54 protein-coding genes and 4 tRNA genes (1 of these 58 only partly in view) are annotated in these 57,671 nt (G+C 53.6%); 14 read left to right on the plus strand and 44 right to left on the minus strand.

Going from position 1 to position 57,671, the window contains the following annotated elements:
• On the minus strand, positions 1-349 hold the 5' portion of the coding sequence (locus tag IEW12_RS09235; protein ID WP_188565784.1) for a ribbon-helix-helix domain-containing protein. It extends 11 nt beyond the left edge of the window; 349 of the gene's 360 nt are visible here — the first part of the coding sequence; its start codon is at positions 347-349; its stop codon lies beyond the left edge, outside the window.
• A gap of 187 nt (positions 350-536) precedes the next feature.
• On the minus strand, positions 537-1,118 hold the full coding sequence (locus IEW12_RS09240; protein ID WP_188565785.1) for a DJ-1/PfpI family protein: 582 nt from the start codon (positions 1,116-1,118) through the stop codon (positions 537-539).
• A gap of 176 nt (positions 1,119-1,294) precedes the next feature.
• On the opposite strand from IEW12_RS09240, the gene IEW12_RS09245 reads away from it, so the two are divergent.
• On the plus strand, positions 1,295-1,618 hold the full coding sequence (locus IEW12_RS09245) for a low molecular weight protein tyrosine phosphatase family protein (protein ID WP_188565786.1): 324 nt from the start codon (positions 1,295-1,297) through the stop codon (positions 1,616-1,618).
• A 305-nt stretch (positions 1,619-1,923) separates the two neighbouring features.
• Complete coding sequence (locus IEW12_RS09250; protein ID WP_188565787.1) at positions 1,924-2,322, plus strand: VOC family protein; 399 nt, start codon at positions 1,924-1,926, stop codon at positions 2,320-2,322.
• Between the two features lie 97 nt (positions 2,323-2,419).
• Here IEW12_RS09250 and uvrB read toward each other — a convergent pair whose 3' ends face one another.
• Entirely contained in the window at positions 2,420-4,513 is a 2,094-nt protein-coding gene (gene uvrB, locus IEW12_RS09255) for an excinuclease ABC subunit UvrB (RefSeq protein ID WP_188565788.1), read from the minus strand.
• 338 nt (positions 4,514-4,851) lie between these two features.
• Here uvrB and IEW12_RS09260 point away from each other — a divergent pair, with 338 nt between their 5' ends.
• From IEW12_RS09260 to IEW12_RS09270, 3 genes are all read left to right on the plus strand, one after another.
• A complete protein-coding gene (locus IEW12_RS09260) occupies positions 4,852-6,066 on the plus strand; it encodes an amino acid aminotransferase (protein WP_188565789.1) in 1,215 nt (404 codons plus the stop codon).
• Between the two features lie 166 nt (positions 6,067-6,232).
• Positions 6,233-6,308, plus strand: a tRNA-Asn gene (locus IEW12_RS09265).
• A gap of 63 nt (positions 6,309-6,371) precedes the next feature.
• A tRNA-Asn gene (locus tag IEW12_RS09270) sits at positions 6,372-6,447 on the plus strand.
• A gap of 196 nt (positions 6,448-6,643) precedes the next feature.
• Here the strand turns inward: IEW12_RS09270 and IEW12_RS09275 are convergent.
• Entirely contained in the window at positions 6,644-8,365 is a 1,722-nt protein-coding gene (locus IEW12_RS09275) for a hypothetical protein (RefSeq protein WP_188565790.1), read from the minus strand.
• A complete protein-coding gene (locus tag IEW12_RS09280) occupies positions 8,352-8,732 on the minus strand; it encodes a hypothetical protein (RefSeq protein WP_188565791.1) in 381 nt (126 codons plus the stop codon). The genes IEW12_RS09275 and IEW12_RS09280 overlap by 14 nt, the downstream gene beginning before the upstream one ends.
• 46 nt (positions 8,733-8,778) lie before the next feature.
• Between IEW12_RS09280 and IEW12_RS09285 the strand changes: the two genes are divergently transcribed.
• The gene (locus IEW12_RS09285; RefSeq protein WP_188565792.1) at positions 8,779-10,446 is read left to right on the plus strand and encodes a S41 family peptidase; all 1,668 of its coding nucleotides are present in this window, start codon (positions 8,779-8,781) and stop codon (positions 10,444-10,446) included.
• Positions 10,447-10,489: 43 nt separating this feature from the next.
• Here IEW12_RS09285 and IEW12_RS09290 read toward each other — a convergent pair whose 3' ends face one another.
• Positions 10,490-11,161 carry an acetyltransferase gene (locus IEW12_RS09290; protein ID WP_188565793.1) on the minus strand — a complete coding sequence of 224 codons (672 nt, stop codon included), beginning with the start codon at positions 11,159-11,161 and terminating at the stop codon, positions 10,490-10,492.
• A 300-nt stretch (positions 11,162-11,461) separates the two neighbouring features.
• Here IEW12_RS09290 and vioA point away from each other — a divergent pair, with 300 nt between their 5' ends.
• On the plus strand, positions 11,462-12,565 hold the full coding sequence (vioA, locus tag IEW12_RS09295; protein ID WP_188565794.1) for a dTDP-4-amino-4,6-dideoxy-D-glucose aminotransferase VioA: 1,104 nt from the start codon (positions 11,462-11,464) through the stop codon (positions 12,563-12,565).
• A 10-nt stretch (positions 12,566-12,575) separates the two neighbouring features.
• Positions 12,576-13,913, plus strand: a complete 1,338-nt coding sequence (locus IEW12_RS09300; protein WP_188565795.1) for a glycosyltransferase — start codon at positions 12,576-12,578, stop codon at positions 13,911-13,913.
• 20 nt (positions 13,914-13,933) lie between these two features.
• On the opposite strand, the gene IEW12_RS09305 is transcribed toward IEW12_RS09300, so the two are convergent.
• Positions 13,934-15,943, minus strand: a complete 2,010-nt coding sequence (locus tag IEW12_RS09305) for a glycosyltransferase family 4 protein (RefSeq protein WP_188565796.1) — start codon at positions 15,941-15,943, stop codon at positions 13,934-13,936.
• Between the two features lie 317 nt (positions 15,944-16,260).
• Between IEW12_RS09305 and IEW12_RS09310 the strand changes: the two genes are divergently transcribed.
• On the plus strand, positions 16,261-17,040 hold the full coding sequence (locus IEW12_RS09310; RefSeq protein WP_188565797.1) for a glycosyltransferase family 2 protein: 780 nt from the start codon (positions 16,261-16,263) through the stop codon (positions 17,038-17,040).
• Between the two features lie 32 nt (positions 17,041-17,072).
• Here the strand turns inward: IEW12_RS09310 and IEW12_RS09315 are convergent, their stop codons facing one another.
• From IEW12_RS09315 to IEW12_RS09365, 11 genes are all read right to left on the minus strand, one after another.
• Entirely contained in the window at positions 17,073-19,001 is a 1,929-nt protein-coding gene (locus tag IEW12_RS09315) for a methyl-accepting chemotaxis protein (RefSeq protein ID WP_229751021.1), read from the minus strand.
• 264 nt (positions 19,002-19,265) lie between these two features.
• A complete protein-coding gene (locus IEW12_RS09320) occupies positions 19,266-19,673 on the minus strand; it encodes a DUF4148 domain-containing protein (RefSeq protein WP_188565798.1) in 408 nt (135 codons plus the stop codon).
• 352 nt (positions 19,674-20,025) lie between these two features.
• Positions 20,026-20,409 carry a MerR family transcriptional regulator gene (locus tag IEW12_RS09325; protein ID WP_188565799.1) on the minus strand — a complete coding sequence of 128 codons (384 nt, stop codon included), beginning with the start codon at positions 20,407-20,409 and terminating at the stop codon, positions 20,026-20,028.
• 8 nt (positions 20,410-20,417) lie between these two features.
• Positions 20,418-20,771, minus strand: a complete 354-nt coding sequence (locus IEW12_RS09330; RefSeq protein ID WP_503826890.1) for an integration host factor subunit alpha — start codon at positions 20,769-20,771, stop codon at positions 20,418-20,420.
• 215 nt (positions 20,772-20,986) lie between these two features.
• Positions 20,987-23,413: a phenylalanine--tRNA ligase subunit beta gene (pheT, locus tag IEW12_RS09335; RefSeq protein ID WP_188565801.1), complete on the minus strand. Its 2,427-nt coding sequence runs from the start codon at positions 23,411-23,413 to the stop codon at positions 20,987-20,989.
• 74 nt (positions 23,414-23,487) lie between these two features.
• Positions 23,488-24,504, minus strand: a complete 1,017-nt coding sequence (pheS, locus tag IEW12_RS09340) for a phenylalanine--tRNA ligase subunit alpha (protein ID WP_188565802.1) — start codon at positions 24,502-24,504, stop codon at positions 23,488-23,490.
• A 222-nt stretch (positions 24,505-24,726) separates the two neighbouring features.
• Positions 24,727-25,086, minus strand: a complete 360-nt coding sequence (gene rplT, locus IEW12_RS09345; RefSeq protein ID WP_188565803.1) for a 50S ribosomal protein L20 — start codon at positions 25,084-25,086, stop codon at positions 24,727-24,729.
• 28 nt (positions 25,087-25,114) lie between these two features.
• Complete coding sequence (rpmI, locus tag IEW12_RS09350; RefSeq protein WP_188565804.1) at positions 25,115-25,312, minus strand: 50S ribosomal protein L35; 198 nt, start codon at positions 25,310-25,312, stop codon at positions 25,115-25,117.
• A 164-nt stretch (positions 25,313-25,476) separates the two neighbouring features.
• Positions 25,477-26,013, minus strand: a complete 537-nt coding sequence (infC, locus tag IEW12_RS09355) for a translation initiation factor IF-3 (protein ID WP_188565805.1) — start codon at positions 26,011-26,013, stop codon at positions 25,477-25,479.
• Between the two features lie 43 nt (positions 26,014-26,056).
• A complete protein-coding gene (thrS, locus tag IEW12_RS09360; protein ID WP_188565806.1) occupies positions 26,057-27,964 on the minus strand; it encodes a threonine--tRNA ligase in 1,908 nt (635 codons plus the stop codon).
• Positions 27,965-28,177: 213 nt separating this feature from the next.
• Positions 28,178-28,254 (minus strand) — tRNA-Val (locus tag IEW12_RS09365).
• Positions 28,255-28,513: 259 nt separating this feature from the next.
• Between IEW12_RS09365 and IEW12_RS09370 the strand changes: the two genes are divergently transcribed.
• Positions 28,514-29,479 carry a cation diffusion facilitator family transporter gene (locus tag IEW12_RS09370; protein ID WP_188565807.1) on the plus strand — a complete coding sequence of 322 codons (966 nt, stop codon included), beginning with the start codon at positions 28,514-28,516 and terminating at the stop codon, positions 29,477-29,479.
• Between the two features lie 12 nt (positions 29,480-29,491).
• On the opposite strand, the gene IEW12_RS09375 is transcribed toward IEW12_RS09370, so the two are convergent.
• The 3 genes from IEW12_RS09375 to IEW12_RS09385 all read right to left on the minus strand — a co-directional run bounded on the left by IEW12_RS09375 (position 29,492) and on the right by IEW12_RS09385 (position 33,040).
• Positions 29,492-31,729, minus strand: a complete 2,238-nt coding sequence (locus IEW12_RS09375) for a RelA/SpoT family protein (RefSeq protein WP_188565808.1) — start codon at positions 31,727-31,729, stop codon at positions 29,492-29,494.
• A gap of 5 nt (positions 31,730-31,734) precedes the next feature.
• Entirely contained in the window at positions 31,735-32,085 is a 351-nt protein-coding gene (locus IEW12_RS09380) for a RidA family protein (RefSeq protein ID WP_188565809.1), read from the minus strand.
• A gap of 91 nt (positions 32,086-32,176) precedes the next feature.
• Complete coding sequence (locus tag IEW12_RS09385) at positions 32,177-33,040, minus strand: alpha/beta fold hydrolase (RefSeq protein ID WP_188565810.1); 864 nt, start codon at positions 33,038-33,040, stop codon at positions 32,177-32,179.
• A gap of 191 nt (positions 33,041-33,231) precedes the next feature.
• Here IEW12_RS09385 and IEW12_RS09390 point away from each other — a divergent pair, with 191 nt between their 5' ends.
• Positions 33,232-34,023 (plus strand): 3-hydroxybutyrate dehydrogenase, encoded by a 792-nt coding sequence (locus tag IEW12_RS09390; protein ID WP_188565811.1) that lies wholly within the window; start codon positions 33,232-33,234, stop codon positions 34,021-34,023.
• 142 nt (positions 34,024-34,165) lie between these two features.
• Positions 34,166-34,714: a DUF3617 domain-containing protein gene (locus tag IEW12_RS09395; protein ID WP_188565812.1), complete on the plus strand. Its 549-nt coding sequence runs from the start codon at positions 34,166-34,168 to the stop codon at positions 34,712-34,714.
• 73 nt (positions 34,715-34,787) lie between these two features.
• On the opposite strand, the gene IEW12_RS09400 is transcribed toward IEW12_RS09395, so the two are convergent.
• Together IEW12_RS09400 and IEW12_RS09405 are read right to left on the minus strand one after the other, a co-directional pair.
• On the minus strand, positions 34,788-35,429 hold the full coding sequence (locus IEW12_RS09400; protein WP_188565813.1) for a CoA transferase subunit B: 642 nt from the start codon (positions 35,427-35,429) through the stop codon (positions 34,788-34,790).
• Positions 35,430-35,450: 21 nt separating this feature from the next.
• A complete protein-coding gene (locus IEW12_RS09405; RefSeq protein ID WP_188565814.1) occupies positions 35,451-36,149 on the minus strand; it encodes a CoA transferase subunit A in 699 nt (232 codons plus the stop codon).
• 198 nt (positions 36,150-36,347) lie between these two features.
• Here IEW12_RS09405 and IEW12_RS09410 point away from each other — a divergent pair, with 198 nt between their 5' ends.
• Positions 36,348-36,908 carry a LuxR C-terminal-related transcriptional regulator gene (locus tag IEW12_RS09410; RefSeq protein ID WP_188565815.1) on the plus strand — a complete coding sequence of 187 codons (561 nt, stop codon included), beginning with the start codon at positions 36,348-36,350 and terminating at the stop codon, positions 36,906-36,908.
• A gap of 90 nt (positions 36,909-36,998) precedes the next feature.
• Here IEW12_RS09410 and IEW12_RS09415 read toward each other — a convergent pair whose 3' ends face one another.
• Together IEW12_RS09415 and IEW12_RS09420 are read right to left on the minus strand one after the other, a co-directional pair.
• Positions 36,999-37,463 carry an acyl-CoA thioesterase gene (locus tag IEW12_RS09415; protein WP_188565816.1) on the minus strand — a complete coding sequence of 155 codons (465 nt, stop codon included), beginning with the start codon at positions 37,461-37,463 and terminating at the stop codon, positions 36,999-37,001.
• Positions 37,460-38,236, minus strand: coding sequence for an SDR family oxidoreductase (locus IEW12_RS09420; protein ID WP_188565817.1), 777 nt, complete (start codon positions 38,234-38,236; stop codon positions 37,460-37,462). The genes IEW12_RS09415 and IEW12_RS09420 overlap by 4 nt, the downstream gene beginning before the upstream one ends.
• Positions 38,237-38,658: 422 nt before the next feature.
• Between IEW12_RS09420 and IEW12_RS09425 the strand changes: the two genes are divergently transcribed.
• Positions 38,659-40,281: an electron transfer flavoprotein-ubiquinone oxidoreductase gene (locus tag IEW12_RS09425; protein ID WP_188566759.1), complete on the plus strand. Its 1,623-nt coding sequence runs from the start codon at positions 38,659-38,661 to the stop codon at positions 40,279-40,281.
• Between the two features lie 96 nt (positions 40,282-40,377).
• Here IEW12_RS09425 and IEW12_RS09430 read toward each other — a convergent pair whose 3' ends face one another.
• The 19 genes from IEW12_RS09430 to tpiA form a co-directional block, all read right to left on the minus strand.
• On the minus strand, positions 40,378-40,962 hold the full coding sequence (locus IEW12_RS09430) for an NUDIX domain-containing protein (protein WP_188565818.1): 585 nt from the start codon (positions 40,960-40,962) through the stop codon (positions 40,378-40,380).
• On the minus strand, positions 40,959-41,270 hold the full coding sequence (locus IEW12_RS09435; RefSeq protein ID WP_188565819.1) for a DUF2818 family protein: 312 nt from the start codon (positions 41,268-41,270) through the stop codon (positions 40,959-40,961). Before IEW12_RS09435 ends, IEW12_RS09430 begins: the two co-directional genes overlap by 4 nt.
• Before the next feature lie 5 nt (positions 41,271-41,275).
• A complete protein-coding gene (gene nuoN / locus IEW12_RS09440) occupies positions 41,276-42,760 on the minus strand; it encodes an NADH-quinone oxidoreductase subunit NuoN (protein ID WP_188565820.1) in 1,485 nt (494 codons plus the stop codon).
• A gap of 107 nt (positions 42,761-42,867) precedes the next feature.
• Positions 42,868-44,358: an NADH-quinone oxidoreductase subunit M gene (locus tag IEW12_RS09445; RefSeq protein ID WP_188565821.1), complete on the minus strand. Its 1,491-nt coding sequence runs from the start codon at positions 44,356-44,358 to the stop codon at positions 42,868-42,870.
• 21 nt (positions 44,359-44,379) lie between these two features.
• Positions 44,380-46,449, minus strand: a complete 2,070-nt coding sequence (gene nuoL, locus IEW12_RS09450; protein ID WP_188565822.1) for an NADH-quinone oxidoreductase subunit L — start codon at positions 46,447-46,449, stop codon at positions 44,380-44,382.
• A gap of 102 nt (positions 46,450-46,551) precedes the next feature.
• Positions 46,552-46,860 carry an NADH-quinone oxidoreductase subunit NuoK gene (nuoK, locus tag IEW12_RS09455; protein ID WP_188565823.1) on the minus strand — a complete coding sequence of 103 codons (309 nt, stop codon included), beginning with the start codon at positions 46,858-46,860 and terminating at the stop codon, positions 46,552-46,554.
• Positions 46,861-47,520, minus strand: coding sequence for an NADH-quinone oxidoreductase subunit J (locus tag IEW12_RS09460; protein WP_188565824.1), 660 nt, complete (start codon positions 47,518-47,520; stop codon positions 46,861-46,863).
• A 40-nt stretch (positions 47,521-47,560) separates the two neighbouring features.
• The gene (gene nuoI / locus IEW12_RS09465) at positions 47,561-48,049 is read right to left on the minus strand and encodes an NADH-quinone oxidoreductase subunit NuoI (protein WP_188565825.1); all 489 of its coding nucleotides are present in this window, start codon (positions 48,047-48,049) and stop codon (positions 47,561-47,563) included.
• Between the two features lie 13 nt (positions 48,050-48,062).
• Positions 48,063-49,121, minus strand: coding sequence for an NADH-quinone oxidoreductase subunit NuoH (nuoH, locus tag IEW12_RS09470; protein ID WP_229751023.1), 1,059 nt, complete (start codon positions 49,119-49,121; stop codon positions 48,063-48,065).
• 11 nt (positions 49,122-49,132) lie between these two features.
• Positions 49,133-51,454 (minus strand): NADH-quinone oxidoreductase subunit NuoG, encoded by a 2,322-nt coding sequence (gene nuoG, locus IEW12_RS09475; RefSeq protein ID WP_188565827.1) that lies wholly within the window; start codon positions 51,452-51,454, stop codon positions 49,133-49,135.
• A 34-nt stretch (positions 51,455-51,488) separates the two neighbouring features.
• Complete coding sequence (nuoF, locus tag IEW12_RS09480) at positions 51,489-52,784, minus strand: NADH-quinone oxidoreductase subunit NuoF (RefSeq protein ID WP_188565828.1); 1,296 nt, start codon at positions 52,782-52,784, stop codon at positions 51,489-51,491.
• The gene (nuoE, locus tag IEW12_RS09485) at positions 52,784-53,284 is read right to left on the minus strand and encodes an NADH-quinone oxidoreductase subunit NuoE (RefSeq protein ID WP_188565829.1); all 501 of its coding nucleotides are present in this window, start codon (positions 53,282-53,284) and stop codon (positions 52,784-52,786) included. The genes nuoF and nuoE overlap by 1 nt, the downstream gene beginning before the upstream one ends.
• Before the next feature lie 39 nt (positions 53,285-53,323).
• On the minus strand, positions 53,324-54,577 hold the full coding sequence (locus IEW12_RS09490) for an NADH-quinone oxidoreductase subunit D (RefSeq protein WP_188565830.1): 1,254 nt from the start codon (positions 54,575-54,577) through the stop codon (positions 53,324-53,326).
• On the minus strand, positions 54,577-55,173 hold the full coding sequence (locus IEW12_RS09495) for an NADH-quinone oxidoreductase subunit C (protein WP_188565831.1): 597 nt from the start codon (positions 55,171-55,173) through the stop codon (positions 54,577-54,579). Before IEW12_RS09495 ends, IEW12_RS09490 begins: the two co-directional genes overlap by 1 nt.
• Before the next feature lie 74 nt (positions 55,174-55,247).
• Positions 55,248-55,724 carry a NuoB/complex I 20 kDa subunit family protein gene (locus tag IEW12_RS09500; protein WP_188565832.1) on the minus strand — a complete coding sequence of 159 codons (477 nt, stop codon included), beginning with the start codon at positions 55,722-55,724 and terminating at the stop codon, positions 55,248-55,250.
• A 15-nt stretch (positions 55,725-55,739) separates the two neighbouring features.
• Positions 55,740-56,099, minus strand: coding sequence for an NADH-quinone oxidoreductase subunit A (locus IEW12_RS09505; protein ID WP_188565833.1), 360 nt, complete (start codon positions 56,097-56,099; stop codon positions 55,740-55,742).
• A gap of 151 nt (positions 56,100-56,250) precedes the next feature.
• Positions 56,251-56,335 (minus strand) — tRNA-Leu (locus IEW12_RS09510).
• An 86-nt stretch (positions 56,336-56,421) separates the two neighbouring features.
• Complete coding sequence (secG, locus tag IEW12_RS09515) at positions 56,422-56,811, minus strand: preprotein translocase subunit SecG (protein ID WP_188565834.1); 390 nt, start codon at positions 56,809-56,811, stop codon at positions 56,422-56,424.
• 82 nt (positions 56,812-56,893) lie between these two features.
• On the minus strand, positions 56,894-57,646 hold the full coding sequence (tpiA, locus tag IEW12_RS09520; protein WP_188565835.1) for a triose-phosphate isomerase: 753 nt from the start codon (positions 57,644-57,646) through the stop codon (positions 56,894-56,896).
• Positions 57,647-57,671: the final 25 nt, after the last annotated feature.

A 57,671-nucleotide genomic window follows, 5' to 3' on the forward strand; every position in this document is an offset into this window, starting at 1 on the left:
GCATTTCCAGAACGTTATCCTCCAGTGCAGGCTTGGCCAGCCTCACACCTGCCAGAGGCAAATTCTTGTCCGTGGAAATTTTTCCGTCCGCCATCAACAACTGGTAGCGAAGGCAGCACACGCGCAAGAAGGAAGAAAAATTATCCACGCCGCCCCGATACTCGGCCAGCTCGTCATACAGCTTGGTGATCAGTTGGTTGATATTCATACCGTCTCGTTCAGCCACCTCTTGCAGCACCTGCCAGAACAGATTTTCCAGCCGTACTGAGGTCACTGCACCATGCAGGCGGATGGAACGGGAGCGGGAGGTGTACAGCGCGGGATCGGCTTTAACGAAAATTTCACACATAAAGCACTCCTTGGGGGCAGGATTACCTTGGACATCGGCAAATCCGGCTGAGTGAAAGGTGACGCCTCGCTCCTTAGTGCATCGTATAGAAGGAGGACATCCTGAGCGTGATCGAAAAGGCATTATCGACGTGTTGTCAATTATATACCTCTCCCCTTTCACCTGAGATGAATAGAATTCAAGGAGGCTACAAAGAAATTTGTGTGCCCAGCAACTTCAGGTATTGCGATATCCATGCCGGATGGGCCGGCCAGGCAGGCGCAGTGACAAAGTTGCGGTCTGTTACCGCTTCGGTTACGGCAATGTCCGCATAATGGCCGCCTGCCAGTTCCACCTCGGGACGGCAGGCCGGATAAGCAGAGCAACGCACGCCATCCAGCACGCCGGCCGCCGCCAGTATCTGCGCGCCATGGCAAACAGCAGCGATCGGTTTCTTGGCTTTGGCGAAATGCCGCACCAGCTCTATCACCTTTTCGTTCAGCCGCAAATATTCAGGAGCGCGGCCGCCGGGAATCACCAGACCGTCGTAGCTGTTCGCGTCTATCTTGTCGAAATCATGGGTGATCGTGAAGCGATGGCCAGGCTTTTCGGTATAGGTTTGCTGCCCTTCAAAATCGTGGATCGCCGTGGCCACAAAATCACCGGCTTTTTTGTCCGGGCATACTGCATGCACATTGTGACCTACCGCCAGCAGGGCCTGGTAAGGCACCATCGTTTCATAGTCTTCCACAAAATCGCCAACCAGCAACAAAAGATTTTTAGCAGCCATGATGTCTCCTTGTATATCTAATTTTGGAGCATTCATTGTTCACCCGAACCTGCGTCTGCGGGTAATTGCCGGTTACTACATATCGCTTGTGTTACATTCAGGCATCAGGACGATTTCCCCATGATGCAAGCCGCCATTGCAGTCTTATTTTTTATCGTCAATCAATGCAGGAGCATATGAAGCGCGTCTTGTTTATTTGCAGCCGCAACAAATTGCGTAGTCCCACTGCGGAGCAAGTCTTTTCAACCTGGCCCAACGTGGAAACCGACTCGGCCGGACTCGCCGATGACGCAGTGGTGCCGCTGTCCAGTGATCAACTGGAATGGGCTACTCTGATCGTGGTGATGGAAAATGCGCACCGTAAAAAGCTGAACCGCCAGTACGGGCGCCATTTGAAGGGCAAGAAAGTCGTGTGCCTGGGTATCCCCGACAACTATCAGTTCATGCAACCGGAACTTATTGCTTTACTGGAGGCCAAGGCCAACAGTTTCCTCACATAAAGTGTGGGCTCACAGGTGGGCTGACAGCCGCTGTCAGATGATTTAAAGTCTTGACGGGCCGCGCAGTCGACCAAGCCGTGCCCTCAGCGTAAATCTCGATTAGAAATAGATGGAAAATATAGGTCTCAGGTAAGTGTGAAAGATGCGACACATCGTTCACGTCGTTTTGCCGTCACTTTCCGAGCTTTGATCTATTGCCATCCTGCAGGAAAATATTTTTTCGCAAGCGTGTCGATTTTGTGTGCCGTCACTCGTCGTAGGGATGAGGCACCGATTGCCCAATCCACCTTAACCAAGGAAACGCTATGAACAAAGAGATCATCCTCAACCTGCCAGTGAAGAACCTGGACAAATCCAAGGCTTTCTTTTCCGCCCTCGGCTTTACCTTCAATCCTCGATTTAGCGGAGAGAACGCGGCGTTCATGAACATCGTCGACGGTAGCATCCAGGCCATGCTGACGACTGAACCTTTCTTTCAGTCACTGATCAACAAGCCCGTCGCCAATGCAAAGGAAGCCAATGAAATCGTCATTTGCCTTAGTTGCGAAAGCCGGGAAGAGGTAGACAGCCTGATTGCCAAGGCCGCTGCCGCTGGTGGCCGCATACCGCATCCGCCTGAGGACAATGGCTTTATGTATGACCAGGGCTTCGAGGATATCGATGGCCACCTGTGGAACCTGGTCTGGACAGCGCAAGAAGCCTAGTGCGCTGGCGGCGGTCATGACAAGCGTCAGCTCAAGCCTGAGCTACTACACATAACTACTACACATAAAGAAGCGCCGCCCCGCTTGCCTATCTGCCTTATTTGCCGGCCAATGCCGCAAGATTGTCGTGGCCGCCGGGGCCGAATACCAGTTCTTTCAAGTGCCCTAACTGGTCGCGCACCTGGGCTGCTTTTTCGAACTCCAGGTTCTTCGCATGATCCAGCATCTGCTTCTCCAAGCGCTTGATCTCGCGGCCTATCTGTTTCTCGCTCATCATCTCGTACTTGGCATGCTCTTGCGCCACTTCCAGCTCTTCCCTGGCTTCCTGCTGGCTGTACACGCCGTCGATCAAATCCCTGATCTGTTTCTTGATACCGGTAGGCGTGATGTTATTGGCTTCATTAAACGCCAATTGCTTGTTGCGCCTGCGCTCGGTCTCGTCTATCGCCCTGCGCATGGAATCGGTGATCTTGTCGCCATACAGGATCGCCATACCATTCAGGTTACGTGCCGCCCGGCCTATCGTCTGTATCAGGCTGCGCTCTGAACGCAGAAAGCCTTCCTTGTCAGCATCCAGGATCGCCACCAGCGACACCTCGGGAATATCCAGGCCCTCGCGCAGCAAGTTAATCCCCACCAACACGTCAAAGGTGCCCAGGCGCAGATCGCGGATGATCTCCACCCTCTCGACAGTATCGATATCGCTATGCAGATAACGCACCTTGACGCCATTGTCCCCCAGAAATTCGGTCAATTGCTCCGACATGCGCTTGGTCAGCGTCGTCACTAGCACGCGTTCATTTTTCTTCACGCGCAAGGTGATTTCGGACATCAGGTCATCTACCTGGGTCAGGGCCGGGCGCACCAGTATCATCGGATCCACCAGGCCGGTAGGCCGCACCACCTGCTCCACCACCTGGTCCGAATGCGTTCTTTCGTATTCTGCCGGCGTGGCCGACACGAACACGGTTTGCCTCAGCTTGCTTTCAAACTCTTCAAACTTCAAAGGCCGGTTGTCCAGCGCAGACGGCAGGCGGAAGCCATAGTCCACCAGATTAGTCTTGCGCGCGCGATCGCCGTTATACATGCCGTTCAATTGCCCGGTCAGCACATGCGACTCATCCAGGAACATCAATGCGTCCGCAGGCAGGTAATCCACCAGCGTCGGCGGCGGCTCACCCGCTTTGGCGCCGCTCAGATGGCGCGAATAATTTTCAATGCCTTTGGTAAAACCGATCTCGGTCATCATCTCCAGATCAAAGCGGGTGCGCTGTTCCAGCCTTTGCTCTTCGATCAGCTTGTTCTCCTTGCGGAACCATTCCAGCCGCTCACGTAACTCATCCTTGATGGTTTCTATTGCCCGCAATACGGTGGCACGAGGCGTCACATAATGTGAGCCGGGGTATACCGTGAAGCGCGGAATCTTTTGCTTGATGCGGCCCGTCAGCGGATCGAACAACTGCAGGTTCTCGATCTCGTCATCGAACATTTCCACCCGCACCGCCAGCTCCGCATGTTCCGCCGGGAAGATATCTATCGTGTCGCCACGCACGCGGAAAGTGCCGCGTCCAAAATCCACCTCATTACGCGAATACTGCATCTGTATCAGGCGCGCGATCACGTCGCGCTGGCTGACCTTGTCCTTGGCGCGCAAGGTCAGGATCATCTGATGGTATTCGTTAGGGTTACCGATACCATAGATCGCCGACACGGTGGCGACGATGATTACATCCCGCCTTTCCATCAGCGATTTGGTGCACGACAGACGCATCTGTTCTATGTGCTCGTTGACGGCGGAATCTTTTTCAATGAAAAGATCACGTTGCGGCACATAGGCTTCAGGCTGGTAGTAATCGTAGTAGCTGACAAAATACTCCACCGCATTGCGTGGAAAAAATTCGCGGAACTCGCTATACAACTGCGCTGCCAGCGTCTTGTTCGGAGCAAAGATGATGGCCGGACGGCCGGTACGGGCGATCACGTTCGCCATCGTATACGTCTTGCCCGAGCCGGTCACACCCAGCAAAGTCTGGAAGAACAGGCCATCGCTGATGCCCTCCACCAGCTTGTCGATAGCAGCCGGCTGATCGCCGGCTGGTGGAAATAGTTGACACAATTGATACGGCGAATCGGGAAAAGTTACAAATTTTGCTTCATCAGCATTATTGGAAACCTCTGATAAATCAGCCATTTAGTCTTACCTTTGTTAAAATACGCCTTGGAATTAGGAACTTCTGATCAATTTCAGATTTATCAATCTGCTGCACAGGGCTATCTTTGGTCTGCGAGTTTACAAGATTCGCCGCTTTATGAAGTACGGCCTCCTGGCTTACCTGGTGTTATCCGGGCAGGAGCCGCCTCTGCAAATCATTTGTTCCCGCAATCAGGACCACTCGACATTTTTTGCCGCCGGGCCATCTGCACAGCCTGCCCGTGGCGCTTGGAAATCAGCAACAAGCTAGTAATAACGCCCTATTTCTTTAGCATTATATCAACCTGCACTCTTAGATAATTTTCCATACTATCACGATGAACGCTCCTCTTTCTTCCCCCCTGTTTTCCGCCATAGAAATGGCTCCGCGCGATCCTATCCTGGGTATCACGGAAGGTTTCAATGCCGATAAAAATCCCGCCAAGGTCAACCTGGGCGTAGGCGTTTACTATGACGATAACGGCAAGGTTCCTCTGTTGGAATGCGTACGCAAAGCAGAAGCCATCCTGATGGAAAAACTGGCCCCGCGCACCTACCTGCCTATCGAAGGCCTGGCAGCATACGACAAGGCTGTGCAAGAACTGGTATTTGGTGCCGACAGTGCCGTAGTACAAGAGAAACGTGCAGTCACCGTGCAAGCCATAGGCGGCACCGGCGCACTGAAGATAGGTGCGGATTTCCTGCAGCGCTTCTCCCCCAATTCGCAAGTATGGATCAGCGACCCTAGCTGGGAAAACCACCGCGCACTGTTTGAATCGGCCGGCTTCGTCGTCAACAACTATCCTTACTACGATGCAGCCACCCGCGGCGTCAACTTCGCCGGCATGCTGGATGCATTGAAAACCATGCCGAGTGGCTCCATCGTCCTGTTGCACGCTTGCTGCCACAACCCGACCGGCGCCGACCTGACAGATGATCAATGGACGCAAGTCATTGAAGTCGTTACCCAGCGCGGCCTGGTGCCTTTCCTGGACATGGCCTACCAGGGCTTTGGCGACGGCATAGAAGCCGACGGCAAAGTCGTACGCCGTTTTGCTGAAGCCGGCGGCGCGCTGTTCGTCTCCAACTCCTTCTCCAAATCTTTCTCGCTGTACGGCGAGCGCGTAGGTGCACTGAGCATTGCAGCAGCTACTGCAGAAGAAGCTTCCCGCGTGCTGTCCCAATTGAAGCGCGTCGTGCGCACCAACTACTCCAACCCGCCGACACACGGCGGCCAGGTAGTGGCAACAGTACTGGCAACGCCAGAACTGCGCGCACTGTGGGAAGAAGAACTGGCCGGCATGCGCGTACGCATCCGCGAAATGCGCCAGCTGTTCGTCAAGCAATTGAAGGAAAAAGCACCGGCGCATGATTTCGATTTCGTCATCAAGCAACGCGGCATGTTCTCCTATTCCGGCCTGACCAAGGTCCAGGTGGAAGCACTGCGCGACAATAACTCCATCTACGCAGTAGACACAGGCCGTATCTGCGTTGCCGCGTTGAACAGCAAAAACATCGACAACGTGATCGATGCGATAGCCAAGGTTTTATAAGTCCTATTGCAAGCCCTCCCCGCCCTGTCTTGAGCAAAAGTTAGCTGGAACTGCTCATAAAAAAGACAGGGCAAAGAATGGGATAAAAAATTCTTCTTAAACAAGAGTTTTCCAGCAAAAAGTTTTTGACAAGAGTAACAAAGCCACATATAATCTTTGTCTCTGTTCCCTGATAGCTCAGTCGGTAGAGCGACGGACTGTTAATCCGCAGGTCCCTGGTTCGAGTCCAGGTCGGGGAGCCACAGAATTTGAAGTACGCAGCATTAGCTGCAAAATAGTTTAACGAAGATCATCATTTCTTCTATTCCCTGATAGCTCAGTCGGTAGAGCGACGGACTGTTAATCCGCAGGTCCCTGGTTCGAGTCCAGGTCGGGGAGCCAAATTAAAAAGCACTTAGATTAATTATCTAAGTGCTTTTTTGTTTTGGTCTATATTGTTTTGCATTTAAACACAAACGTGCCGACTCAATCTCTCGCTTCAGACTTGCCTTTAAACCAATCGGCCAGCGTGAGGGTGGCAATCGAACTTTCCAACGAGGCGGCTAAGTCGAGATTCGTCAGAAATGCAAATCCACTCTCATGACAATAACTCACTCAGTCTTTTAAGTCCCGCCACATCTTGCGCCATCGAGAGAGCGCAATCCAAGATGCGCACATTCAGCATGTCCCGATAAGAAAGCCCCTCGTTGATACGTTTGTCATCTTCAGAGGCAATATAGTAAAAACCATTCGCCTTCCATGTAATAACCTTCCGCCAAGGGAGGAACATGGCTTCATCTTTCATAACGAGTTTTCGCCTGGTCAAGACCACACCCTCATCCTTGATAAGAATATCTCCGAATCGAATTTCCTTGCCTTGCTTTAATGCATCAAGGAAATTATTCAACATGCGCGGCCCCACTCCTGTCCATAGCGCATTCACAAAGTCAGCGTAAATGCCCCTCTTACGTAATACCAGGAATACTTCAGACTCTTCGTCACTAAAACCGACATAGTAGATCCGTGGCCGTATGTCGTTTGCCGGAAGGTTATCGGAATCCCAGCGCACACCGGTAATTTCATTCAGCGCGTACTGCTTGCCTTTCCATTCAATTTTTCCTGCGGCGATACTCAAGCGCCTACCGAATATTCGTCCCACCTTCGCTGAATAGTGGATTGCCTGCTCAGATTGGCTTGCACTCTCATTGAAGGATTTTCTATCGTTTTCCGATCGTGCTAAAACCTCAGCATCCTTTTTAAATAGTTCAGACATTCCGTCCACATCGGAAAACAACTCTGTCAAGAAACGAGTGATTTGCTGAGCGGGGGCAAGCTGGTCATGCTCATTAAACATCCGAATTGCCAATTCGCGCATATCGTACGCAATGCCACGAGTCATCGCATGGCCCATTCCTCGCGAAACTGCGATCTGTTGTATGGGTCGAACTACCTTGCTCCATTTACGGGCAACCCGCTCCAGTTGCGCAACCAGGGGTTCAATTGCACCCTCGCCTCTCTCCGCAATTTTGTCTATCGTTTGGATAAGGGTACGGACAGTTTCACTTTCCTTATTCAAAAAATCCTGGCATTCAATCTCATAGCTGTCTACTAGCTGCTCTATCAGTGCCGGCGCATGCTGAGCTCCATTTCTGGTAACCGCAGCAACCGCGTTAGAAATTATTTCAATCAGAGATGCTGTAGGAAATTCGTTGAGCGCCCGCTTGATTACATGGAGAAAGTGTAGTTTTCGATTTGAAATTTCCTCCTCAACATGGTCGGCATTGCGCACCTCGGGGAGCCCGGCCCCCCGGCGCGCTTCGTTAATCATACCCATTACATCTTCCACAACAATACGCTCAGTCAGATAGGAAATTTCCTTGAGGTGCTGAATGAATTCCTGCTCAAGGAAAGAAGCGCTTTCAAGCTCGCATGCGGCCGCCATCAGATTGGCATGTGCGAGTGGCGGCAAATCTGTCTGCATTGCTATCGATTTTGGAACCTCCAGCAAACTCTCCAGCAGGCGCTTGATTCTTTCTCTCGCGACGCCCGGCAACCACGCCATCTCTGCGCTTAATCTACGGCGCGGCGTGGTGAGGTCGGACCGGGCCATTTGACAGACATCGTGGTCCAGCAGCAAAGATTTTTCGTCAGCGAGTTCGACTATGCGTTGCCGCGTGTCTCGCTGGCTTGCACCAAGCAAGAAAAATGGATTGTTGTGCAGTGCCGTTTTCCGCTGTGGCGCAACCGTTAGCATTGTGCGCGGCGATTGCAGCTCTTCCAGTGCAGTATCCTGTATTGGTGAGATGTCAGTATCGATCATGCCCCTCGACATTGACCAGCGTCAATCCGGCTGCGCCCAGGCTTTCCTCCAGCTTTTTCTGGAAATAGCGTAGCTGATTCGCGTAGCGGCTTGCCTCCTCCAATTCCAGCTTATTTGCCATTCGTGCACATGCCCGAGTAAAGCGCCATCCTTCCAGCGCGATATCGATCAGCGAGCCCTCTGCAAGAGCCAATTTGTCAGTGCCAGCACTTGTCATCCACTTCCCCTCTTTAATCAGAAAGAACGCATGATTCACAACCAAAGAAATAATATAATGCAAACATTTCATTAAAACAATTACTTTTTTAAAAACATTTATACCTTGCATGAAAGTACAATAAAAAAAGTCATCTTTTAAAGTAATCATTTAATATTGATTTTTTGAAAATTATTTCCCTCCAAGAAACTCCGCTATGACAAGACGCCTCCTCCTCGCTACTGTGCTTTCCGTCCTATCTACCCTCAGCCATGCACAAAACGACAGCCTCGCTGAGGCCGTGGCCGCAATAAAGGAGAAGCAATATGAAAAGGCCGCTGACCTGTATGTAGCAGCAGACAGGCAATTTCCGGGGGAACCGGATCATTTATACAATGCAGCCTGTGCTTATGCGCTGGCGGGGAATAAAGACAAGGCATTTTCCAACCTGCGCCTCTCCATCGAGAAAGGATTTACGTCCGTTGAGCATATCGAGAAAGACAGTGACCTGATCAGCTTGCATGAGGACACCCGATGGCCAGGCGTGATAGCGCGGATGACTGAAAAAGCCAAACTGGATAAATTGCTGTGGGAATCTCCCGCGCTGGTAACACCGTACAAAGAGAACATCAGCGAAGATGAAAAAATCGCAGGTTTGTCCAAATTCTGGTCCGAGGTCAAATACAATTTTGTGTATGTGGAGAAGTTGAAAAAAATTGACTGGGACAAGCTATACCTGGAGTACCTGCCCAAGATAAGGGCCACACGCACCACCGTGGAATATTACGATCTGCTGATGGAGCTATGCGCCCGGCTGCAGGATGGCCACACGAATGTCACTCCCCCCTATGCGGCAATAGACCACTATTACGCGTTGCCACTAATTAAAACGCGGCTAGTGGAAAACAAGGTGATACTGACGGATGTGTATGACACGAATTTACGCGCACAAGGTGTCGTCCCTGGATTGGAGATCACTGCAGTGGATGGCATCCCCATCCTGCTCTATCATCAGCGTAACATTGCGCCCCGCATCAGCGCCTCTACGCCACAGGATATGGACACTACTCTGTACTACCGCGCGTTCCTGATGGGAGACCTGAAGGAAGTGCCGCAACTGACGTTCCAGGATGCGGGCGGCAAGTCATTCGTGCGCTCCGTCCACAGGGTATCCCGGGAACAATGGAAAAAAACAATGCCATCATCAGCCCCATTTGAATGGAAAATGCTGCCGGGCGGCGTAGCGAATATCACCTTGAATAATTTTGCCGACCAGCGAGTTGCGGATGACTACATGGCTGCTTTTGATGAAATCAAAAAATCAACGGCGATGATTCTGGACATACGCGCCAATGGCGGTGGCAGCTCCGACATCGGCTACCAAATATTGGGCACACTGACAGACAAGCCGTTTGCGACTAGCGCCTGGTCAACACGCGACTATAAACCTTCATTCCGCGCATGGGGCCGCAGAATGCCAGACCTTGCTCCTTCCGGCTCTGCTTGGCGGGCGGACGGCAAAAAACTATATACCAAGCCCGTTATTGTACTCACAAGTTCGGCTGTGTATTCGGCCGCAGAGGATTTCGCGGTTGCGTTTGACGTAATGCAGCGCGGCACTATCGTTGGCGAAGCTACCGGTGGCAGCACGGGCCAGCCGCTTATCATCCAATTGCCTGGGGGCGGTAGCGCTCGCATCTGTACTAAGCGGGATACCTATCCAGACGGCAAAGCCTTCGTCGGTGTCGGCATCCAGCCCAATATACAGGCAGGCCCGACAATTGCAGATCTGCGCGCGGGAAAAGACACCGTGCTGCAGACAGCGCTTGATCTGCTAAAAACCAGGCAGGCAAGTAAAACCGCTTCTGAAACCTCCGCCAGATAGGCGGGCAGCCTCTAACCAGCCCTGTCGGCAATGGTGGGAGTTACTACCCCGCAGCCGGCATCTCCGCCATGCGCAGCATGGGCATGCAGGTAGTCCCGGGGGCAACGCTCTTGGAAATTACTGCCCCCATGCCGATGACGGCGCCGCGGCCTATCACGATTGGCCCATCGCTTGCATCCTTGATGATGACGCCGGTACCGATGTAGACGTGGTCTTCTATGATGACGCGGCCGTTGCACTTCACGCCGGGGGCGAAGGTGACGAAATCGCCGATCACGCAATCATGCGTCACATAGGAATACATATTGCAATGGAAGTAGCGGCCGATTTTCGTGTTGGACGTGATGTGTGAAAAGCTGCACAGCACGGCGCCCTCGCCGATGACATTATTGTCCAGCGAAACGTGGTTGGCTGCGACGACGGAAAACGGCGTGGCCAGATCGGCGGGAATGCTGTTGGCGATTCTTTCGCGTGCTGCGGAGTTACCGATGGCGATGTTGAAGCGGCGCTCGGCTACGGACGCGGACAGGAACTCATCCATGCTTAGCACGCGATGGCCATTGACCTGTTTTTGCGGGATGGGGTAGTCATTTTCAACCACGAAGACCAGTTCAGCATCCTGTTCGCCGCTGTGCGGGGATTGCATCCATTGTCTGGCCAGCGGCATTACTTCCCGGCCAAAGCCGCCTGCGCCCACGATACCGAATAATTTCATGCTCCATCCTTTACGCTAAAGTCCATTTCGGTCGCCTTGGAGATATGTCAGCAAAGCGACTTTTTGTGGGCAAATTATAGCTGTTTGGCATGCCAATAAGGGTATGCTGCCCCACCCATCAGACATCCCTGCCGCAAAGACGGCGCTTGCCAAAAGGTCTTGCTGTGAGAGATGATGACAAAGTACACAGAGAAGGCTGCATTTACCCTGAAAGGCTCGCTGAAAGGCTGGAGCCGTTGGCGATGCGGTCTTTAATCCTGTCAATCATGATAAAGCAGCCCCCTATCTCCGGATCTATCAATGAAACCTATTTACGTTACTGAACCGGCACTGCCACCGCTGGAAGATTTCATTCCTTATTTGCAACAAATTTGGGATAGCAAAGTCTTGACCAATGGCGGCCCTTTCCACAAGCAACTGGAAGATGCACTGTGCGAGTACCTGGGCGTCAAGCATATCGCTCTATTTACCAATGCGACGATTGCGCTGATCACCGCACTGCAGGCGCTGCGGATTACCGGCGAGGTGATCACTACCCCTTATTCTTTTGTCGCGACCGCGCATTCGCTGTTGTGGACCGGCGTCAAGCCGGTTTTTATCGACATCGATCCTGTTACGCTGAACATGGACCCGGATGCCATTGAAGCAGCAATCACGCCCCAGACTACCGCCATCATGCCTGTGCATTGCTACGGCCATCCTTGCGACGTGGAGCGCATACAAAAGATTGCCGATACCTACGGGCTGAAGGTCATCTATGACGCTGCCCATGCCTTCGGCGTGCAAAACGAGGCTGGCAGCATACTCAACTACGGCGACCTAGCGGTGCTGAGCTTCCATGCGACCAAGGTGTTCAACACCTTTGAGGGCGGCGCCATCATCTGCCCCGATGCCAAGACCAAGCAGCGCATAGACCATCTGAAAAATTTCGGTTTTGTGGATGAGGTCACCGTGGTTGCGCCGGGCATTAACGGCAAGATGAGCGAGTTCAATGCAGCGCTTGGGTTGCTGCAGTTAAAAGGCATACAGGGCGCGCTGGAAAAGCGCAAGGTGATTGACGAACGCTATCGCAGTGCACTGGCCGACGTGGCCGGCATCTACTGCGTACCCAGCGCCGGAGAAAAAGTGGCCAACTATGCCTACTTCCCTATCATGATCAGGCCGGACTACCCGATCAGCCGAGATGCGCTATATCAGAAGCTGCGCGATAACGGTATTTTTGCGCGCCGTTATTTTTACCCGCTGATCAGCGATTTCCCTATGTACCGTGGCTTGCCTTCCGCCACGCCCGCCAACTTGCCTGTTGCTCGCCAGAGCGCCAATCAAGTAATTTGCCTGCCCATTTATCCAACACTGGGCGAAGCAGAACAAGACAAGATCATTTCAGTCATCCAGGAAGCTTAGGATCAACAGTATGCCAGAGCGTTTTTTAAACATAGGCAGGGGTAACACTGCCATCCCAGGATTCATCCATATAGATCAATCCGCCGGCGCTGATCTGCAGCACGATGTCACCACCGGCATCCCCTTCCCTGATCAGTCCATTGAGGGCATTTTTTGCGATAACTTCATTGAATACCTCGACCAAGGCCAAGGTCTGGCCTTTCTTCGCGAATGCAGGCGTGTTTTAACGCCAGGCGGAACCCTGAGAATCCTCACCCCCGATCTGGATCATGTCGTCGCTGCTTACGTGACGGAGAATTGGCAAGCCCCCAAAGCAGACGCAGCCAAGCGCGAGTGGATAGATAACCGTGCAGAATCCTTGAACATGCAAATGCGTGGCAATGGCAGGCAATGGCTCTACAACGCACATGAACTGATACGCTCCGCCCGTTTTGCCGGCCTGGACAATCCAGTACGCCAACAGGCAGACACGAGCAGCATTCCGGCACTGGCGAGCCATGGCAGTGCCGATAGCTCCAAGCTCGTCATTGAATTTTCTCCATGGAAGCCGGCATTGGAGGAAACTCCGCTGGTCAGCATTGTCATTCCAGGATACAAGGCACGTTATTTCGGCGCCGCCATAGAAAGCGCATTGAACCAGACCTACGCTAATATTGAAATACTGGTTTTGGATGATAGCAGCGATGAGCAGATATTCAAGCTGATACAGGCTAGTGCCGCGCCGCAGCGGATTCGTTACCTGAAGAATACGCCGCGACTGGGTGAGGCCATGAGCCTGACTCGCGGCATACAGGAAGCGCGCGGCCAGTTGATCAAGCCGCTGTATGACGACGATTGCCTGCTATCCGATTGTGTGGAGCGCATGGTGGCTGCAATGCAAAAGTGCCCAGCTTCTACGCTAGCGATATCACGACGCTATACGATCAATGCGAGCGGAGAAAGAATAGAATCACAGTCCATCTCAGTTGCCAACGCCAGTTGCGAGATCAGTGGCCTCAGCCTGGCAGCGTTTACCTTGGCGACAGGACGCAATTATATTGGCCCTCCTTCATCCGTCATGTTCCGGAGAGATGATGCGCTCTCCTTGCAGGCTTGCGTAATGACATTTGCAGGAGAGTTCACCCATGGCGCCGGTGATGTGACAATGTATCTGAACTTGCTAAGCCGCGGCGACGCCGTCTTCCTCATGGATATGCTGAGCGAATTCCGCATCCATGACGATCACACATCCAGCAACCCGGCAATTTTTGTACACGAGCGGAATAGCTGGATCTACTTGAAGCATCATGGGCAAAGGCTGGGCATGATACCGGCGGATGCCAATATCAAGATCAAACGGGCTATTTAGCTGCGTCCTGGTTGGCGAGCCTAATTCTGGAGGCGCGGCGCGCTTTCAGCTTTTCTGAGAGTGCGCCACAGCACTTCTTTCCACGCATTGCTTGCATAGCGCGTACTGTGTGCCAGCGCAATTGCATTGGCATTGACGTATCCTGCCTGCCGTACAGTGGTGATGTTTTCCGCGCACCATTGCATTGCAGCGCGCAAGGCCTCAGGACTGCGCTCCACCAGCAAGCCGTTGCGTTTATCGCTGATCAATTCCTGCACGCCAGCAGCATTGACGCAGACAGGAAAAACGCCGCAAGCCATCGCATCCTGGATAGCGGGCAACTTCTGCTCCGTCGCCGACAGTACCAGCACGACATCCACCGACTTGTAGAACAGCGCCGCCTCACGCGGGGACAGCGATGGATCGGCGATCGCTACCTTGATATCTTCGCGCATCGCAGGTATCAACACATCAAATACGTCCTGCCGGTTCAGGTTCACATTGCCGGCCCAGCCAAACAATGCCGGGCCGTCGACATTGCGGTTCTCAATATTGAAAATGGAAAAATCAACGCCCAGTTCGCAATGCGTGATGTCGCAAAGGCCTGCGTAGCGGGCTTCGATCAAGGCCGTAGAGCTTATAAAACTTGCCGCGTTGGCCAAGGCGGCATTACCCGGCAAATAGGTATCCAGGTAGCGCACCACGCGGTTGGGAGGCACAAGCCATGCCTGCGGCAGTTGCTCGTGGCCGGACAAGTCCAACAGCAAGTCCATACCGGCGACCGGACCATCCGGATTGTCCTGCAGATAGGACACCTGGAGCGTAAAATCCCTGGACAGTTCAGCGACCAAGCCCCCGGCCTGCTGATCTCGCGCGCTACCACGCTGGTCCAGCAAGACCGTCAGTGCAGGCCTGCCTGGCTTGCGCGAGGTGCCATCAGTGCCCGGAAGGGCGATATCTTGCTGTTCCTGCAATGCCTTGGTGATCGATGTGCGCAACTCCTGCATTTGGCCAGCCAGTGCGGGCTCAGGCACAAACTCGCGCTGTAGCCTGCCCTGCTCTATCAGGTCGGTCCAGCCGCGCAACGCCACATCCCATGAATAGCATTGCTTCCAGTGTTCATAGCTGATCTGCCCAAGTTCGCGGCGTATGGCCGGATAATCGGTCAGCACCCGCAGCTTGCCCTTGAAATCCTTCAAGTCCGAGATCAGGCCGCCAAGGTGGTCGTTGGCAGCGCCGCATTGCGGCGTCGCCAGCCATGGCTTGCTGTGCGACATGGCCTCCAGTATCGTGATCGGCGATCCTTCGCCATGCGAAGCCAGCACCGCGACATCGCAGGCTTCCATCGCGGCAGATACCCATTCTGGCGGCAAGCCGGGAATGAACAGTATGTCCGGCCGGGTAGCCAGTTTGGCCTGCACCGCGCTCACGCAGTCTGCAGCGCCAGTCAGGTTGCCTATCATGACCAGTTGCCATGACGCCGGCAAATCCGGCAAGGCATCAATGAGACCTACATGGTTCTTGACCCAATACAGGTTGGCCACATGCAGTATTACGAAGCGGTCTGCAGGAATGCCGAACTGCTTGCGGAAATCGCCGGCAGGCGCCATCTGGCTGATGGCATTCGGCAAATAAACGTGCGCTATTCCATCCTCTTGCATATAGCGGGTATCCGGCCCGCTCCTGGTCATCACCAGTGCGGCATCGGCAGCTTTCAGGATGGCAGTCAGGCGCGAACGAAAATCAGCGTTGTCCTTCCAGCGGCCATAACCGTCTTCATTGATGATGGGCTGGATGAACACTTTGGTTCTGGGCGGCGGGCTCAAGCCTTCCACGCTCCAGATGATATTGCCCAGCGGGTCCTGGATCAGGATGCAGGTATCAAACTCGCCTGAGGCCACAGCATTGCGTATCGCGAGCGCAAAATCGGGCATGTCGACACTGATGATGCGCACGCCATTGTGCATGTCGCTGGTGCGAGCCGAAAAGGCCAGCGTCATCACGCTTACCTGATAACCCGCAGCGACCAGCTCTCTGCTCAATTGCCCCATGCTCGCCTCCAGGCCGCCTACGGACGGCCAGAAATGGCTGCATACGATCAGTATGTTCTTTTTTACGGGCGACTCTGTCTGCATTGCGGATTCTCGGTGACTGGTAAGCTCGGCACAGGCTGGCTGCAGCCGTTTTCTGCACTAGAGCATGAATAATCATAGGCTACGAGGATAGCACTCCGGGCCTGGGCAGGCAATTTTAGCGCAGCACGGGAATTATCCGGTAAACTAGGCTACGACTGCCGGCAGGCGTCATATTGATTACCTGGCGCACGTTTTAGTGCTCCTATTAATGGCCATATTTTCGGAGCACCAGCATGTTTACCGTCATCATACCTACCCATGACCGCCCTCTGCTATTGCGCCGTACCTTGCAGTCGCTTATTGCGCAAACCTACAAGGATTTCACGGTGGTGATCGTGGCGGATTCTTCCGGCTACCTGCCCCCGTATGAAGAGTTGGCACAGCTGACAGGCCGCTATGTGTATGTGATACGCAGCGGCATAGGCGGCCCGGCAGAGAGCCGCAACATGGGTCTGTCGCTGGTCAAATCCCGTTATGTGATATTCCTGGATGATGACGATACCTTTGAGCCTGGCCACCTGCAGGCTTTGGCTGACGGCATAGGCGACTCCTCGCCGGAAATCCTGTTTTGCGATTTCAAGATACTCAACGAAGACCGCACGGTATCGCCGCCGCAGTATCTTTCCACGATGGATGTATCCATCGCCGATGTCACGCAAAATAGCGTGTATGTGCGCAACCGCATTCCGAACAGCAGCCTGGTGTATGACAGCCGCATCGTCATGCCGGTCAAGTACGATACCGATCTGATCATTTACGAAGACTGGGATTTCCTGCTGGATTGTCTGAAGGGTCGCACGCTGGGCTACTTACCGATCAACTCGGTAGTCATCCACAAGAGCAGCGCCACCGCGCCCGAAAATATGCGCAGGGGGAATACGCACGATGAAAAAATCATCGAAGTGATGCTGCACCTGTACAAAAAACATCCGGCACCGAATGCAGAAACGCGGCTGGCACGACAAGCACTGCTGGCCGGTGCCGGAGTGAGCTTGCCGCTGGAACACTTCTAAACTTTCCACCTCGGAACTGCAGGCGGCAGGCCCTATGCTGCGCCTATCCTTAATGGCCGCGCACTTGCTGCAGCAGGCATCAACACCTGCGCTTGATCCAGCTTGAATACGCTGACTACCTGGGCCAGATTGGCAGCCTGATCCTGCAGTGATTGCGCTGCAGCTGCAGCCTGCTCCACCAGCGCCGCATTTTGCTGGGTCGCGTTATCCATTTGCGTAATCGCCTGGTTGATTTGTCCTATGCCCTCGCTTTGCTCGTGGCTGGCAGCAGCGATCTCGCCCATGATGTCGGCAACCTGTTTTACCGACGTGACTATCTGCTCCATCGTCACGCCAGCCTGGTCCACCAGCTTGCCGCCCAGATCGACCTTGTCCACCGAATCACCGATCAGCTCTTTAATTTCTTTGGCCGCACTTGCAGAGCGCTGCGCCAGGTTACGCACTTCTGAAGCCACTACCGCAAACCCGCGTCCCTGCTCGCCTGCCCGCGCCGCCTCCACTGCCGCATTTAGCGCCAGGATATTGGTCTGGAAGGCGATGCCATCGATGACGCCGATGATATCCACGATCTTGCGTGAACTATCCTTGATCGACCCCATGGTATTCACCACTTGGCCCACGACTTCGCCGCCTTTCACCGCGTAGTCTGAAGCGGAAACGACAAGCTGGTTCGCCTGCCGCGCATTGTCGGCATTTTGTTTTACGGTGGCCGTCAGTTCATCCATCGTCGCCGCTGTTTCTTCCAGGCTGGAGGCCTGGTCTTCGGTGCGGGAAGACAGATCAAGGTTGCCGGCTGCGATTTCGCTGGAGGCAGTTGCGATGGTGTCCGTGCTGCTACGTACTTCGCTGATTGTACGGTTCAGCGATGACACAAAGCGATTGAAGGAATCGGCCAGCGCGCCAATTTCATCTTCAGATTCCACCTGCATGCGGCGGCTGAGGTCGCCATTGCCATCGGCAATTTCACCTAGCATATTGGCAGCACGCGCCACCGGCGCGGCAATCGCCCGGCTGATCAGGAAAATTACGAACAGGCCTATGCCGCCGCCCACCAGGCCGGCCACCAGCGCAGACACGGCCGCCGATTTCATCACACTGCCCAGCACTTCTGCCTCCGGCACTTCGGCGATCACATAGGCATTCAATTCCGGCACAAAAGAGGATGCAACGATCTGCTTGCCGGACGGCGCCGAATAGGTGGCGCTGGTGAATTTTTCACCGCCCAGCAACTTGCCGCTGAGCTCCTGGCTGTATCCGGGCAAGTCTTTCAGGAAGTGCTTGCCGTCAACCAGAACGGGATCCTTGTGAATCAACAGACTGCCATTGGCGCGGACCAGATAAACGTAACCGGATTTACCTACGTGATAGCTGCGTATCGTGTTGGCCAGCTCGTCTACCGACAAACCCAGGCCGGCAATGCCCGATTTGCCCTCGCCCGCTTCAAAGCGGAAATTAATGAACAGCATATAGACGCTGGAGCTGACGTCCTTGTCGATATCCAGCGTATAAGGCTTGCCGCCTGACAGGAAGCCGTAAAACCACTGGTCATTGGCGCTGGCTTTATCCAGCGTGCGATTCAGCCCCGCCTCGGTAAAATATTTGCCGGTGGCGGCAGACACCCAGAATACCGTGGCCGCCTTGGCTTTATCCTTGATCTGTTTGGTATAGCGCTGCCAGTTTGCCAGGCCCTCATCCGGCAGGCCGGCGTTTTCCCAATCCTGCAGATAGGTGTTGTTGGCAATGCCCTTGGACAGCGCCAGCGGCTCTGCAATCTGGCGCAGGATGTCATTGCGTATCTCGCCCACCACGGCCGGAAGTTCTTGCTGCACTACCCGCTCACGGATGCCATTGCCGGTCATCGTGATACTCAAGGTCGTGGAGATAATCAGGAAGATCAGCAGGCATAGACCCATGCTGAGCATCAGCTTCTTTTGTATGGAAAAACGGCGCAGAAAATTCAAGCTAGCCCCCTGTGAGATAGAAGCGCTGATGCAAAAAGGTGTTTTACAGTATGGGGTTTTGCTTATGAATCGGCAATGTTCAGAGGCTTGCCTGTGCAGGATTCATACAAATAGTAATAATCATATGCAGCAAACCACCTGTGACGGCAAGTATGTTATGAGTATCGGTACGCTGGCATGGAAAGCAAAAGCAAAATAAAAACGGGCCGCATCAGCGGCCCGTTTCCAGCTATTTCTTTTGATACCCGGCGTTACAGCCTTAAATCATTTTTTCGGGATATCTATGTTTTCATTGGCTTTGGCCGCAGCCTTGGCTTCCGCTTTCACTTCAGCACGGGGCCTGCTGTTGGCTTTGTCCGCTTTTTTCACTGGCAAAGGATCGAGGTCGAGGTTTTTATCCAGCTCGCCTGTTTTACGGGCCGCTTTCACATCCGCTTTCACCTCGGCACGGGAATTACCGGAGCCTTTTGGTGTTTTTTTCGGTGTGTCAGGCACATCGACATTCTGATTCAACTCCCCGGACTTGGCCGCAGCCTTGGTTTCAGCTTTTACTTCTGCACGGGTTTTACCGGGCTTGGCGCTGGCCGAAGCATCTGCAGATGCCTGGGCGAAAGCTGGCAAGCTGACTGCCAGTGCGAGAGGAATCGCCAGCAATGGCAAAATTCTTTTCATCATCATTCTCCTGTCGTTGGATTAGACAAATTGCACTCCTCAAGTGTTGAGTACAAGTCTTTATATCATAAATACAAAACAGATACGCCCCTCCAAAGGGGTGGGTATGCTCAGTTTGCGACAATAAACCCAGATATTTCCAAATTCTCCCGTATCGCGCGAAAATTTGTCTTTTTATTAAAAATTGGAAGGCGAGCCGAATTACCTGAAGGATATAAGCAAATAATAAGAGCGGAATGGCAGTCCGACCGAAAGGTCATGACGGGGTTGACGCGTAAAAAAAAGCCAAGGGGAAAGGACTTGCAGAGTTTAGAAAATACCCTTTGCCGAGCGGCAAAGGGTACAAGCAAGCTTATTTTGTCAGCAAAGACAGGATGGATGTGAGCTCGCTGCGTATCGCAACCAGGTTCAACGGCGGGCTTGCTGTATCGTCAATCTGGTCGTCATTGGCACTGCTGCCATTTACATGCATATTGAGCTTGTTGCGGGCGCCATTGATGGTGAAACCCTGCTCATACAAAAGCTCGCGTATGCGGCGTATCAGCAGCACTTCATGATGCTGATAATAGCGCCGGTTGCCGCGGCGCTTGACCGGTTTCAGCTGGGTAAATTCCTGCTCCCAGTAGCGCAACACATGCGGCTTAACGCCGCACAGGTCGCTGACTTCACCGATGGTGAAATAACGCTTCGCCGGAATCGGCGGCAAAACAAAAGCTTCTATCTTAGTTTCGCTCATAGATTAAATCAGGCAGCGTGGGCAAGAGGTTCATTACCGACTTCATCCACCATGCCCTTTAGTTTTTGGCTGGCGTGGAAGGTAACAACGCGGCGCGCTGTAATGGGAATTTCTTCGCCGGTTTTAGGATTGCGGCCGGGGCGCTGCGGTTTGTCGCGCAACTGGAAGTTGCCGAAGCCGGACAGTTTGACGGCCTCGCCTCTTTCCAGCGCATTGCGGATTTCGTCAAAGAAGGTTTCCACCATATCTTTGGCTTCGCGTTTATTCAAGCCCACTTGCTCGAAAAGCAGCTCTGCCAACTCGGCCTTGGTCAAGGTCGGCAGTTCTTTTTCGGCTTGTGAGCGCGCTTTGGCTTCACGCATCGCACGGTTCAAATCTGCATCCAGAACCGATTGAAGCTCAGCGGAAGTCACGTCATTCATTATTTTCAATCCCTACTTACTTATTAATTCAACAGCGCCCACTCCAGATACAACCAGGTTCAGCGCACTATTGAAGCAGGCTCTCGGCCTTTTATCTATTGATCCGACTTATTGATTCGGCTTATTAAAACAGGCGCGAACCAAGTCTCCCCCTATCAACGCATTCTTGCAGCACACTTGGCAGTTGCAACAGCGACAAAAGCGGCCATTGCGGCTTCTACTTTATCGTCTTGCAAGGTACTTTGAGTATCTTGCAAGGTAAAGCGGAAAGCAAGACTTTTTTCGTCATTTTCCAAACCCTTGCCGCGATATTCATCAAATAAAACAACGGCTTGCATGATTTTACACGCTTCGCTGGAACTTGCCTCAGCGGCGAAGGCATCCAGCAAATCCTGGGTGGAGATTGCCTGCTTGACCACCAATGCCAGATCGCGTGTCACGGCCTGGAATTTGGATATTTCGCGGTAAGCGGGTACTTGCATGGACTGCAAAGCCGCCGTATCAACCTCAAACACGACCGGAGCCAAAGGCAGGTCATACTTTTGTTGTAGGCGCGGGTGCAATTCACCGATCACGCCGACGGCTTGCCCATCGCACTCTATGCGCGCGGAACGGCCCGGATGCAGGGCTGGATGCTCCGTCTTGATGAAGCGCAATACGCGCGGTGCAAACAATGCTTCCAGATCCGCTTTCACGTCGAAGAAATCAACGTTACGCGTGTCCTGGCCCCATTGCTCATCTGCTACCGGACCATAGGCCAATGCTGCCAGACGCTTGGGCTGGTTGTAACCAGCCACCGTCAACGGGCCGTCAGGCACATTGTTGTCGCGCAAATAAACAGCGCCGATCTCAAACACGCGCACGCGGTTGAGCTTGCGGTTCAGGTTATAGCGGGCATTCGCAACCAGGCTGGCCACCAGGCTGGAGCGCATCACACTCATCTGGCTGGCGATAGGGTTCAGCAGCTTGATAGGATTGGTATTGCCGGCGAAATCTTTTTCCCAGGCTTCTTCGACGAAACTGAAGTTGACCACTTCCTGATAATCCAGGTCGGCAACCTGGCGGCGCACGGTGAATAGCGAACGGTGATTTTCCGGCGCGATCAACATGGTATTTGCAGCCACAGGCGGCAAGGCCGGGATGTTTTCAAAACCATACACGCGGGCGACTTCCTCGATCAGATCTTCTTCGATTTCTATATCGAAGCGATAGGATGGCGGCGTCACCAGGAATTCTCCTGCTGTCTGCGTAAATACCAGTCCCAGACGTGTGAAAATGTCGGCAATGACCTCGTCCGTCAACGGCACGCCAATGACCTTCACCGCACGCGCGGTACGCAGCTTGACAGCCGGGCGTTGTGGCAGGTTGACGATATGGTCGTCTACCGGACCGACCGTTACTTGCCCTGCACCGCCGCAGATTTCCACGATCAGCGCGGTGATGCGCTCGATATGCTCCACGGTAGTAGCGAAGTCCACGCCGCGTTCAAAGCGGTGCGCCGCATCGGTAGAGAAGTTATATTTGCGTGCCCTGCCCTGTATCGCCTGCGGCCACCAGAATGCTGCTTCCAGATAGATGTTCTGCGTGTCCAGTGTCACCGCAGTGGAATCGCCGCCCATAATACCGGCCAGCGATTCAATTTCTTTGTCGTCGGAAATAACGCCGACCCAGTCATCAACAGCAACAGTATTGCCGTTCAGCAGCTTCAACGATTCGCCCGGCTTGCCCCAGCGCACATCCAGCCCGCCATGGATCTTGTCCAGATCGAATACATGGCTAGGACGGCCCATTTCCAGCATCACATAATTGGAAATATCCACCAGTGCCGAGATCGGACGCTGACCGCTGCGTTCCAGCCTTTGCTTCATCCAGTCCGGGGTTGGCGCCTTGGCATTCACACCGCGTATGATACGGCCACTGAAACGGCCGCACAGGTCGGGCGCGGAAATTTTCACCGGCAATTTGTCTTGCAGGGTAACTGCCACTTCGCGTACTTCAGGCAAGGTCAGCGGCGTGCCTGTCAGCGCGGAAACTTCGCGCGCAACGCCCAGCACGGACAGGCAATCTGCCTTGTTCGGTGTCAGCTTGATCGTGAACTTCAGGTCGTTCAGCTGATAGTAATCGCGGAAGTTCTGGCCTACCGGCGCGTCTGCCGGCAAGTCCAGCAAGCCGCCGTGGTCTTCAGACAGTTTCAATTCGCGAGCAGAGCACAACATGCCTTGCGATTCAACACCGCGCAACTGGCCAAGCTTGATTTCAAAGGCCTTGCCGTCTTCGCCTGGAGGCAACACTGCGCCCACCATCGCGCAAGGCACTTTCATGCCCACGCGCACATTCGGCGCGCCGCAGACGATATTCAGGATGGTGCCGGTACCGACATTGACCTGGCAGACATTCAGCCGATCAGCATTCGGGTGCTTGGCGATCTCCAGGATTTCAGCCACAACAACATTGGAGAACGGAGGAGCGACAGGATCGATGTCCTCTACTTCCAGTCCTGACATAGTCAGCAGGTGCGACAGTTCATCCGAAGTCATCTTCGGATCTACCATGGTACGGAGCCAGTTTTCGGAAAATTGCATAATTCAGCCGTGGAAATGTGCTTGTTTTATAGATCGCGGTCCTGCAGTAAATTTCACTGCAGCCGCGGATTTATTTAATTGAATTGCTTCAGGAAGCGCAGGTCGCCTTCATAGAACAGGCGCAGGTCGCTGATGCCGTAACGCAGCATCGTCAGGCGCTCCAGGCCGGAACCAAAAGCAAAACCTATGAACTTGTCCGGGTCCAGGCCCATGTTCCTGACCACCGTAGGATGCACCTGGCCGGAGCCTGATACTTCCAGCCAGCGGCCTTTCAGCGGACCGATGCCGAAGGCAATATCGATCTCTGCGGACGGTTCGGTAAAAGGGAAATACGAAGGACGGAAGCGCACTTGCAGATCGTCGGTCTCAAAGAAGGCCTTGACGAAATTCAGGTACACGCCTTTCAGGTCGGCGAAGCTAATGTCTTCTGCAATCCACAAGCCTTCTACCTGATGAAACATCGGAGAATGCGTTGCGTCGCTATCTACGCGATAGGTACGACCAGGTGCGATGACCTTGATCGGCGACTGGTTCATGCGCGCATAGCGCACCTGCATAGGGCTGGTGTGCGTGCGCAGCAGCAGTTGCTTGCCGTCGGAATCTTTGCCGTCGATGTAGAAGGTATCCTGCATGGAACGAGCAGGATGGTTTTCCGGGCTGTTCAGCGCAGTGAAGTTGGTCCAGTCGGTTTCAATCTCAGGGCCGTCGGCCACGTCAAAACCGATGGAGCGGAAAATTTCTTCCACGCGCTGCCAGGTACGCATGACAGGATGGATGCCGCCCATGCCGCGGCCGCGGCCCGGCAGGCTGACGTCGATCGCTTCTGCATTCAGGCGCGTCTGCATCTGCGCATTGGCCAGCGCTTCGCGCCTGTCGGTCAGCGCGTTTTCAATTTGTTCCTTGATGGCATTGATGATGGCGCCTTGCGCCTTGCGCTCGTCGGGAGCCAGCTTGCCCAGGCTCTTCATTTGCTCGGTAATTTGCCCGGTCTTGCCCAGGTATAGCGCTTTCGCATTTTCCAGGGCAGCAGCGTCCTGGGCAGCAGCGAAATCTGCACGTGCTTGAGTTACGAGATGGTCTAAGGGATTCATGCGTTTTTTCCCGCTGAAGGGAGCTGAAAACAAAAAGTTGTTGAGAAATTAGCCTTAACTAGCATTAACGCTGTCGGCAAGGAGAATGTCTCAATAGCCTGATGTACCGCTCGGACAGGGCACTATAGTGATCTGAAAATAAAACGGGGCATAGGATTCAACCTCTGCCCCGCTCACTGATTGCCGGCGCACGCAAGGTGCATCGGCATCTAATAACAACAATTACGCAGCCAGGTTAGCCTTAACTTGATTAACAATCGCAGCAAACGCTGGTTTGTCCATCACTGCCATATCGGCCAGGACTTTACGGTCCAGTTCGATAGAAGCTTTTTTCAGGCCGTTCATGAACACGCTGTAAGTCATGCCATGTTCACGGGTTGCTGCATTGATACGGGTAATCCACAGTGCGCGGAATACACGTTTTTTGTTACGACGATCACGGTATGCATATTGACCAGCGCGCATAACTGCTTGCTTGGCAATACGGTATACCTTGCTACGGCGACCACGATAGCCTTTGGCTAAGTCGAGGACTTTCTTATGACGGGCACGAGCTGTAACCCCACGTTTTACTCTAGGCATAGTAACTCCTTAAATATTGAGTATGAGGTTAAGCTGTTGGCATCATGCGAGTTACGGAAGCCATGTTTGTATCATGGACACCGACTGCACCGCGCAACTGACGTTTGTTTTTGGTAGTTTTCTTAGTCAAGATGTGGCGTTTGAAAGCCTGACCACGTTTGACAGTTCCACCTGGACGTACACGGAAGCGCTTTTTCGCGCTGCTTTTCGTCTTCATTTTTGGCATAACACTATCTGTCTATTACGACAGCTCCACTTTTAACATGATTGTAGGTGGCAACGATTACGATGCGCTTGGATGCCTACTCTCACTTGTTGGGCAATGAAATCTAGTCCATCGCCATTCGGACAGTTGCGATTTTCATCGCAACGATCACAAATCTTTTCTGTTTACTTCTTCTTCTTAGGCGCCAGAATCATGATCATCTGACGGCCTTCCATCTTTGGAAACTGCTCTACCTGGCCATACGGTTCCAGATCAAGTTTCAGACGTTCCAGCATACGCATACCGATTTCCTGGTGGGCCATTTCACGGCCGCGGAAACGCAAGGTAATCTTGGTCTTGTCGCCATCGTCCAGGAATTTGGTCAGATTACGCAATTTGATATTGTAATCGCCATCATCCGTACCTGGGCGGAACTTGACTTCCTTGACCAGAATGACTTTTTGCTTCAGCTTGGCTTCGTGCGCCTTCTTCTGTTCCTGGTACTTGAACTTGCCGTAATCCATCAGACGGCAAACAGGCGGCTGGGCAGTTGGCGCTATTTCAACCAGATCAACGTTGGCTTCTTCGGCCAGACGAAAAGCTTCTGCCAGTTTAACGATGCCTAAAGGCTCATTCTCAACGCCGCTCAGGCGCACTTCTAGCGCAGTAATTTCACCGTTGATGCGATGTGACTTGTCAGTAGCTATTGTAGTTTCCTTCAAAAATTAAATAAATTGGCTGCGCTTCCTCGCCAGGCTTATCCGGTCAGGCCTTGGTGTCGATCTCGTTTTTCAGACGATCTACCAGGGCATCCAGAGGCATTGCCCCCAGGTCCAGATTACCACGCGTACGCACAGCCACTGTGTTTGCATCCCTCTCCTTATCACCGATAACGATGATATAAGGCAGTTTTTGAACGGAATGCTCGCGTATTTTATAGGTAATCTTCTCGTTACGCAAATCCAAATGCACTCTAAACCCTTGTTTCTTCAGGTTTTCTGCTACTGATTTGGCGTAATCGGCCTGTGCATCCGAGATATTCAGCACGACGATTTGTACAGGAGACAACCATAACGGCATCGCACCGGCATGATTTTCTATCAAGATACCGATAAAACGTTCCATGGAGCCAACAATCGCCCTGTGCAACATCACTGGCACTTTGCGGGAGTTGTCATCCGATACATATTCTGCATCCAAACGGCCAGGCATGGAGAAATCGACCTGCATGGTACCAACCTGCCAAGGGCGGCCAAGGCTGTCCTTCAGGTGATATTCAATCTTGGGACCATAGAACGCACCTTCACCCGGCAACTCTTCCCAAGTGACGCCGCATTGGCGCAATGCAGAGCGCAGAGCCTCTTCCGCAGTGTCCCAGACTTCGTCGGAGCCGATGCGGTTATCCGGACGCAGTGCGATCTTGATAAAGATGTTTTCAAAACCGAAATCAGCATATACCTTCATCGCCTGCGGATGGAAAGCAGTTACCTCAGCCAAAATCTGTTCTTCAGTACAGAAGATATGGCCGTCATCCTGGGTAAAGCCGCGCACGCGCATGATGCCGTGCAAAGCGCCGGAAGGCTCATTGCGGTGGCATTGGCCAAACTCGCCGAAACGCAAGGGCAATTCGCGGTAGCTGCGCATATTGGAATTGAAGATCTGCACATGGCCTGGGCAGTTCATCGGCTTCAACGCATAGTGGCGATTTTCCGACTCAGTGGAGAACATGTTCTCGCGATAGTTTTCCCAGTGGCCAGTACGCTCCCACAAAGTGCGGTCCAGAATCTGCGGGCCCTTGACTTCCTGGTAGCCGCAATCCTGATATACCTTGCGCATGTATTGCTCAACCTGCTGCCAGATAGTCCAGCCCTTTGGATGCCAGAAAATCAGGCCCGGAGCTTCGTCCTGGAAGTGGAACAGGTCCAGCGCCTTGCCCAGCTTGCGGTGGTCGCGTTTTTCCGCCTCTTCCAGCATATGCAGGTAGGCTTCCAACTCCTCCTTCTTGGCAAACGCAGTACCGTACACGCGTTGCAGCATCTCGTTCTTGGAGTCGCCACGCCAGTAAGCGCCCGCCAGCTTCATCAGCTTGAACACTTTCAGTTTGCCAGTGGATGGCACGTGCGGGCCGCGGCACAGATCAGTGAAATTACCCTCTGTGTACAGCGACACATCCTCACCTTGCGGGATGGAACCGATGATCTCGGCCTTATACGCCTCGCCTATCGATTTGAAGTAGGCAACAGCTTCATCGCGCGGCAATACCTTGCGAGTAACAGGCTCGTCTTTCTTGGCCAGCTCAGCCATTTTCTTTTCAATCGCGACCAGATCGTCCGGAGTAAACGGGCGCTTGTACGAAAAATCGTAGTAGAAGCCGTTTTCAATGACCGGACCAATAGTGACCTGGGCTTCAGGGAACAATTCTTTCACTGCGTAAGCCAGCAAGTGCGCTGTGGAGTGGCGAATGACATCCAGGCCATCCGCATCCTTATCAGTGACGATGGACAGATCCACATCGTTTTCGATCAGGTAAGAGGTATCAACCACTTTGCCGTTGACCTTGCCGGCCAATGCCGCCTTGGCGAGACCGGCGCCGATACTGCCGGCCACCTGGGCAACAGTAACTGGCGCTTCAAATTGACGCTGCGAACCATCTGGAAGTCGGACTGAAATCATTTTGCTCTCCATGCCAGCAATGTAAGTTTGCTGAAAAACACTACTGAAAAAATGCGGACGAAAAAAAACGCGGCATAGCCGCGTTTTTTTCAATACATACAAACGAAAAAGAACCTCGACTAGCGTCGCTCACAAGTTGCAGTGATCGTAGTTCGCGGTGTCATAACCATGATGCCTTTCTCGCTCTTATGTAATAAATTACAAAATAAATTCTGGTGGGCGGTGCAGAATTCGAATCTGCGACCCCTTGGATGTCGACCAAGTATTCTAACCAGCTGAACTAACCGCCCGAAGAGCCGAAACTATAGCAAAGATCACCAGTCGCGTAAAGTTTTTTTAGGCAATTTTTAATAAAATATTTCCCCAAACACCAGTACCCACCCCAATTTGCTCATTATTTCGGCAAAAATAGTAAGGCAGAAAATGTGGATTTTCATCAGCATTTCACTTTAAACAGCTAAACTATTGCGAACTATGCAGGCCATGCATTCCAATTTCAAACCCAGACTAGCTGACCGCGCCTCACACAGATAGTCGACCTCACGATCCATGCACGCAAAACCCTCTACCGATCAAAGTACCGAACTGCATGCGCACCGCCACGGCGATGCCGAGCATAATCATTTCTTCGAACATCGCAGCCAGGCAGTGCTGGCATGGGCGCTCGCCCTTACGCTGGGCTTTGCGGGCGTGGAAGCTGCCTTCGGTTTCTGGTCCAATTCTTTGGCGTTGATTTCCGACGCCGGCCATATGGTGACAGATGCCGCAGCCCTGGGTCTGGCGCTGCTGGCGCAGATCATCGCCAAGCGACCGCCGACGGCGAAAAATTCTTTTGGCTTTGGCCGTGCAGAAGCGCTGGCAGCTTTCGTCAACGGCCTGGCCATGCTGATGGTGGTAGGATGGATCAGCTTTGAGGCGGTGCAGCGCCTGTCCCAGCCTGAAGTCGTGCAAGGCGGCGCAGTTATGCTGGTGGCCAGCATAGGCCTGGTGATCAATCTCGTGGTTGCCTGGGTTCTGTCGCATGACAAGGAAAGCGTCAATACCAAAGCCGCTCTGGTGCATGTGATGGGCGACTTGCTTGGCTCGGTAGCCGCCATCGTTTCCGGTGCAGTGATCTATTTCACCGGCTGGATGCGGATCGATCCGCTGCTATCCATTTTCGTGTCGCTGCTGATCCTGAAATCCACCTTGGGCGTATTGATGGAGTCTTATCACTTCCTGATGGAAGGCGTGCCGCACAAGATAGACTATCTGCAGGTTGGCCAGGACCTGACGACCATAGACGGTGTGCTATCCGTGCATGACTTGCATGTATGGGAAATGTCACCGGGATTTCCGGCGCTGATAGGCCATCTGGAAATACGCGACCTGCAAACATGGCCCGAAATACTCGGCAAGGTTAAAACCATGCTATTAGAGAAGCACGGCATTGACCATATCACGCTACAGGCGGAAACACCGCCCATGGTAGAGGACCGCGAAACCTGGGTTCACTCTATTGCAGGAAAGCCGTAAACCTAAAACCTACTACTGCCTGCGCACTTCCAGCACACCGCTCACTTCACTGATCACCGTCAGTGCTTTTTGCAATTGCGAAGTGCCGCCAATCTCTGCGGTGAACGACATGCGCGCCTGTGATTTGGCGCTCTGCGTATTGACGCCGATCACATTGATTTTTTCACGGGAAAATACTTCGGAAATATCCCGCAGCAAACCCTGCCTGTCCTGCGCCAGCACGAAAATATCCACCGGATATACCGTTTCCTTGCCGTGATCTCCCCAGGTAGTCTGGATCACGCGCTCGGGCGCCTTGTTGCGCATTTCCGCAAAATTCTTGCAAGTCAGCCTGTGGATGGAAACACCCTTGCCCCGCGTGACGAAGCCGACGATTTCATCCGGCGGCGCCGGCTTGCAGCAACGCGCCAATTGCGTCATCAAGCCTTCGGTACCGACCACCAGCACGCCGGACTTGGCGCCCTGCGTGACACTGGAGGCGCGACTCTTGTTGGTGATGCTGAGCTCATCCGGTTCCTGCTCGGTACCGGTATCGCGCAGCAGGTTCTCTATCTGGCGCAGACTGAACTCATCCTTGCCCACCGCGAGGAACAACTCATCCAGCGCGCCAAAGCCCAGCCTTTGCGCCAGCTCTTCCAGATTGATCGCAGTCTTGCCCTCGCGCTGCAAGGTTTTTTCCACCAGGGCACGGCCATTGGACAGGGTTTCCTGCTGATCTATCGCATTGAACCAGGCGCGGATTTTGGTCCGCGTGCGGGTGCTGGCGGAATAGTCGGTATTGAGCCAGTCGCGCGATGGGCCGGCTTGGTTGGAACCGCTCTTGAGCGTGATGATCTCTATCGTCTGGCCATTTTTCAAAGGCGTATTCAGCGGCACCATTACATTGTCTACACGTGCGCCGCGGCAGCGATGGCCGACATCAGTATGCAGGTGATAGGCAAAATCAACGGGGGTGGAGCCGGAAGGCAGCTCTATGACCCGCGCCTGTGGCGTCAGCACATAGATGCGGTCATCCAGGGTTGCCGATTTCAGCTTCTCTACCCATTCGCGCTGCAATTGCTCTTCGCCGACCACACTGTCGGCCACTTCTGTTTTCCAGGCCAGCAATTGCCTCAGCCAGGCAATTTTTTCATCGTATTCTTGCGCGGAAAAATTGGACCCGCCGCTTTCCTTGTAGCGCCAGTGGGCGGCAACGCCATATTCCGCGAACTGGTGCATTTCACGTGTACGTATCTGCACTTCCAGCGGACGGCCGTCTTCCACCACAACGACCGTATGCAGAGATTTGTAGCCATTCGGCTTGGGGCGCGAAATGTAATCGTCAAATTCCTTGGGAATCGGTGCCCACGCATTGTGAACGATGCCCAGCACGGTATAGCAATCCTTGACGTCATCGACAATGACGCGGAAGGCGCGCACATCGTAGAGCTCATCAAAATTGACATCCTTGCCCTTCATCTTTTTCCAGATGCTGTAGATGTGCTTGGGCCGGCCGCTGACCTCGGCCTTGATGCCGGAAATCTTCAGCTCCTTGTTCAGGCGCTCAATCGCAGAGATGACAAAGCTCTCGCGTTCCAGGCGCTTTTCTTCCAGCATCTTGGCAATGCGCTTGTATTGCTCCGGCTCCAGGAAGCGGAAAGACAGATCCTCCAGCTCCCACTTTAGCTGCCATACGCCGAGGCGGTTGGCCAGCGGCGCATACAGATCCATGGTCTCGCTGGCGTATTGCTGGGCAGCGCCGTCTGCGCGCTTGGTTTCCGCAAAGAAGCGCAAGGTAGTGACCCGTGACGCTAGGCGCACCAGCACCACGCGCATGTCGGTTGCCATTGCCAGCACCATCTTGCGCAGGGTTTCCATCTGCGTGGAAGCTTTTTCCGCTGCGTTCTTGCCGCGGCCGACTTCCTGCTGTGTTAATGCGGCTTCACGCAAGCGCATCAGGCGGCGTATGCCGGATACCAGATCTGCAATCTCCCGGCCAAACTTGGCCTCTATCTGCTCTGCCGCCAATGGCGCCAGTTCAGGCAACTCGAATAGCAAACCTGCGATGCGGGTATCAACATCCGTGCGCAGCATCGCCAGCGTAGAGACGACGCCCTCGACAAATTGCAGGGCATTCTGCTGCGTGACGACCTGCTTGGTCGCATATAGCGGGACGACAAACTGCAGCGCCTCGTAGACGCGATCGCATTCCGCTTCCGACAGGCCTTCCAGCAGTTGCGACTGGGAGGCCATTGCCAATGTTGATACCATAGTGTTTATTTCTGTGCGGCAGTGACGACGATTTCTATCAGCAATTCAGGCCTGACCAATTGCGCCTGCACGGTTGCGCGCGGCGGCGTATTTCCGGCCGGTACCCAGGCATCCCAAATTTCATTCATGATGCTGATATTTTTGGCGTCGGTGATATAGATCTGGCACATCAGTATCTGCGACTTGTCGCTACCGGCCTCTGCCAGCAACCTGTCTATATGCTCGAGCACCTCGCGCGTCTGGCCGGCGAAATCCTGGCTGGTATCGTCGGCAATCTGCCCTGCCAGATACACGGTGTTGTTGAAGATTGCCACTTCCGACAATCTTGGGCCTACGTGCAAACGCTGTATATTCATTATTCTCTAACTCGTTTCATCGCGTATTGACGATGCTATTGCAGCGCCCGTCAAACGCCTTAATTTAGGTATTTATAGGTACTTATAGGTATTAAGCCAGCAAAAAATCTTTAACTATTTCAATCTGGTCCTGATGCACAAAGGTTGGCGCATGCCCCACGCCAGCAATTTCCACCAGCTTGGCCTTAGGGCCGCGCTGCGTCATTTGCTGCGCCACTTCCGGGCTCAGTAAATCCGAGTCGCCGCCGCGTATCAGCAAAGTCTCGCAGCGTATCGCATCGTAAGCGCCCCACAATCCCAGTTGGGCAGCCGTTGCCATCTCCGGCGTGGTGGCCTTGATCGGCACCGCCAGACCCAGGTCATAATGGCGTATCCACTGCCCCTCATCATTTTGCTTCAGCACATCAGTTGCCAGTTTATGCCACTCTGCATCACTGTGGGGGCCAAACGACAAGGAAATGGCCTTGATATATTCTGCAGCCTGTTCAAAGCTGGCAAAACGCACATCCTGACCTATGTATTCGGCAATGCGGGCAATCGCGCCGGCATTGATGGTGGGGCCGACATCGTTCAGCACCAGCTTCCTGATCGGATTATCCGGCACGGCGGCCAAGCCCATGCCTATCAGCCCTCCCATCGAAGTTCCGACCCAATCCACGACCTCGGCGTCGGCACGCGCCAGCAGCGTGACCATGTCGCTCACATACTGGGGGATCTGGTAGTGCATGGGATTGCGCAGCCAGCCGGACTTTCCGCGCCCTACGATATCGGGACAAATTACCCGGTAAGCATCGCTCAACGCAGGGGCCAGTACATCAAAATCGTCGGCCACCCGGGTAACGCCATGCACGCAGATCAATACTTTGCTATTGCGCGGATCGCCCCACTCCTTGTATGAAAGCTGGTGCAATCCTGAAGGAGAAAGACACTGGACCGACTTGCGCTGAGCTTGCATGGATAAACCTTTCAAGGTGCTGCTGCAAAATCTGGGAAGCCGCCCCGCCAACCCCGCGAGATCAGCCCCAGCCTAGTAGTTTTACTATTGCTTGCACCCCGACATTTTACCGGTCGTTGCGCTTAAAATCATTGATGACTTTGTCATAAGCATATATTTTAACTAAATTGCAATCATTCAGGAGATTCACGGTGGGCAACACTCTCAAAGGAAAAACGGCACTGGTTACAGGATCCACCTCGGGCATAGGTCTGGGTATAGCGCGATGCCTGGCGGCCGAGGGCGCCAACATCCTGTTCAATGGCTTTGGCGACATCAAGGAAATCGAGGCGCTGCAAGCTGCCACGGCTGCAGAATTCGGCATACAAACGGCTTATCACAATGCCGACATGAGCAAAGCGGCAGAGATCGAAGCCTTGATGCAATTTGCCGAGCAGAAATTCGGTGCTGTCGATGTGCTGGTCAACAATGCCGGCATACAGTATGTCGCGAACATAGAAGATTTCCCGGTAGAAAAATGGGATGCGATCATCGCGATCAATCTGACATCTGCCTTCCACACTACCCGTTTGGCACTGCCAAAAATGAAAGCCAGAAACTGGGGACGCATCATCAACGTCGCTTCCGCGCATGGCTTGGTCGCCTCTGCGCAAAAATCGGCCTATGTCGCAGCCAAACATGGTCTGGTGGGCTTTACCAAGAGTACGGCACTGGAAACAGCGCAAACCGGCATTACCTGCAATGCGATCTGCCCTGGCTGGGTATTGACACCGCTGGTACAAAAACAGGTGGATGACCGCGCCGCCAGGGAAAATATCTCCAACGAAGCGGCAAAGAAAGCGCTGCTGGCCGAGAAACAGCCATCCGGCGAATTCGTCACACCAGAACAACTGGGCGGGCTGGCCGTGTTCTTTTGCAGTGCAGCGGCGGATCAGGTGCGCGGTGTCGCATGGAATATGGATGGCGGCTGGGTCGCCCAGTAAACTAGCCCCTCGGGAAATACCGGCGTGCAAGCGGTATTTCCTGTCGGCAGTTGCCGGCTCCGGCTGATAGGCAAGGAAAGTAGAACGTTGTATATTGCAGTGTCTGCAGCGTCCATCGCAATGAACTTCCAAGGAGACCGGCATGAAAACACCAGGAATCTCGCTTACCCTGCCCTTGCTATCGCTGGCCCTGTTTGCCGGCAGCAGTTATGCGGCCGGCATCAAGCCCGGCCTGTGGGAAATGACAGTGGCGGTCGATCCCAAGCAGGCGGAGATGATGGCAAAAATGTCGAAATTGACGCCTGAGCAGCAGGAACAGATGAACAAGATGGGTATTAAGCTGCCGCAGATGCAGGGCAACTCGATGGTGCACAAGGTGTGCCTGACCAAGGAAATGATAGAGCGCGATCAACCGCCGGTGATGTCCAAGGAACAGTCGATGTGTCAGCCCAAGAATTTTTCCAAAAGCAGCAGCGGGTATTCCGTCGACATCATTTGCGACAGCCCGGACTTCAAGGGCAGCGGCACTTCGCGCGGTACCTTTGTAAACCAGGAGAGCTTCACTTCGGTCTACGACTTCAAAGGTACGGCCCGCGGCAGACCCATTACGCAGCACAATGAAAGCAGCGCCAAATGGCTGGGGGCCGATTGCGGCGATGTAAAACCTATGGATCCCAGCGCAAAAAAATAAAATAAAATAACCGTAAAAAAACGCCCGAGCATGTGCCGGGCGTTTTTACTTCAAGCGTTTGCTGCAAACCTGATCAGGCTACTGCGCTAACGTCAAGTTTCGCTTCTGTCTTGGCGACGATCTCTTCTTTCGTTACGCCAGGTGCCAGCTCTACCAGCTTCAAGCCTTTTGGCGTGACATCGATGACGCCAAGGTCGGTCACGATACGGTTGACAACACCGACACCGGTCAGCGGCAGGTTGCATTTGTTCAGTATCTTGTGCGCATCGCCCTTGGCAACGTGCTCCATCAACACCACCACGCGGCCCACGCCTGCTACCAAGTCCATCGCGCCGCCCATGCCTTTGACCATCTTGCCCGGTATCATCCAGTTGGCCAGGTCGCCGGTCTCGCTGACTTGCATCGCACCCAGTATAGCCAGGTTGATCTTACCGCCGCGTATCATCGCAAACGAATCTGCGGAGCTGAATATCGATGAGCCCGGCAGGGTAGTCACTGTCTGCTTGCCGGCGTTGATCATGTCCGCATCGACTTCTTCTTCGGTAGGGAAAGGGCCTATGCCCAGCAAGCCATTCTCCGATTGCAGCCAGACTTCCATGCCTTGCGGCACATGATTCGCCACCAGCGTAGGCAAGCCTATGCCCAGGTTCACGTAAAAGCCGTCTTCCAGTTCTTTCGCCGCGCGTGCGGCCATTTCATCACGATTCCATGCCATGTCGGATCTCCTGCGTTCTTATTATGAAGGGCGAACAGTGCGCTGTTCTATGCGTTTTTCCGGACTAGCGTTCACGACGATGCGTTGAACGAAGATGCCGGGAGTATGGATCTCGTCAGGATCGAGCTCACCTATCTCTACCAGCACTTCAACTTCCGCTACGGTGATCTTGCCGGCCATAGCCACGTTAGGATTGAAATTGCGCGCAGTCTTGCGGTAGACCAGGTTACCCGCTTTATCTGCCTTATATGCTTTGACCAGCGACACGTCGGATACCAGCGCGCGTTCCATCACATACTGATGGCCGTCGAATTCGCGGATTTCCTTGCCGTCGGCAACTATCGTACCGACGCCGGTCTTGGTGAAAAATGCCGGGATACCGGCACCGCCTGCACGCAGCTTTTCAGCCAGCGTGCCCTGCGGCGTAAATTCCAGCTCCAGTTCGCCTGCCAGGTACTGGCGTTCGAATTCTTTGTTTTCTCCTACATAGGAAGAGATCATTTTCTTGATCTGGCGCGTAGTCAGCAGTTGCCCCAGGCCAAAACCGTCTACACCGGCGTTATTGGAAATTGCGGTCAGATTGCCGGCACCGCTATCGCGCAAGGCAGCAATCAACGCTTCCGGAATGCCGCACAGGCCGAAGCCACCTACAGCGATTGTCTGTCCGTCTTTTACTATATCTGCCAGAGCGGTTTTAGCATCAGGATATACTTTATTCATACCTGTCCCTTTTCGTTATTGTTGAATTCCTGGAGCCACCCCAAATATCCGTTTGCGTGAAGTCGACCGCTGGCAAGGAGAAGATTGGGGCATGGCAATTTTATCTATCGTACAGGATAAGATGCTACGCTATACTGCGCAATACCGTAAAAATACCTGACAATTCTTTCACCAAACCCTCGCCACCTTATCGACGACATGAACGCACCACAGGCTATCGATTTCGAATCCATATTCCAGTTCGCCCCGGTCGGCATGTGCGTATCCCAGAATCGCATCATCAGGGCTTGCAATGACGATCTGGCGCGGATGTTCGGCTATCAGAAGGAAGAATTGCTGGGGCAATCTTTCCTGGTCCTCTATCCTACACTAGATGAGTTTGAGCGTACGGGCGCCCGCATCACACCGATCATGAATGCCAAAGGCTATTACTCGGATGAGCGCATCATGAAGCGCGCCAACCAGGAATTATTCTGGTGCCATGTGTCAGGCAGGGGCTTGCATAAGGAGGATGCGCACGCAGAAGGAATCTGGACGTTTGAAGATTTAAGCTCCAAACGTCCGGTGACGGCGGAATTGACTCCGCGCGAGCGGGAAATTGCAGCGCTGCTGGTAGACGGCAAGACCAGCAAGCTGATTGCGCGGCAGATAGGCCTGAGCCCGCGCACGGTGGAAATGCATCGCGCCAAACTGATGCGCAAGTTTTCTGCGGCAACCTCCAGCGAACTGGTACACAAGCTGCTGGGCATCATTCGCTAAAGCCTGCCTGATATCTTGAACGAGGGCATGATCGAGGTGCATGCCGCCCGCCTGCAATAAATACAAACAGATTTTGCCGGTGAAAGAGAGTTACTTCTTTTTGCGGGTGATAGCCTTCAATTCCGCCAGTTTCTGGCGGATTTCATCCGGCAAAGGTGCGGATCTCTCGGTCTTCGCATCCACCCACACCACTTTGGCGCCGCCTTCCGCATATACAGCGTAGTTATTACTGACGCTGCGCATTTCCTGGATTGTCTCAAAGCTGCTGCGCCCTGCTTCCCCGATATAGGTGCAGACTTCCACCTGGTCGGGATATTTCAACGGCTTCTTGAAGGTGCAGTGCGCATTGACGATGACAGGGCCATTGCCGTTCTGATCCGGCAGGCAGCCCATCATCGACATCCACTCTATCCGCGCCTGCTCCATGAAACGAAAATAGACGGTGTTATTGACATGGCCCATGGCGTCCATGTCTCCCCAGCGGATGGGGATGGTGACGGTATATACCAGCTTTTTTTCCGTCACTTTGGCTTCGGCTGCTGGTGTCAGGCTCATTGCGCACTCATGCCGTCATCTGCCGTCACGATGGCGCCATTCAGGAAGCGGGACTCTTCTGCCGCCAGCAGCAACAGCAATCCATCCAGATCTTCCGGATTGCCCACGCGTTTGCGTGGCAGCATGTCGATCAGCTTTTGGCCTTGTTCGGTCGCAAAATGCTCTGCATTGATTTCAGTGGAAATATAGCCTGGACAGATGGCGTTCACATTGATGCCGTACTTGCCCCACTCTACCGCCATCGATTTGGTCATATGCACGACCGCGGCCTTGCTGACGCAATAAATACCTATCTGCGGCAATACGCGCAGACCGGCGACCGACGCGATATTGATGATGCGATGCTGCTTTTTAGGATCGCCCTTGTAGCGCGCTATCATGCGCTTTGCAGTTTCCTGCGCCACAAAAAAAGCGCCGCGCTGATTGGTGTCCATCACATAGGAATAATCTTCAGGCGTAACATCGATCAGCCTTTGCGTCGTAGAGACCCCGGAGTTATTGATCAGGATATCGATAGGACCGGCTTCGGTTTCGGCATGCGCAATCGCGGATTTGATGCTGGCGTAATCGGTCACATCCAGCGTCACCACATGGGCGGCACCGCCCTCTGCTTCGATCTCTGCACGCAATTCTTTCAGCCTGTCGATGCGGCGCGACGCCAACACGACCTGGGCACCAGCCTGTGCCAGTACTTTGGCGAAGCGGGCACCGAGGCCGCTGGAGGCGCCGGTTACCAGCGCGATTTTTCCTTCAAAATTGACTTCGATACCCATCTGATTCTCCAACTTATTATTCGAATGATTCTACTACTCTAAACGTCCGCTATGATGACATAGGCGACAACTCTATGTTTCAACAATTCATCCCGAAAAGCGTGTTTTTTTGTGGATACAGAAGCGACTACAACACGAATACCGCACTAAATTGCTGCATCCCGGCGAACGCTCTGCGATAATTCTAAAAGTTTTGCCGGGAGATCGAAGGGCAAGACTAACGACCGCGACATATAAATAGACGCATACAGACGCACAGCAGCCACATAAATAAGCACACCGCCGGCAGGCGCCCGCTTGCGAAATAAAGTCACAGCATATACCATGCTGACAGCAAATAAGCACGTTCGTTCGAAAATTATTAGAAAGCGATTATAGCCATGACACAAAGCCTCATAGAACAATTCGGCCCGCGCGACGCGATGGAGTATGACGTCGTCATCGTTGGCGGCGGCCCTGCCGGTTTGTCTGCTGCGATCAAGCTAAAACAACTCGCTGCCGAAAAGGGTAATGAGGTTTCCGTCTGCGTACTGGAAAAAGGCGGCGAAGTCGGCGCCCATATCCTGTCCGGCGCGGTGATGGATCCCAAGGCCCTGACTGAATTATTTCCCAACTGGAAAGAGCTGGGCGCACCGCTGAATACCGAAGTCACGGAAGACCGTGTACTTGTGCTGACCGAAACCAAGGCCTACAAGACGCCAAACTGGATGCTGCCTGCCTGCTTTGAAAACCATGGCAACTACATCGTATCCCTGGCCAACGTCACGCGCTGGCTCGGCCAGCAGGCAGAAGCACTGGGTGTCGAGGTATTCCCCGGCTTCGCTGCCGCTGAAATCCTGTATAACGAAGACGGTTCAGTCAAAGGTGTTGCCACCGGCAATATGGGCGTGAATCGCCATGGAGAACCATCCGATGCCTTCCAGCTCGGCATGGAACTGCATGCGAAGTACACCTTCTTCGCCGAAGGAGCGCGCGGCCACCTGGGCAAGCAACTGATGGCCAAGTATGACCTGAACAAGGGCAAGGACCCGCAATCTTATGGTATCGGCATCAAGGAACTGTGGGAAATCGATCCCAAACAGCATAAACCCGGCCTGGTGATTCACACTACCGGCTGGCCGCTGATGGATCAGTACAGCGGTTCCTTCCTGTACCACCTGGAAAACAACCAGGTCGCAGTCGGCTATGTGGTCGGCCTCGCGTATGAAAATCCTTATCTGTCGCCTTACGAAGAATTTCAGCGCTTCAAGACCCATCCGGAAATCCGCACCTTCTTTGAAGGCGGCAAGCGTATTTCTTACGGCGCGCGCGCGATTACCGCCGGCGGCCTGCAATCACTGCCCAAGCTGACCTTCCCTGGCGGCGCGCTGATAGGCTGCGACGCAGGCTTCCTGAACATGAGCCGTATCAAAGGCAGCCATGCTGCGATCAAGACCGGCATGCTGGCAGCAGAGGCCGCTTTTGAAGCACTGGGCGCCGGTCGCCAGTACGATGAACTGAGCACTTACACGACGGCCTTCGAACAATCCTGGCTTCATGAAGAGTTGCATATCGCGCGCAACGTGAAGCCTTTGCTGAAAAAAGGCACTTACGGTTCGCCACTGGTATGGATGGACCAGGTCTTGTTGCGCGGCAAAGCGCCATGGACTCTGCATCACAGCAAGGCGGATCACGAGGCCTTGAAACCGGCTTCGCAATTCCAGCCTATCGTGTATCCAAAACCGGACAACAAGCTGACTTTCGACCGCCTGTCCTCGGTATTTATTTCCAATACCAACCACGCGGAAGACCAGCCTATCCACCTGACGCTGAAAGATCCGAATGTGCCGGTAGGTATCAACCTGGAACAGTATGCCGGCCCTGAGTCGCGCTATTGCCCGGCTGGCGTGTATGAGTTTGTGAAAACGGATGCGGGTACAGATCGCCTGCAGATCAATGCGCAAAACTGCGTGCATTGCAAAACCTGCGATATCAAGGATCCGACGCAAAACATCGTGTGGGTCACGCCGGAAGGCGGTGGCGGACCGAACTATCCGAATATGTAAACAAGAAAAGCCGCTTCAACAGCGGCTTTTTTTATACAGATTTTCTTTCAGACCAGGGTCGACGCGACTATAAAATCAGGCCCACCCTACCCTCATCTACCACTTCTCTGCTAAGACCTTTTCCAGCCAGAATATGCCTATCACCGTTTTGACATCGGTGATCTTGCCGTTCCTTACCCATGCAAGCAAATCGGAAACAGGAGCCTTGAAGGTTTCCAGGAATTCGCCTTCATCCAGATCGGCCTTGCCTTCCGATAAACCGCGTGCCAGGAAAATATCCAGGTGCTCGTCCGAATAGGCAATCGCATTATGAATCGTGCACAGGTAACGCCAGTCCGTCGCGGTGTAGCCGGTTTCTTCCAGCAGCTCGCGCTTGGCGGTCACCAGTGACTCTTCGCCCGGATCGATTTTACCTGCAGGGAATTCGATAAAGACCTGGTCCAGCGGATAACGGTATTGGCGCTCCATCAGCACGCTACCGTCGTCAAACACCGGCAGGATGACGACAGCGCCGGGGTGTTTGATATATTCGCGGATCGTGGGTTTGCCATCCGGCAGCAACACCTGGTCTTGCTGCACTTTCAGGAAGTCGCCGTCATAGGCCAGACTACCGCCCTGCCGGACTTCGGCCAAGTGGCCATTTTCCGACGGACGCAAGTCCAGCTTATCCCTGATGCTCATACGTGTTTCTTTTTCAGATAACGAATGACGAAACCGGGAAAAGACAAGACGATGAACAGGCAGCCTGTCACTGCATAAAATTCCCAGCCCTGCTCAAAGCGGTTACCCGCATTGGATTCCAGCGCAAATGCGATGCCACCGACAATGAAGTAGAAAATGATCAGTTCCAGGAGGCGTACCGGCAGCGGCTTGCCTAAGGCAAAACCGCCGAGAGGAATCAGCGCGAACAGGCGCTCATTGAAGAAAGGCAGATTGGCGGCCAGCACCGCCAATAGTATAACTATCCAACTGGAGACCGAAACATCCACGAAAATCAGGACGCCAGGGTTTTGACTATGGCTTGCGAACAAGCGGTAATCAGGGCGCCGGGCATCAGGCCCAGTACCAGCACAGCCAGGCCGTTAATGCTCAGCACCAGGCGCATATCGCCGTGCGCCTTGATCGGTGTATTGTCCAGCGGCTCATCAAAGTACATCAGTTTCACAACGCGGATGTAGTAGAAGGCGCCGATCAGGGACAGCAATACCGCTACCACTGCCAGCCAAACCTGGCCTGTTGCGACAACAGCCTGCAATACCGACAGTTTTGCCCAGAAGCCGACGAATGGAGGAATACCTGCCAGCGAGAACATCATCAACAGCATCAGGAAAGCAAACCATGGATTACGCTTGCTCAGGCCTTTCAGGTCGTCCAGGCTTTCTGCTTCAAAACCGGAGCGGGCCAGCAGCATGATCATGCCGAAGGTACCCAGTGTCGTCGCTACATAACTGATGGTGTAGAACATCGCCGCGCCGTAGGCGGAAGCAGCATGGCTGGTATCGCCATTGGCAACGCCGGACAGCAGGCCCAGCAGCATGAAGCCCATTTGCGAAATCGTAGAATAAGCCAGCATGCGCTTCAGATTGGTCTGTGCAATCGCTGTGATATTACCGATTGCCATCGACAACACTGCCAATACCATCAGCATCTGTTGCCACTCTACCGCCAGCGAGAACAGACCTTCTACCAGCAAGCGGAAGCACATCGCAAACGCGGCCAGCTTAGGTGCGCCGCCCAACAACAGGGTGACGGCTGTCGGCGAGCCTTGATACACATCGGGTACCCACATATGGAAAGGCACGACACCCAGTTTGAATGCCAGTCCGGCCACCAGGAATACTACGCCAAATACCAGGATAGTCTTGTTAACCAGCGGCGATGCGGCTGCCCTGGCAACTTCAGTCAGATCCAGCGAGCCAGTGGCGCCGTACAGCATGGAGATGCCATACAGCAGGAAGCCCGAAGCCAATGCGCCAAGCACAAAGTACTTCATCGCAGCTTCTGTGGAAACAGTGTGATCACGGCGCAAGGCAACTAGTGCATACAAGGCCAGCGACATCAGTTCCAGACCCAGGTAGATCACCAGGAAGTTATTACCGGAAATCATCACCATCTGGCCGAGCAGTGCAAACAGTGCCAGCGAATAAAACTCACCGCCCAGATGATTATTCGTCATTTCCCTGTCGGTGACATACTGACGGGAATACACCAGCGTGATGCCCACCGCGATGTAGGAGAATATTTTAAGCAGGTCCGACATCGGATCGGCAACAAACATATTATTTGCCAGATATACCGACGTCCCACCGTTGAAGTTGGTCAGGGTAAGCACACCGCAAATCGCCAGAGTCGCCAGGGACAGGACGTAAGTGATGTGACGTTTGCTGTCCGCCAGGAACATGTCGATCAACAGGATCGCACAGATGGCGAGCAACAAAAATATCTCAGGATAGAGTGGTATCAGGTTCATATTATTCATTTGTACTACCGTTTATCTGCATCCAAGCATTCAGGCAAAATGCGACAAGCTACTATTTCTTGCACCTCGGACCGGCTGGCCCAAGGCACTAATTCAGGTTGCTATCTTTAAGGTGCAATCTTGGAAATTGCTACGTGCTTCAGTAAATCACCCACAGTAACCTGCATCGCATCGGTGAAAGGCGCTGGATACAGACCCATGGCAAGCACTGCAATTGCCAGTACACCCAGCATAAAGAATTCGCGTTTATTCAAGTCCACCAGCTTGGCAACGTGATCATGCGTGACCGCACCCAGAATCACGCGCTTGGTCATCCACAGGGAGTACGCCGCGCCAAGAATCAATGCCGTCGCTGCCAGCATGCCTATCCAGAAATTGAACTTGACTGCCCCCAGGATCACCATGAACTCGCCGACAAAACCGGAAGTTGCCGGCAAACCGCAGTTGGCCATCGAGAACAAGACAAACAACGCTGCAAATTTAGGCATGGTGTTGACCACACCGCCGTAGTCGACGATCTGGCGTGAATGCACGCGATCATACAGCACGCCGATACACAGGAACATTGCGCCGGAGATGAAGCCGTGAGAAATCATCTGCACGATACCGCCCTGCATCGCCATGTCATTGAACATGAAGAAGCCCAGCGTAACGAAACCCATGTGGGCAATGGATGAATAAGCAACCAGCTTTTTCATGTCAGCCTGCACCAGAGCCACCAGACCGATATAGATCACGGCGATCAGCGACAAAGTGATCATGAAGTTGGCCAGGTAGTGGCTTGCATCCGGAGCGATAGGCAGCGAGAAACGCAGGAAGCCGTATGCGCCCAGTTTCAGCATGATCGCCGCCAGTACCACGGAACCACCGGTAGGAGCTTCCACGTGGGCATCCGGCAACCATGTATGTACCGGCCACATTGGCACCTTGACCGCAAACGCCATCAAGAAGGCCACGAACAACATGATCTGCGCAGACATAGGCAGCGCCAGCTTATGCCAGGCCAGGATATCGAAAGAGCCGGACTTCATGTACAGGTAGATGATCGCAACCAGTGTCAGCAGCGAACCCATCAAGGTATAGAGGAAGAACTTGAACGCCGCATACACTCGGTTAGGACCGCCCCACACACCGACGATGATGTACATAGGGATCAGCGTCGCTTCAAAGAAGACGTAGAACAGCAGGCCATCCATCGCGCAGAACACGCCTATCATCAGGCCGGACAGGATCAGGAAAGCACCCATGTACTGTGCAACCTGCTTCTCGATCACTTCCCATGCAGCGATCACGACGATCACGGTAATGAAAGCCGTCAGCAGGATCAGCCACAGCGAAATGCCGTCGATGCCGAGTGAATAGAAAATATTGAAGCGCTCTATCCACGCACTTTTTTCGACAAACTGCATGCCATGGGCAGAGTTATCGAAGTGCTGCAGCAAAGGCAAGGTAACGATAAAACTGGCCAGTGAACCGATCAGGGATACCCAGCGCACCAGGCCGGGATTGTCGTCGCGACCAAAGACCAGCACAAAGACGCCAAAAGCAATGGGGCACCAGATTGCGAGGCTTAACAAGATAGAAGTTGACTGCATCATGATTACTTTTTTATGAATTGCTTATTTGGCTAAAGGGAACATGAAAGGAAACATGATATAGGCCAGGAAGCCCATTACCCCAAGAATCATTACAAACGCATAGTGATACAGATAACCGGTCTGGAACAGGCGCGTACCGCGCGAGAACCAGGCCACAACTTTAGCGCTACCGTTCACAACCAGGCCGTCGATCAGACCCTTGTCGCCGATGTTCCACAGACCGCCGCCAAGCACGCGTGCGCCGCCGGCAAATACGATCTCATTGAATTTATCCATGTAGTACTTGTTATCCAGCAGCGTGTAGATCGCATGTGCGTGCTTCTTGATCGCCGTCGGGATAGCTGGCTTGACCATATAGAAGTAGTAGGACAGTGCCACACCCGCTATCGCCAGCCACAACGGAGCTGTTTTCAAAGCGTGGATGGACATTGCTACCGGACCGTGGAATTCGTGGGCCAGCTCTTCCATTGCATGGTGAGCTTCATCGACGAAAATCACGCCCTTGAAGAAATTACCGAACAGCATAGGTTCTATCGCGAAGAAACCGATGATCACTGAAGGGATGGCCAGCAAAACCAGTGGCAGCCAGACAACCAGCGGAGACTCGTGCGGTTTTTCACCTGGAGCCAGGCCGTGGTGGTGCGCATCATGGTCGTCGTGCGCATCTTCATCATGGTGAGCATCGTGATGATCGTCATGAGCGTGTGCGTGGCCAAAGTTTTCTTTACCGTGGAACACCAGGAAATACATACGGAAAGAATAGAAAGCCGTGACGAACACACCTGCCAGTACGGCGAACTGCGCAAAGCCGGAACCAGCCAAGTGCGATGCCTGCACTGCTTCAATGATGCTGTCCTTGGAATAGAACCCGGAGAAGAACGGCGTACCGATCAGGGCCAGCGAGCCCAGCAAGGAAGTAATCCAGGTGATCGGCATGTATTTGCGCAGGCCGCCCATATTGCGGATGTCCTGGTCATGGTGCATGCCGATGATCACGGAGCCGGCACCCAGGAACAGCAAGGCTTTAAAGAAAGCGTGCGTCATCAGATGGAATACCGCAACTGAGTAAGCGGAAGCACCCAGTGCTACCGTCATGTAACCGAGCTGCGACAAGGTGGAGTAAGCCACCACGCGCTTGATGTCGTTCTGGATAATACCCAGGAAGCCCATGAACAATGCAGTGATAGAACCGATCACCAGGATGAAAGACAAGGCGGTATCAGACAATTCAAACAGCGGCGACATGCGTGTCACCATGAAGATACCTGCGGTCACCATTGTTGCCGCGTGAATCAGTGCGGAAATCGGCGTAGGGCCTTCCATCGAATCAGGCAACCAGACGTGCAGCGGGAACTGCGCAGACTTACCCATCGCGCCGATGAACAGGCAGATACAGGCAACGGTAATCAGCATCCAGTCGGTGCCCGGCAGCAGGATATGCACCAGTTCTTCCTTCTTGGCGAATACTTCGGCATAGTCCATCGTGCCGGTGTAAGCCAGCAGCAGGCCGATACCCAGGATGAAGCCGAAGTCGCCCACACGGTTAACCAGGAAAGCTTTCATGTTGGCGTAAATCGCCGTTGGACGTGTGTACCAGAAACCGATCAGCAGGTAAGACACCAGGCCCACAGCTTCCCAGCCGAAGAACAGTTGCAGGAAGTTGTTGCTCATGACGAGCATCAGCATCGAGAACGTAAACAGCGAGATGTAAGAGAAGAAGCGGTTATAGCCTTCGTCGTCTTTCATGTAGCCTATTGTATAGATATGCACCATCAGCGACACGAAGGTCACAACGCACATCATCATCGCCGTCAGGCTGTCGATCAGGAAGCCGACTTCCAGCTTCAGGCCACCGACATTCATCCATTGGTACAGTGTACCGTTGTAGGTCGCACCATCCACAACTGCCGACAGAGTCATGCAGGAGATGATAAAAGCGATCAATACGCCCAGAATGGTGACCGTATGCGATGTGGCACGACCGACCTTGTTACCAAAAAATTTGGTCCCCAGCAGACCCGCAATAGCGGAACCAGCCAAAGGTGCAAGTGGTACTACCAATAAAAGATGTGGGTTAAGTTGCCCCGCCATGATGACCCTTGTTGTTATCTTCGTTACTCTTGAGCTTGCCGGCTCGGTTACAGGCAACCGGCAAGTATCTCTTTATTCAATATCGTATTTACTGCGGCGCGCTTAGCCTTTCAGCGCATCCAGGTCTTCCACATTGATTGTGTCCAGGTTACGGAACAATACAACCAGGATAGCCAAGCCGATCGCAGACTCTGCAGCCGCCACCGTCAGGATGAAAAAGACAAAGATCTGTCCAGCAGCATCGCCGAGATAATGCGAGAAAGCGATGAAGTTGATGTTCACCGCCAGCAGCATCAATTCAATTGCCATCAGCAACAGGATGATGTTTTTGCGATTCAGGAAAATACCGACGATGGAGATCGCGAACAGGATCGCGCCCAGTATCAGGTAATGTGTCAGGGTCAGAGTCATTTAAGCTCCCTTCTTTTCTTCTGTGCTGGCAACTGCTGCAGCCGCTGCAGTGTCAGGATTGGCGCGTTCGGACTCGGCCTTCATGCTGACGATACGAATGCGGTCTGCACTCTTGATCTTGACTGCCTTGGCAGGATCGAAATATTTGGTGTCCTTGCGGCGGCGCAGTGTCAACGCAACAGCGGCGACGATTGCCAACAACAGGATAGCTGCTGCAATTTCAAATGCAAACGGATAATGCGTGTAGATGGCGATACCCAAAGACTTGGTGTTGCCTATCGTATCTGCAGCGGCCGGCACCTTGTTGTCCGGACGCAGGAAACCGCGCCACAGGACAGCCGACATTTCCAGCACGATCAGCACGCCGACAGTAGCGGCCAGCGGGAAGTGGTTCCAGAATCCTTCGCGCATCTTCTCGATATTAATATCGAGCATCATCACGACGAACAGGAACAGCACCATCACCGCGCCGACATAGACCAGCACCAGGACAATCGCCAGGAACTCCGCTTTCAGCAACAGCCAGATACCGGCAGCCGTAAAAAACGACAACACCAGGAACAAGGCGGCGTGTACCGGATTACGCGCGGTAATCACCTGAGTCGCGGCGAAAATCAAGATCGCCGAGAATACATAAAATATTGCTGTTATAAATTCCATATCAAGCCAAAATCCGGTTAATTAGTCGTTGCAGCTTGCATTAACGATATGCAGCATCGGTTGCACGGGCTGCCGCAATTTCCGTTTCATAACGATCGCCTACTGCCAACAGCATTTCCTTGGTGAAGTACAGATCACCGCGTTTTTCGCCGTGATATTCCAGCACATGCGTTTCAACGATGGAATCGACCGGGCAGGATTCCTCGCAGAAGCCGCAGAAAATGCACTTGGTCAGGTCGATGTCATAGCGTGTAGTACGGCGTGTGCCGTCTGCGCGCTGGTCGGATTCAATCGTGATCGCCATTGCAGGACAAACCGCTTCACACAATTTGCAAGCGATGCAGCGCTCTTCCCCGTTAGGGTAGCGGCGCAAGGCATGCAAGCCACGGAAACGCGGAGACTGCGGCGTTTTTTCTTCCGGAAATTGCACGGTGATCTTGCGGGCAAACATATAGCGTCCTGTCAGGGCTAGGCCCTTGATCAGTTCACGCAGCATCAAGCTGCTAAAGAAATCTTTTATGGCTTCCATTTTTCTCAGCCTCTTACTTCCAAATATTCCACGGCGTTTGTATCCACGCAGCGACGATCACTAAATACCCCAGAGTCAGCGGGATAAACACTTTCCAGCCCAAACGCATGATCTGGTCATAGCGATAGCGTGGGAAAGAAGCACGTGCCCAGATAAACATCGACACAACGACGAAAGTTTTCATGCCCAGCCAGATCCAGCCCGGTATCCATGTAAATGGCGCAAAGCCAAATGGAGAGGACCATCCGCCCAGGAACATCAGAGATGCCATCGCGGAAATAAAGATCATGTTGGCGTATTCGGCCAGGAAGAACATCGCAAACGACATGCCGGAATATTCCACCATGTGGCCAGCAACGATCTCGGATTCACCCTCAACCACGTCAAACGGATGGCGGTTGGTTTCGGCGATGCCGGAAATCACGTACACAACAAATACCGGCAACAAAGGCAACCAGTTCCAGGACAGGAAATTCAATCCCATATTGGCGAAGGTACCTTTGGTTTGCGTATTGACGATTTCGGTCAGGTTCAAGCTGCCGGAAACCATCAATACGATGACCAGCACGAAGCCCATCGCGATCTCATACGAAATCATCTGCGCCGAAGCACGCATCGCACCAAGGAAAGCGTATTTGGAGTTGGAAGCCCAACCGGCAATGATCACTCCATACACTTCCATGGAAGTGATCGCCATGACCAGCAGCAAGCCTGCATTCACATTTGCCAGCACGGTTTCAGGACCGAAAGGGAATACCGACCAGGCAGCCAGCGCAGGCATGATCGTCATCACAGGCGCCAGCACAAACAAGACCTTGTTGGCTTTGGCAGGAACAACGATCTCTTTCAACAGCAGCTTTACCGCATCGGCGATAGGTTGCAGCAGACCGGCAGGACCAACACGGTTAGGGCCAAGGCGGACGTGCATCCAGCCTATCATCTTGCGTTCCCACAGGGTCAGGTAAGCAACCAGCCCCATGACAGGCAATACGATGCAGATGATCTTGATCAGGTTCCATACCAGCGGCCATACCGGCCCCAGGATGCCCTGGCCAAAATTCTCGATAGTCATCAGCAAACTCATTATGCACGCTCCACGGTAATGGAACCGAACATCGCACCCAGGGCCTTGGTTGCAGCGTGGCCGGCGGCAACGCGTACCACATTTTCAGGCAGGGACTTGTCCAGCGCAGCAGCGATGGATATCGAACCATTGCTTTGCGTCAGTTTGATCTGGTCGCCGTCGTTAATACCCAGCTTGGCAAATTGTGCAGCGCTCAGCCAAACTTTCGGCGCTTTCGCGTCTGCAGTTTTTTGCAGAGACTCTGCCCTGCGTACAATCGCATCGGTATGGTAGATAGGCACATCGGAGACGCGTTCCAGGCCGTTTGCTGCAGAAGCAGCCAGCACTGGTGCGACGTCAGCGATATTGTTCAGGCGTTTGGCCAGATCAGTTTTATCCAGACCCAGCACTTCGTCACGCACGGATTCTGCAGTGTCGAATTCAAAATTAGCCAGACCCAGCAAATTGCCCAGTACACGCAATACTTTCCATGCCGGACGTGCATCGCCCAACGGCCTTACAACACCGTGGAAGCTTTGAGCACGACCTTCGCAATTGACGAAAGTACCTGAAGTTTCAGTAAATGGAGATACCGGCAGCAAGACGTCGGCGTAGTCCATGCCATGCTTGAATGCAGACATCACTACGACCATTTCCGCTTTATCCAGCGCAGCTTTTGCCTGCTGTGGATTGGCGTAGTCGAATTCCGGCTCAGCGTGCAGCAGCACGTAGGCTTTCTTCGGCTGCGCGAACATCTGTTCAGCCGCTGCAGCAGATGCCGGCAAGGCATTTGCCAGGTAGCCGCCCACCGTGTTTGCAGCTTCAGTCAGGTAACCGAAACCGGCGCCTGCGTTTTGCGCAATCCATTGTGCCAGCGCGTGTATCTTGGCTGCGTCAGGATGCTGAGCCGCAGTATTGCCCAGGAATACGCCGCTAGTGCCAGCCAGCAGGCTGGCAGCAATCGCTTCTGCGCTTGCAGATGCTTGAACGGAGTCAAAACCGGCAGGCTTGGCGATTTCTTTCTTGGCAGCGACAGCAACAGCTACTTCAGCCAGGAAGCCCAGCCATGCGGAAGGTGCCAGAACTGCCTTATTGGCCAGCTTAATCAGCAGATCGTCGTCGGTCGCGTGCAAGGCGCTCAGCTTAGCACCCATCTTCACGGACTGGCGCAGACGCGCAGCCAGCAAAGGATGATCCTTGCGCAGGAAAGAACCGATAACGAACACGTTTTTCAGCTGGCTGAATTCAGTGATGGACATGCCCAGCCAAGGCTTGATTTTTCCACCCAGGGAAAAATCGGACTGGCGCAGACGGAAGTCCACATTGTCGGAACCCAGGCCGCGTACTACGCGTTGCAGCAAAGTCAGTTCTTCCAGCGTGGAGCTTGGCGTTGCCACCGCAGCGATGGATTCGGCGCCATGCTCATGCTTGATGTTTTTCAGGCCGTGCGCGATGTATTCCAGCGCAGTTTGCCAATCGGCCTCCTGCCATTGACCGCCCTGCTTGATCATAGGCTTGGTCAGACGCTCTTCGCTGTTCACGCCTTCATAGGCGAAACGGTCCTTATCGGAAATCCAGCATTCATTGACCGCTTCATTTTCCAGCGGTACTACACGCATTACCTTGTTGTTCTTGACTTGAACGATCAGGTTGGCACCCAGACCGTCATGCGCGCTGACAGACTTGCGGCGCGACAGTTCCCAGGTACGGGCGGAATAACGGAAAGGCTTGGATGTCAGTGCACCGACCGGGCAAACGTCGATCATATTGCCGGACAATTCGGAGTCGACGGTCTGGCCGACAAAAGAAGTGATCTCGGAATGTTCACCGCGACCCAGCATGCCCAGTTCCATTACGCCGGCAACTTCCTGGCCGAAACGAACGCAACGTGTGCAGTGGATGCAACGGCTCATTTCTTCCATCGACACCAGAGGACCTACGTCCTTATGGAAAACGACGCGTTTTTCTTCTTCGTAACGCGAGCTGCTGGCACCGTAGCCGACGGCCAGATCCTGCAATTGGCATTCGCCGCCCTGGTCACAGATAGGGCAATCCAGCGGATGGTTAATCAGCAGGAATTCCATCACCCCTTTTTGTGCCTTGACCGCCTTGTCACTATTGGACCTTACGATCATGCCGGCCGTTACTGGCGTGGCGCAAGCTGGCAAAGGCTTGGGAGCCTTTTCCACTTCCACCAGGCACATGCGGCAGTTCGCCGCAATCGACAATTTCTTGTGATAGCAAAAATGCGGAATGTAGGTGCCAAGTTTATTGGCAGCATCCATTACCATGCTGCCTTCTTGCACTTCGACTTTTTTGCCGTCTATTTCTATTTCAACCATGGTCTACTCTGACTGTGCGCTAACCTAAGCTGGCTTAAATGTAAGCGGGAACCAAGCAATGCTTATGCTCGATGTGATATTCAAACTCTTCGTGGAAATTCTTGACGAATGCACGAACCGGCATCGCCGCCGCATCGCCCAGCGCACAAATGGTGCGGCCCTGGATGTTGTCGGCGATCGAGTTCAGCATGTCCAGATCTTCTGGACGGCCCTGACCGTTTTCTATGCGGTGGACCATGCGGTACATCCAGCCTGTGCCTTCACGGCAAGGCGTACATTGGCCGCATGATTCTTCAAAATAGAAGTAGGACAGGCGCAGCAAGGATTTGACCATGCAACGGGTGTCGTCCATGACGATCACAGCACCGGAACCCAGCATCGAGCCCGCTTTCGCGATCGAGTCATAGTCCAGATCCGTATTCATCATCACGTCGCCGACGACCACTGGTGCAGACGAACCGCCAGGAATAACCGCCTTGATCTTCTTGCCGCCGCGCATGCCGCCCGCCAGTTCCAGCAGGGTTGCAAATGGAGTTCCCAAAGGAATCTCGTAGTTGCCCGGACGCTCTACGTCACCAGAGATAGAGAAAATCTTGGTGCCGCCGTTATTCGGCTTGCCCATTGCTGCGTAATTCTCGCCGCCCACCGCAAAGATGAAAGGCACTGCAGCAAAGGTTTCAGTATTGTTGATCGTGGTCGGCTTGCCGTACAGGCCAAAGCTTGCAGGGAAAGGCGGCTTGAAGCGCGGCTGCCCTTTCTTGCCTTCCAGCGATTCCAGCAAGGCTGTTTCTTCGCCGCAGATGTACGCGCCGTAGCCGTGGTGGGCATGCAACTGGAAGCTGAAGCCTGAACCGCAGATATTGTCGCCCAGCATGCCTGCAGCACGCGCCTCTTCCAGCGCCTCTTCAAAACGGTCGTACTCGGCAAAAATCTCGCCGTGAATATAGTTGTAGCCAACCGTGATGCCCATCGCATACGCGCCGATAGCCATGCCTTCGATCAGCGCATGCGGGTTGTAGCGGATGATGTCGCGATCCTTGAACGTGCCTGGCTCGCCTTCGTCGGAATTGCAGACCAGGTATTTCTGGCCTGGGAACTGACGTGGCATGAAGCTCCACTTCAGGCCGGTAGGAAAGCCCGCGCCGCCGCGGCCGCGCAAGGAAGCTGCCTTCAATTCCGCGATTACCTGTTCAGGTGTGATCTTGTCATCCAGTATGCGCTTCAGCTGTTGATAGCCGCCGCGCTTTACATAGTCTTCCAGATGCCAGTTCTTGCCGTCCAGGCCGGCCAGGATCAGGGGTTTGATATGGCGATCATGCAAACTCGTCATTATGCCCCCGCCGTCGTGGATTGCGTTTTGAGCTCGGTAACGAGCTCATCGATTTTTTCATTCGACATGAAGCTGCACATACGCTTGTTATTGACCAGCATTACAGGTGCATCGCCGCAAGCTCCCATGCACTCGCCTTCCACCAGTGTGAACAGGCCATCGGTGCTGGTGTCTTTGTAATCGATACCCAGTTTCTGCTTCAGGTGATGCGCCGCGCGCTCGCCGCCGGACAGGGCGCAAGGCAGGTTGGTGCAGACCGAAATCTTGAACTTGCCAACCGGCTTGGTGTTGTACATGTTGTAGAAAGTCGCCACTTCCTGCACCGCCACCGCCGGCATGCCGATATAGTCGGCCAAAGTCCGCATGACTTCCGGCGAGACCCAGCCGGTTTCGTCCTGCGCGATAGCCAGTGCAGCCATGACGGCCGACTGTCTTTGATCAGCCGGATACTTTGCCAGTTCCCGGTCAATCTTCTTGAATGCTTGCTCTGATAACACCATAGCTAATGCCTTTAAAATCGCCACCCAACGGGTAGTCAATCATCTATCAATTTCGCCAAACACAATATCCTGTGTACCGATAATGGTCACAGCATCTGCAATCATATGGCCCTTGGCCATTTCATCCAGTCCTTGCAGATGCGGGAACCCCGGCGCACGAATCTTCAAGCGGTAAGGCTTGTTTGCGCCGTCGGATATCAGGTAGATACCAAACTCGCCCTTCGGATGCTCAACAGCCGCATATGCCTCGCCTGCCGGCACATGGAAACCTTCGGTGAACAGTTTGAAGTGATGGATCAGTTCTTCCATGTTCGACTTCATGTTCACGCGGTGCGGCGGCGCAATCTTGTGGTTGTCGGTAATGACAGGACCCTGATTATTGCGCAGCCATTCTATACATTGTTTGATAATGCGGTTGGACTGGCGCATTTCTTCCACGCGCACCAGATAACGGTCATAGCTGTCGCCATTGACGCCAACAGGAATATCAAAGTCCAGCAAGTCATACACTTCGTAAGGCTGCTTCTTGCGCAGATCCCACTCAATGCCGGAACCGCGCAACATCGCGCCGGTAAAGCCCATTGCCTTTGCGCGCTCAGGAGAGACCACGCCGATGCCGACCAGACGCTGCTTCCAGATACGGTTATCGGTCAGCAAGGTTTCGTATTCATCGACATACTTGGGGAAACGATTGGTGAAGTCTTCAATGAAGTCCAACAGGGAACCCTGGCGGTTTTCATTCAGCGCGCGCATCGCTTTTTCGTTTTTCAGTTTGGATACTGTGAACTGCGGCATTTGCTCAGGCAGATCGCGGTATACGCCGCCTGGACGGTAGTAGGCAGCATGCATACGCGCGCCGGATACTGCTTCGTAGCAGTCCATCAAGTCTTCGCGCTCGCGGAATGCGTACAGGAATACCGCCATCGCACCCACGTCCAGCGCATGCGCGCCTATCCACAGCAGGTGATTCAGGATACGGGTAATTTCATCGAACATTACGCGGATGTACTGCGCGCGCATCGGCACTTCCAGGCCCAGCATCTTTTCGATGGCCATCACGTACGCATGCTCATTGGACATCATCGACACATAGTCGAGCCTGTCCATGTAAGGCACGGACTGGATGAAAGTCTTTTGCTCAGCCAGTTTTTCGGTTGCACGATGCAACAGGCCGATATGCGGATCGGCACGCTGGATCACTTCGCCATCCAGCTCAAGGACGAGACGCAATACGCCGTGCGCAGCAGGATGCTGCGGACCAAAGTTCAGGGTGTAATTCTTAATCTCAGCCATTATTTCATCCCGTAATTTTCTTCGCGTATGACACGCGGCGTGATCTCACGCGGCTCTACAGTCACAGGCTGGTAAATGACGCGCTTCTGCTCCGGGTCGTAACGCATTTCCACATAGCCGGAAACCGGGAAATCCTTGCGGAAAGGATGGCCGATGAAACCGTAGTCAGTCAGGATACGGCGCAAGTCATTGTGGCCATCAAACAGGATGCCGAAGAAATCGAAGGCTTCGCGCTCGTACCAGTTGGCCGTGCTCCAGATATCGATCAACGAAGGCAGCACAGGCATGTCGTCGTCAGCGGCAAATACACGCACACGCAGACGCCAGTTGTGTTTGATCGACAGCAGATGGGACACTGCAGCAAAGCGCGCGCCATCCCAGGCGCCGTCGCCATACGTGGAGTAATCCACGCCGCACAAGTCGATCAATTCTTCAAATTGAGTATCGGCGTGATCGCGCAGATCGCGCATTACGCCCAGATAGGCAGATGGGCTGACAACAATCGTCAATTCACCGAGTGCCGAGGTGGACTTCAGGAGTCTATCGCCCAAGACATTCTTTACTGCCGTCTCAAGGATTTCCAGTTTGGTAGTCATAATTTTAAAAGCCGCTCTAAGAGTCGCCGGATGTGCGCACACACCGTGCGCACGATTTACGCAAGCACCAAGTATCAGCGCGCTATCGTATTGGTACGCTTAATTTTGTTCTGCAACTGTATGATGCCGTACAACAAAGCCTCTGCAGTCGGTGGACAGCCGGGGACATAAATATCAACCGGCACGATGCGATCGCATCCACGCACCACAGAATAAGAATAGTGGTAATAGCCGCCACCGTTTGCGCAGGAACCCATGGAGATGACCCAGCGCGGCTCAGCCATCTGGTCATACACCTTGCGCAAGGCCGGAGCCATCTTGTTGCACAGCGTACCGGCGACGATCATCACGTCGGACTGACGCGGAGATGGACGGAACACTACACCAAAACGATCCAGATCGTAACGCGAAGCACCAGCGTGCATCATCTCAACCGCACAGCATGCCAGACCGAATGTCATAGGCCACATGGAGCCAGTGCGCGTCCAGTTGATCAGCTTGTCGGCTGTCGTCGTTACAAAACCTTCGTTTAATACGCCTTCAATTGCCATAATATATTCCTTCGATCATTCCCAATCCAGGGCGCCTTTTTTCCAGATATACCAGAAGCCCACCGCGAATTCAGCAATGAAACCGAGCATAATCAGAAAACCGTACCAACCCAGGTCGCGCATTGCAACGCCCCAAGGGAAGAAGAATGCAGTTTCCAGATCAAACAAGATGAACAGGATTGCCACCAGATAATAACGAACGTCAAACTTCATGCGCGCATCTTCGAAAGCCTCGAAGCCGCATTCATAAGGAGAGAGTTTTTGGTCATCAGGCCTGTAGGGCGCGAGAACGCGACCAAGCACCTGCGGAACGACACCAACGCCGATACCGACCAGAATAAATAAGAGAACAGGGAAATAATTTTCGAGGTTCACGTTAGGCTACCTGTAATTGAACGATACGTTGAGGACATTCCGTAAATCGACTGCTTGCTGCAGCCTTTAGAAATCCTTGAATGATTCGATGAATCAAAACGACCACTTCCTCGACAAAGCCAGCAGAAGATCGCTGACCAGTTTTTTTTGTTGGTGCCGACGACGAGACTCGAACTCGTACAGCTTTCGCCACTACCCCCTCAAGATAGCGTGTCTACCAATTTCACCACGTCGGCATAAGCCCTGTATTCTACTATGAGCGGCCTCATTGTTCAACGCACAATTGCACCAATTCAACGCTTTTATACAGAGCGAAACAAATTTATTTCGGAATCTGATTTGCCTGGCCAGCAGCACTTGCCGGGGCACTGGTTGCCGGGGCAACTGGTGCGCTCGCAGCAGGCGCGGAAGCACCGGCAGGCGCCGTTTTCACAGCAGGCAGATTATCCATCACACCGACAGAAGGAGCGCCGCGATTGGCACCAATATAGGCCAAGGCCAGAGTAGATGCGAAAAACACCGCCGCAGCAACACCTGTGGACTTGGACAGAAAATTTGATGAGCCGGTTGCACCAAACAAACTACCAGATGCGCCAGAACCGAATGAGGCCCCCATATCAGCACCCTTACCGTGCTGCAAGAGAACCAGACCAATAATCGTCAGCGCCGCCAGAACCTGAACAATCACTACCAAAGTGAACATAGTTTGCATTCAATACACCCAATTAAAATTAATCACTACCACACTACAAAACACTACCGAAATAGATTCTTTTCTGCGCCAGCCGCGAGATTCAGGCTGCGCGGGCAATCGCCAGGAAATCCGCAGATTTCAATGCCGCACCGCCGATCAGGCCGCCATCAATATCCGCCATCGCCAGCAACTCCTTCGCATTGTCCGGCTTCATGCTGCCGCCGTACAAAATCTGCACCCGCTCCGCTGCGATCACATCCTTGGCGGCCAGTTGCGCACGCAATACCGCATGCACATCCTGCGCCATTTGTGGCGTTGCCGTCTTGCCGGTGCCGATGGCCCATACGGGCTCGTAGGCAACCACAATCTTCAGCACATCTGCGGCTTCCAGCACATCCAAAACTGCCTGCAACTGAGCCGTGACCACATTATTGGTCTGACCCAGCTCTCGCTGCTGCAAAGTCTCGCCCACACAAATAACAGGACGCAAACCTGCGCGCAATACCTGCTGCGCCTTTTGCGCAACCAGCTCATTACTTTCAAGATGGTAGGCCCTGCGCTCGGAATGTCCGACTATCACATACTGGCAAGCACAATCGGCCAGCATCGATGCCGAAACCTCGCCAGTATAAGCTCCCACGTCGTGCGCGGAAACATCCTGCGCGCCCCACGCAACAGCACTGCCAGCCAGCACATCCGCGCATTGCAGCAAATACGGCGCCGGAGCACAGACCAACACGTCGCAATCCGCCGCCTGCCCCGCCAATCCAGCCTTGATTTCGGCCAGCAACGCGGCATTGGCAGCAAAGCTGCCATTCATCTTCCAATTACCGGCTATCAGAGTACGTCGCATAGCTACCTAAAATTCAATTAACCCT

The sequence above is a fragment of the Parundibacterium terreum genome (genome assembly GCF_014636315.1).
Taxonomy (GTDB): domain Bacteria; phylum Pseudomonadota; class Gammaproteobacteria; order Burkholderiales; family Burkholderiaceae_D; genus Undibacterium; species Undibacterium terreum.

Excerpts from the sequence above, each read along its gene's own strand:
- IEW12_RS09385 (WP_188565810.1), bottom strand. The coding sequence starts at position 33,040 with ATGCAAGCTCAGCGCAAGTCGGTCCAGTGTCTTTCTCCTTCAGGATTG.
- IEW12_RS09275 (WP_188565790.1), bottom strand. The coding sequence starts at position 8,365 with ATGATCGATACTGACATCTCACCAATACAGGATACTGCACTGGAAGAG.
- uvrB (WP_188565788.1), bottom strand. The coding sequence starts at position 4,513 with ATGGCTGATTTATCAGAGGTTTCCAATAATGCTGATGAAGCAAAATTT.
- IEW12_RS09460 (WP_188565824.1), bottom strand. The coding sequence starts at position 47,520 with ATGGAATTTATAACAGCAATATTTTATGTATTCTCGGCGATCTTGATT.
- IEW12_RS09375 (WP_188565808.1), bottom strand. The coding sequence starts at position 31,729 with ATGGTATCAACATTGGCAATGGCCTCCCAGTCGCAACTGCTGGAAGGC.
- rpmI (WP_188565804.1), bottom strand. The coding sequence starts at position 25,312 with ATGCCAAAAATGAAGACGAAAAGCAGCGCGAAAAAGCGCTTCCGTGTA.
- nuoL (WP_188565822.1), bottom strand. The coding sequence starts at position 46,449 with ATGGCGGGGCAACTTAACCCACATCTTTTATTGGTAGTACCACTTGCA.
- IEW12_RS09250 (WP_188565787.1), top strand. The coding sequence starts at position 1,924 with ATGAACAAAGAGATCATCCTCAACCTGCCAGTGAAGAACCTGGACAAA.
- nuoK (WP_188565823.1), bottom strand. The coding sequence starts at position 46,860 with ATGACTCTGACCCTGACACATTACCTGATACTGGGCGCGATCCTGTTC.
- IEW12_RS09405 (WP_188565814.1), bottom strand. The coding sequence starts at position 36,149 with ATGAATAAAGTATATCCTGATGCTAAAACCGCTCTGGCAGATATAGTA.
- IEW12_RS09490 (WP_188565830.1), bottom strand. The coding sequence starts at position 54,577 with ATGGCTGAGATTAAGAATTACACCCTGAACTTTGGTCCGCAGCATCCT.
- nuoF (WP_188565828.1), bottom strand. The coding sequence starts at position 52,784 with ATGACGAGTTTGCATGATCGCCATATCAAACCCCTGATCCTGGCCGGC.
- nuoE (WP_188565829.1), bottom strand. The coding sequence starts at position 53,284 with ATGGTGTTATCAGAGCAAGCATTCAAGAAGATTGACCGGGAACTGGCA.
- IEW12_RS09300 (WP_188565795.1), top strand. The coding sequence starts at position 12,576 with ATGCCAGAGCGTTTTTTAAACATAGGCAGGGGTAACACTGCCATCCCA.
- IEW12_RS09310 (WP_188565797.1), top strand. The coding sequence starts at position 16,261 with ATGTTTACCGTCATCATACCTACCCATGACCGCCCTCTGCTATTGCGC.
- rplT (WP_188565803.1), bottom strand. The coding sequence starts at position 25,086 with ATGCCTAGAGTAAAACGTGGGGTTACAGCTCGTGCCCGTCATAAGAAA.
- IEW12_RS09445 (WP_188565821.1), bottom strand. The coding sequence starts at position 44,358 with ATGATGCAGTCAACTTCTATCTTGTTAAGCCTCGCAATCTGGTGCCCC.
- IEW12_RS09395 (WP_188565812.1), top strand. The coding sequence starts at position 34,166 with ATGAAAACACCAGGAATCTCGCTTACCCTGCCCTTGCTATCGCTGGCC.
- IEW12_RS09425 (WP_188566759.1), top strand. The coding sequence starts at position 38,659 with ATGGAGTATGACGTCGTCATCGTTGGCGGCGGCCCTGCCGGTTTGTCT.
- IEW12_RS09430 (WP_188565818.1), bottom strand. The coding sequence starts at position 40,962 with ATGAGCATCAGGGATAAGCTGGACTTGCGTCCGTCGGAAAATGGCCAC.
- IEW12_RS09280 (WP_188565791.1), bottom strand. The coding sequence starts at position 8,732 with ATGATTACTTTAAAAGATGACTTTTTTTATTGTACTTTCATGCAAGGT.
- secG (WP_188565834.1), bottom strand. The coding sequence starts at position 56,811 with ATGCAAACTATGTTCACTTTGGTAGTGATTGTTCAGGTTCTGGCGGCG.
- IEW12_RS09500 (WP_188565832.1), bottom strand. The coding sequence starts at position 55,724 with ATGGCAATTGAAGGCGTATTAAACGAAGGTTTTGTAACGACGACAGCC.
- vioA (WP_188565794.1), top strand. The coding sequence starts at position 11,462 with ATGAAACCTATTTACGTTACTGAACCGGCACTGCCACCGCTGGAAGAT.
- IEW12_RS09420 (WP_188565817.1), bottom strand. The coding sequence starts at position 38,236 with ATGGGTATCGAAGTCAATTTTGAAGGAAAAATCGCGCTGGTAACCGGC.
- IEW12_RS09410 (WP_188565815.1), top strand. The coding sequence starts at position 36,348 with ATGAACGCACCACAGGCTATCGATTTCGAATCCATATTCCAGTTCGCC.
- IEW12_RS09305 (WP_188565796.1), bottom strand. The coding sequence starts at position 15,943 with ATGGGGCAATTGAGCAGAGAGCTGGTCGCTGCGGGTTATCAGGTAAGC.
- IEW12_RS09290 (WP_188565793.1), bottom strand. The coding sequence starts at position 11,161 with ATGAAATTATTCGGTATCGTGGGCGCAGGCGGCTTTGGCCGGGAAGTA.
- pheS (WP_188565802.1), bottom strand. The coding sequence starts at position 24,504 with ATGAATCCCTTAGACCATCTCGTAACTCAAGCACGTGCAGATTTCGCT.
- nuoH (WP_229751023.1), bottom strand. The coding sequence starts at position 49,121 with ATGACTATCGAGAATTTTGGCCAGGGCATCCTGGGGCCGGTATGGCCG.
- IEW12_RS09330 (WP_503826890.1), bottom strand. The coding sequence starts at position 20,771 with ATGCGTGAAGCCAAAGCGCGCTCACAAGCCGAAAAAGAACTGCCGACC.
- thrS (WP_188565806.1), bottom strand. The coding sequence starts at position 27,964 with ATGATTTCAGTCCGACTTCCAGATGGTTCGCAGCGTCAATTTGAAGCG.
- nuoI (WP_188565825.1), bottom strand. The coding sequence starts at position 48,049 with ATGGAAGCCATAAAAGATTTCTTTAGCAGCTTGATGCTGCGTGAACTG.
- IEW12_RS09495 (WP_188565831.1), bottom strand. The coding sequence starts at position 55,173 with ATGACTACCAAACTGGAAATCCTTGAGACGGCAGTAAAGAATGTCTTG.
- IEW12_RS09380 (WP_188565809.1), bottom strand. The coding sequence starts at position 32,085 with ATGAATATACAGCGTTTGCACGTAGGCCCAAGATTGTCGGAAGTGGCA.
- IEW12_RS09370 (WP_188565807.1), top strand. The coding sequence starts at position 28,514 with ATGCACGCAAAACCCTCTACCGATCAAAGTACCGAACTGCATGCGCAC.
- IEW12_RS09285 (WP_188565792.1), top strand. The coding sequence starts at position 8,779 with ATGACAAGACGCCTCCTCCTCGCTACTGTGCTTTCCGTCCTATCTACC.
- IEW12_RS09245 (WP_188565786.1), top strand. The coding sequence starts at position 1,295 with ATGAAGCGCGTCTTGTTTATTTGCAGCCGCAACAAATTGCGTAGTCCC.
- IEW12_RS09325 (WP_188565799.1), bottom strand. The coding sequence starts at position 20,409 with ATGAGCGAAACTAAGATAGAAGCTTTTGTTTTGCCGCCGATTCCGGCG.
- nuoN (WP_188565820.1), bottom strand. The coding sequence starts at position 42,760 with ATGAATAATATGAACCTGATACCACTCTATCCTGAGATATTTTTGTTG.
- pheT (WP_188565801.1), bottom strand. The coding sequence starts at position 23,413 with ATGCAATTTTCCGAAAACTGGCTCCGTACCATGGTAGATCCGAAGATG.
- IEW12_RS09415 (WP_188565816.1), bottom strand. The coding sequence starts at position 37,463 with ATGAGCCTGACACCAGCAGCCGAAGCCAAAGTGACGGAAAAAAAGCTG.
- IEW12_RS09400 (WP_188565813.1), bottom strand. The coding sequence starts at position 35,429 with ATGGCATGGAATCGTGATGAAATGGCCGCACGCGCGGCGAAAGAACTG.
- IEW12_RS09240 (WP_188565785.1), bottom strand. The coding sequence starts at position 1,118 with ATGGCTGCTAAAAATCTTTTGTTGCTGGTTGGCGATTTTGTGGAAGAC.
- tpiA (WP_188565835.1), bottom strand. The coding sequence starts at position 57,646 with ATGCGACGTACTCTGATAGCCGGTAATTGGAAGATGAATGGCAGCTTT.
- IEW12_RS09260 (WP_188565789.1), top strand. The coding sequence starts at position 4,852 with ATGAACGCTCCTCTTTCTTCCCCCCTGTTTTCCGCCATAGAAATGGCT.
- nuoG (WP_188565827.1), bottom strand. The coding sequence starts at position 51,454 with ATGGTTGAAATAGAAATAGACGGCAAAAAAGTCGAAGTGCAAGAAGGC.
- IEW12_RS09320 (WP_188565798.1), bottom strand. The coding sequence starts at position 19,673 with ATGAAAAGAATTTTGCCATTGCTGGCGATTCCTCTCGCACTGGCAGTC.